This is a genomic window from Halorubrum distributum JCM 13561 (assembly GCF_000337395.1).
In the GTDB taxonomy this organism is placed as follows: Archaea; Halobacteriota; Halobacteria; order Halobacteriales; family Haloferacaceae; genus Halorubrum; species Halorubrum distributum.
On the sequence record NZ_AOJF01000030.1, the window covers coordinates 1 to 55,937 of the forward strand.

The following is a 55,937-nucleotide window of genomic DNA, read 5'->3' on the forward strand; positions in this document are numbered from 1 at the left end:
CCTCCCTCGCGCCATCAGAGATGTGTATAAGAGACAGCTTCGGCAACCTCCAGTACGTGTGGATCGGCGTGTTGACCCACTACCTCCTCGACGTGGTCGGGAGCCGGCGCGGTATCGCGCTGTTCCACCCGCTCTCGGACAAGGAGTACGGGCTGCCGAGCGGCGTGACGACGAGCAGCAAGTACGCCGACCTCGTCACCGTGATCACCACCGCGATCGAGCTGGCGGGCTTCTGGGCGATCCACACCTACGTCGTCACCCTCGATCTCGACCTCTCGGCTGCCTCGCAGGCCGCAGCGGGGTTGGGTTTATAAATAACTCGCAGGTGAGGCGGTCGTCCGGTGATCGGCGGCGTCGACGATAGCGTGGAAGGTTCGGTCGCTCGTTTATAAATGAGTAACCGCGTATCGCCGGAGAACAGCTTCTGATTTCCGGCCCTTTAGTTATAAATAATTGACCGCGGATCGGTAGGTAGAACCGCCAAAGCCCCAGCCGCTCGCATATGAATAGTTGATCGCGGAGCGGCGGGGAACACCGCCAAAGCCCCGGCCGCTTGTTTATAAATCGTCGCGGACGGATCGACCGTGACCACCGCCAAAGCCCCAGCCGCGAGCAGCCCGTAGGTGACGCAAGCACCGCAGCGAAGGAACGAAGTGACTGAGCGAGGAGCACAGCGAGCGTACGGGCTGCTCGCGGCTGCCCCTTTGCGTCCCGCCCCACCGGAAGACGTTCCTGCTCGCTCCCTTCGGTCGCTGTGCGGGCTGCGACTTCCGTGCTCCCGCTCGCTTCGCTCGCGNCCGGAAGACGTTCCTGCTCGCTCCCTTCGGTCGCTGTGCGGGCTGCGACTTCCGTGCTCCCGCTCGCTTCGCTCGCGGGAACGCACAGCAACCGCACCTCACACCTCCCCAACCTCGTCGGTGGTCCTCCGCTTCGCTCCGGACCACCGACTCCCTCGCGCGCGCTCCTCGCGCCCTGTCGGGCGCTCGGAGGCACGCGCCGCCGCAGTGTTGCCGTCGCCGTCCCGGTGGCTTTTCGTCGTCGCTCGCGTGTCTCGGGGCATGACCGAGGAAGACGAGTCAGCGCCGACGGTTGCGGTCGTCGGCGGCGGCGCGGTCGGCGTCACGGCGGCCGGCGACCTCGCGGCCCGGGGCGCCGACGTAACGCTCTACGAACGCGGGGAGCTGGCCGCCGAGAGCTCCGGGCGCGCGGCGGGCGTCCTCTACGACGCCTACGCCGAGGACGTCGACGCCGCGGTCGGCGCCCGCGCGCTGGAGCGGTTCCGCGCGTTCGACCGGACGCTGCCCGGCTTCTCCTTTACGTCCTGTCCGTACGTGATCGCGGTCCGCGAGGGCGACCCCGACGCCGACGCCGTTCCGGCGATGGTCGAGCGCATGCGGGACCACGGCCGGGAGGTATCGCTCGTCGACCCCGACGCGCTCGGCGAGCGCTTCCCCGCCCTCCACGCCGACGACCTCGCCGTCGCCGCGGTCGCGGAGGGCGCGGGGTGGACCGACCCGCCGAGCTACGTCCGCGCGCTCGGCGAGCGGGCTGCTCGGGCGGGCGTCGCGATGGAGACGGACACCGCGGTCGCGCTCGGCCCGCGGAGGGGCTCGGAACGCGAGGTCCGGATCCGCGACGCCGGAGCGAACGGGGATCCGGCGACCGAAACGCGCGCGTTCGACGCGGTCGTCGTCGCGGCCGGGGCGCACACGCGGTCGCTGCTCGCGGACGCCGGCGTCGCGGTCCCGGTCGTCCCCTACCGCGTCCAAGCGCTCGTCGCCCGAGCGGCCTACGACGGCCCGATGGTCTACGACGCCACCGCGGACGCGTACCTCCGCCCGCATCCGGACGGCCTGCTCGCGGGCGACGGCACGGAGCCGGTCCCCGCCGACCCCGAGGGCTACCGGCGCGGGGCGGACGACTGGTTCCGCGAGGACGTCGCCGCGGTCCTCGACGAGCGCCTTGTCCGCCGCGACTCCGCGGCGCGAGTCGATCCCGACTCCGACGTCTCGCGGGCGTGGGCCGGGCTCTGTACCGCGACGCCAGACGGTGACCCGCTCGTCGGGCCGGCGGACGCGAGCGGGGAGGCCGACCCGACGCTCTTCGTCGCCGCCGGCTGGCAGGGACACGGCTTCATGCGCGCGCCGGCGATCGGCGAGGCGGTCGCCGAGGGCGTGCTCGCATCGCGCTCTGGGATCCCGTTCGACGACCCCGAGTCGCCGTGGATCGGCGCGTTCGACCCGGAGCGGTTCGACGGCGACGAGGAGTTCGAGATCGCGGAGGGGATGTCGCTGTCGACCCGAACGGATGAGGTTTAAAAGGTAGCCGCCGCGTCAGTCGCTTTCTTCGACGACGTCGACGTCGCTCGACCCGCCGCGCTTGGGGATCTCGACGTGGAGCGTGCCGTTGCGCGTGAGCGTCGCGTTCGCGCCCTCGGGGGTCACGTCGGCGTCGTTCGGGAGGTCGACGCTCCCGGACAGCGAGACGCCGCGGCCCGGGAACACGAGGTCGTAGCCGTCGTAGAAGTCGCGGAAGCGTTCGAGGTTCACCTCGACGGTGCGGTCGAGGAAGGTGACGTCGACGTCCTCGCCGCGGACGCCGGGGGCGTCGAAGACGACGAGGTAGGCGTCGTCGCTCTCGAGGAGGTCGTGCGAGAGCGGGCGGCGCTCCTGGACGCGGCCCCAGCCGCGGCCGACGCGTTCGAGGGCGCTTCGGAGCGCGGACCGACCGGTCTCGACGAGTCGGCTCACGGGCTCACACCTCGATTTCGACGAGATCGCTCCCCCCACAGTACGGACACGAGAGGTCCTCGACCGCGTGGTCGTCGGGCACGTCGTACGTGTAGTGGTTCTCGAACATGTCGAGCTCGCAGTCGTCGCTGGCGCACTTGACCTCCATCGTCGATGGCATATATCGACGTATTGTGTCGGCGAGGGCTTAAACGGCGTGGCGGCGGTGACCCGCGGACGCGAAACGGGCCGCGCGGCGATCGGAACGCCGCGCGGCAGCCCGGTCAGAGCCCCGCGTCGCGCATGCGCTCCGGAACGACGGTTCGCTCCGCGAGCAGCACGAGGAGCGTCCCGGACGCCACGCCGGCGGCGAACCCCGGGCCGTACGGGAACAGGCGCGGCGCGAACGCGAGCGAGACGCCGAGCCAGACGATCGCGGCGAGCATCGCGGCCCCCGCGGCGACGTAGGCGAGCGTCTCGTACCGGTCCGGCGGGAGCCGGTCCCGCGCCAGCCACGCGAGCGGGCCGACGAGTAAAGCGGTGACGACCGTCCACCCGGTCGCGGCCCCCCACGGGCGCGGGTCGGCGCCGTAGAACTGCGCCGCGCCGAAGGCGCAGACGAGGGCGACAGCGAGGTACTGTCCGAGCCGCTGCCGGCGAGCGGGCGTATTGGAGGACACGAGTCGCGGTTTCGAGCGCTCCGGGATAAGCGATTGGGCCGGGGGGTTCGGTCGGTCCGCTCCGCCCCCGGCGGACCTTCCGCACGCTTTTCCCCTCTCGGCCGACTACGGACGGTAACATGACCGATTCGCCCGCGTCGGCCCGGGGGTCGCTCCCGGCCGACCCGAACGACCTCGCCGTCACCATCGTCGACGGGTACGTCGACGAGCCGGCACACTTCGGCGTCCCGCCGTACCTCTCGACGTACCCCCGGTACACGGCCGGCGCGCTCGTCGACGCGGGCGTCCCGGAGTCACAGATCACGTATCACACCATCGACGAGCTCCGCGACGACCGCTCGAAGCACGCCGACGTGGCGGACGCGGACCTCATGGTGTACGTCGGCGGGATGACGGTGCCCGGGAAGTACGTCGGCGGTACCCCCGCCGAGCCGGACGAGGTGCGCGAGCTCGGCTGGACCGCGGACGGCGTGACGCTGCTCGGCGGGCCCGTGCGCTTCGGGGTCGGCGAGGAGAACGCGGGCGCGCAGGAGACGCAGCGCGACGACCTCGACTACGACTTCGTCGCGATGGGCGACGTCGAGGCCGCGGCCCACGACCTCGTCCGCGAGGGGCTCGAGGGGTACGGCAACCGGATGCGGACGAACGAGGAGGTCGACCGCTGGGCCCGGCGGGGGGCGTTCGTCGTCGAGCAGCACCCGAACCACCCCGACTACCTCATCTGCGAGATGGAGACCTCCCGCGGGTGCGCGTACCGCTGTTCGTTCTGTACGGAGCCGCTGTACGGCGACCCGGCGTTCCGGACTCCCGGCTCCGTCGTCAGCGAGGTCGACGCGCTCTCGAACCGGGGAGTCAGACACTTCCGGCTCGGGCGGCAGGCCGACATCCTCGCGTTCGGCGGCGACGGCGAGGCGCCGAACCCCGACGCCCTGCGGGAGCTGTACGGCGGGATCCGCGAGGTCGCGCCCGACCTCCGGACGCTCCACCTCGACAACATGAACCCCGTGACGATCACGGACTACCCCGAGGCCTCCCGCGAGGCGATCCGCGTCATCGCCGAGCACAACACGCCCGGCGACACGGCCGCCTTCGGCCTCGAATCGGCCGACCCCGTGGTTCAAGAGCAGAACAACCTGCTCGTCACCGCCGAGGAGTGCCTGGAGGCCGTCCGCGTCGTCAACGAGGAGGGCGGCTGGCGCCCGGGCGATACTCCGGAGACGACGCCCGGCGACGCGACGCGCGTCACCGGCCCCTCGACCGGGCCGGACGCCTCGCCGCGGCTGCCGAAGCTGCTCCCCGGGATCAACCTCGTCCACGGGCTCGCGGGCGAGCGCCCGGAGACGTACGAGCACAACAAGGAGTTCCTCCGGACGGTGTACGACGAGGGGCTGATGCTCCGCCGGATCAACATCCGGCAGGTGATGGCGTTCGCGGGCACGGAGATGGCGGAGACGGGCGCGGACGTCGCACAGGAGCACAAAGACCAGTTCCAGGCGTACAAGCGCGAGGTGCGCGAGACCGTCGACAACCCGATGCTCGACCGGGTCGTCCCGCCGGGGACCGTCCTGCCCGACCTCCACCTCGAGTACCACCAGGACGGCAAGACGTTCGGGCGCCAGCTGGGCACCTACGCGCTCCTCGTGGCGGTCCCGGGCGAGCGCGAACTCGGTACGACCATCGACGTGGCGATCACCGACCACGGGTACCGCTCCGTGACGGGCGTCCCGTACCCGCTCGACGTCAACGCGGCCTCGATGGACGAGCTGACCGCGATCCCGGGGATCAACCGGAGCCGAGCCGGCGACATCGTGGTCGGGCGGCCCTACGAGTCGGTCGAGGCGGTCGACGACGGCGTGGCCGACCTCGCGGCGTACGCGGTCGCCGGCGACACCGACGTGCCGATCCCCGGCCGCGAGCGCCCCGGCTCCGGCCCGGGCCCGGCCGCGCGTTCGTCGCTCGGGCGCGGAGACTGAGCGATGTCGGGCGGCGGTCCGAAGTCGGGCGACGGTCCGAAGTCAGGCGACGACCCCGCGGTCACCCGCGTCGAGGTCCCCGTCGACACGCGCGCCCCCGGCGAGACCACGAACGCGTACCTGCTCGACGGGCTCCTCGTCGACCCGGCGGCGCGGACCGACGCGCTCGACGCCGCGTTCGCGGAGCGGGGGTCGGCCGACGCGGCCGCCCCGTCGGTCGAGGCGATCGCGGTCACCCACGCCCACCCGGACCACGTGGGCGCGGTCGGGGAGTACGCCGCCCTGACCGACGCGACCGTCGTCGCCCGCGAGGGGCACGCCGACCGGTTCGCCGCGGCGGCCGGCGTCGACCCCGACGAGACGGTCGCGCCGGGCGAGACGGTGGCCGACACCGGAGTCCGCGTCGTCGACGCGCCGGGGCACGCGCCCGACCACGTCGCGTTCGCGGCCGGAGACCAGAGTGAAGCCCGCTCCGTGCTGTGCTGCGGCGACCTCGCCGTCGCCGAGGGGAGCGTCGCGGTCGCCGCGCCCGAGGGGGACCTGTCCGCGTACCTCGAAAGCCTCGAACGGGTGCGCGACGCCGGCTACGACCGACTCCTCCCGGGCCACGGACCGGCGATCGACGATCCCGAGGCGACGTGCGACCGACTGATCGACCACAGACTGGCCCGGGAACGCGACGTGATCGCCGCGATCGATGGCGGCGCCGCGGACCTCGACGCGGTCGTCGACGGCGCCTACGAGAAGGACCTCTCCGGCGTGCGGGACCTCGCGCTGGCGACGGTCGCGGCGCACGTCGAGAAGCTGGTCTCGGAGGGTCGGGTGGGCGAGGCGTGGCGGGCACGGCTGGCGGACCGCGAGTTCGAGTAGCTCGCCCGCAGCCGCCCTGCCTCCGTCGAACCGCCTACGGCTCCGCTTCGAGTTCGCCGACGACCCCGGACAGCGGCGTCTCCGTCACGTCGACGAAGCGGCCGCCGGCGGCGACGATCCCCCCGTCGGTCTCCGCGTCGTCGCCGACGTGGACGAGCGCGGTCGTCGATGTGTCCAGCGCCTCCGCCGCGGCCTCGAACGCGGAGGGGTGGGGTTTGCGCCAGCCGCAACCGACGCTCGTCGTGACCGCGTCGAACTCGCCGCGGAGCCCGGCGCGGATCAGCGTCCGCGGGACGAGTTCCGGGACGGCGCAGTTCGAGAGCAGCCCGACCGGCCCGCGCTCACCGGCGCCCCGGACCGCGTCGATCGCGCCGTCGCGCCGGGTCACGTCCGGGTCGAACGCCGCGATCACGGCGTGTCTGGCGACGTTCTGCTCCGCGTCGACGCCGCGGGAGTCGAGCGCGCGGGCGACGTGCGCGGGGAGGGGGACCTCCGCGCCGGCCGGCGCCTCGACGTGCTGCTCCCCGTACGCGACGTGCCAGTCGTCGGGGACCGTCACGCCGCGGGACTCCAGTTCGCGCGCGACCGCTTCCGCCGGGTCGGACGGGTACTCGACGTCGACGAGGGTCCCGAAGAGGTCGAAGGTGACTGCCACGATACCCCTGTTACGAGCAAACCAAGATTGAACCTGTCGGTCGGGGAGACGGGTTTCGACGCGGGGCAAACGGACCGTTCGCCGGGGCGCCGCGGTCAGATCATCGACGCGAAGTGGAGCGTGTACAGCCGGTAGAGCCCGGTCACCCACGCGCACAGCCACAGGAGCATGAAGCCGGCGACGCCGGCGCGGAGCCGCTTCCGCCAGTGCCCCATGTCCTCGTGGATCTCGTCGATGTCGACGTCGCGGTCCTCGTAGGCGTCCGCGTTCCGCTTCGCCTGGAAGATCCGCACGATCCCGGTGAGCGCGAACGCCAGGAGGGCGTACGCCTGGACGCCGAAGAAGGCGTGGACGATGGCCATCCCGGTCAGCTGATCGAGGACGCGCGGGATCATCCACCCGACGATGGGGACGGTCGTGAGCACCAGTCCCGCGACGATGTACCGCAGGTGCCGCATCAGCACGTTCCACGACACCGTCTCCGCGTCGATCATGATCCAGGCGCCGTACAGGAGGAAGGGGAGGCTCGTCGTCACGGACACCCCGGCGAGCGCCGCGATGACCGACTCGTCGACCATGCGAGCGGCTACGTGCTCCGGCGCGTAAAGCCCCGCGATCCGCGTCCGGCGACGCCGTCTCCGGACGTGCGGTCCCGGGCCCCCGGCGGCCGGGCGCGGACGAAAACAGTTAGCGTCAGGAGCACGTAGCGCCGAGGTGATGGAGGACACCTCGACGCGGTCGGAGTCGGAGTCGCCGCCGGAGGAGTCGCCCGATCCGGCGGCCGACGGTTCGGACGACCGCACGTCACCCGACGACGGCGAGCCCGGGGCGCCCGACGCCGACGGGACGCGAGCGGACGAGACCGACATCGAGGCCCTCCGCGAGCGCGTCGAGTCGGAGTACGACTTCGACGACTTCGGGCCCTCCGACATGGCGCAGATGAGCGCAGAGGAGTGGGACGCCGCGTTCGACCCGGACACGTGGATCACCGGCGACCGGCTCCTCGACCGCGTCGACGCCGAGCTGAAGTCCCGGATCGCGACCCGCGACGTGTTCGGCGTCTTGGAGCGCGTCCGCGAGGACGGCGAGGAGCGCATCCTCGTCTACTCCGACGAGGGATACGCGATCATCCGTCCCACGGGCGAGGTACGCGGCGAGGGGACGGTGCTTCGGGACATCGAGCCGGTCGTCGCGCTCGCGGCGATGGAGTCGTACGAGGTGCCCGAACCGCCCGAGGACTGGTCGCTCCCGCACCCGGACAGCGTCCCGGAGGGCTCCGGCGAGTTCGGCAACCTCGTGGTGCAGGCCGTCGCCGCGGTCCAGGTGCTCGCCGGCGCGGCGCTCCTCGTCGCGAGCGCCGTGGCCGACCTCGGGACGATCGTCGCGCCGGCGATGGGCGCCGTCTTCCTCTTGATCGGTCTCTTCCTCTTCGCGATGGTGGCGAACGCGCGGCTCTCGGACCGGTTCCGCTCGGAGGAGTACCGGGACCGACTGCGCGCGCTCCGCGAGGCGAAGGAGCGGCCCGGGTTCGTCCCCGTCGAAGACGGCGTCGTGACCGACGAGGACGCCGACGCAACGGAGCGCGACCGAGAGAATTAATCCGACGATTTCGACGGTTTCAGCCCCCGAGACCTCCTCCACGTCCGCGGTTTCAGTCGGTGGGTTTAAGCGAACCCCGTCCCGAGTGAGAGTGTATGAAAAGGCGGGACTTCGTGCGGACGGCCGGCGGCGCGACCGCCGCCGTCGCGGCCTCCGCCGGGGCAACCGGAACGGTGGCTGCACAGGAGGTACAGCCCGACTGGCCGAGCGGGGCGGCCGACGGCAACGTCGGGTCGTACACCGACGCCCGCGGCCAAGACGAGGTAACCATCTCGGTCGGCGCCGGCAGCGACGGCCTCGCGTTCGATCCGACCCTCGTGTGGGTCGACGAGGGGACGACCATCGTCTGGGAGTGGACCGGGAACGGCGGCGACCACAACGTCCAGACGGTCGACGACGGCGGCCCGGCCAGCCTCGACAGCGGGAACCCCGTCGGTGAGGAGGGGTACACCTACGAGTACGAGACGTCGAGCGAGGACGCCGGCATCACCCACTACCACTGCGTCCCCCACACCGCGGTCGGCATGCACGGCGGCATCGCCGTCGGCGAGGACGTCGCCACCGTCGAGGTCGGCGGCGCGAGCACCGGGTGGCCGGAGGACATCGCCAAGGTCGGCGTCCCCCTCCACGCTCACTGGGTCGGGATCTCCGCGATGCTCGGCATCGGGATGACGTTCGTGTTCACGTTCTACATGCTCAAATACGGCGAGTCGGCCCACACGGGCCACGGAGGTGCCAGATGAGCTCCGGCGGCTCCTCGTACGGTGACATCCACCGGTACGAGCCGGCCCGCGAGAGCACCGCCGCCGCGATCGCGATCGTCCTCCTCACCGTCATCGAGGTCGTGTTCGTCGCCCTGTTCACCTACGGACTGATGTCCGCGTGGGCGTCGACGGAGGCGGGGAACATGTACGTCGGCGCGCTGTTGGCCTTCATCTTTATTGATCTCGCGTTCATCCTGCTCCTGTACCGGAAAGAGTTCCTTCCGGACGTGATGATCGTGAAAAAGCGCCGCCGCAAGTGGGAGGATCTGTACGTCCGCGAAGAGGACAAAGACGGCAAGGGCATCGACACCGGCAACCTCGCGGACACGCTGAAGCGCGCGGTGTACCCGTACTACAAGAAGTGATTCGACAATGAGCCTGAAAAAACAAGACGACATGGACCACAACGCGTGGCTCAAGAGTCAGGACCTCACGGCCATCGAGACGGCGTTCCTGACCACGCTCATCTGGCTGGACAAGCGGCTCCGCATCGTCGACTACCTCGAGCTGCTGGAGACGATGTACTACCGCGCGAACCTCCAGATGCCGAAGAGCCACACCGAGCAGTACGACCTCGACAACAAGTTCTGGTACTGGTACCCGTTATACTCGCTCGGGTCCCTCTCCATCATCGCGTACCTGCTCGCGGCGGTCTCGGGCGCGCTGCTCGGGTTCTACTACGCGCCGTCGACCGCTGGCGCGGCGGCGCAGGGCGACCCCACCGCCGCGTACGACTCGATGGTGATGATCATGCAGGACGTCCAGTTCGGCTTCATGCTCCGGTCGATCCACCGCTGGGCGGCGCAGTTCATGGTGGCTGCGGTGTTCCTCCACATGCTGCGGGTCTACTTCACCGGCGCGTACAAGGAGCCGCGCGAGGTCAACTGGATCCTCGGCGTCGTGCTCATCGCCCTGACGCTTCTGTTCGGCTTCTCCGGGTACGTCCTGCCGTGGAAGCAGCTGTCCTTCTGGGCGGCGCAGATCGGCGTCGAGCTGGCCCTCGCGACCCCCATCGTGGGCGAGTGGGCGGCCCAGCTGCTGTTCGGCGGCTTCACCCTCGGACAGGCGACGCTCGTGAGAATGTACATCCTGCACGTGTTCGTGTTGCCGTTCGTGGTCACCGCGCTCATCGCGATCCACGTCGGCATCGTCTGGGTGCAGGGCATCGCGGAGCCGCACTAATCCAATGACCGACGACACCACAGCCATGACGGACGGAGGCACCGACGACGAGGCGCGGACCGACGGCGGCCCGCCGGCGACGGTCCCGCCGGACGACGAGACGCCGACCTGGTCCGAGCGGAAGGAGCGCAGCCAGGGGCTCGCGCAGCTCACCTACCAGTACTTCGAGCGCTCCCGCCGCGAGGACGAGGACCTGCGGACGGAGTCGACGTACGTCGAGCGCGACGTGCTCGGCTTCCCGACGTGGCCCCACGAGACGATCCGCAACCTCGCGATCACCTCGTTCTTCCTCGGGGTCATCCTGCTCGTGGCCTCGATCCTGCCGTCCCACTTCGGCGACCCGGCGAACCCCGGCTCCACGCCGGCGATCATCCTGCCCGACTGGTACCTCTACTGGTCGTTCGGCCTGCTGAAGCTCAGCCCGATCAACCCCGAACTCGCGGTGTTGGGCGGTAACATCGTCGTGTCCAACGAGCTGTACGGGCTCATCGCCCACGGCGCCATCTTCGGCGTCATCACGCTCGTCCCCTTCCTCAACAAGGGCAACGCACGGCGCCCCGTCGAGGAGCCGGGGTGGGCCGCGCTCGGCGTGACCGGCGTCATCCTGGCGATCACGCTGGCGGTGCTGGCGATCCAGAACTTCTTCCCGGTTCCGCTCGAGCTGCTGTTCTCGCTCGTGTTCATGCTCCCCGTCGCGGGCGGCGTCATCACCTACGCGGTGTTGAAGACGATGCGCGAGGGGTACATGTACGACCTCAACCGGCGGTACTACATGCTGCGGCCGCCGAAGTAACGGCGAACCTCCGTTGCGACCGCGACCGGAGCGCGGTCACGGTCCACATCCACTCCGTTCCGACGCCCCGTATCACCCATGTCATCCTCAACAGACGGCGACGCCTCGCAGTCGTTCGATGAGACCGGCGACCCGATCGCGGCCGACGACGACGAGGACCCGCGCAACGAGCCGACGGGCCCGCGGGAGGGGCCGAGCGGCCGAGAGGTCGTCGTCCCATTCCGGCTGTACAAGGCCGTCACCGTCTTCTCGACGCTCGCCGCGGTCGTCACCTACCTCGTCGGGTTCACGCTCATCGACGCCGCGACGCTTCAGATAAGCTTCGTCCGGACGACCATCGTCTACCTGCTCGACAGCGCCGGAATCCTGCCGCCGGAGGACGTGCTCGTGGCGATAATGGCAATCACCGGCGTCGGCTTCATCGTCCTCGGGACCGCCGTGTACGTGCTCGGGACCCGGTTCCGCGGACAAGGGATGGGAAAGTCTCAAGACGACTCCAGCGAAACGTGAGGTAATGGCAGACGAGTTCATGAAGGGCTTCGCCCTGTTCACGATCGGCGGTCTCGGGTGGATCACCTTCGGCGGCTGGTACCGGACGCCGTCGTACTACCAGGTGTCACAGCTCGTGAACCCAGCGGAGGGCGTGAACACGGCGTACGGCGAGGTCGGCCTGCTCGCGGGCGACGTGTTGTTCTGGCTGATGGTCCTCGGCGCGCTGACGTTCTGGGTGCTCATCCCCGCCAGCCGGCAGCTCCGCGACGCCCTGGACGGCGGCGACGACGACGCGGCCGCGAACTGAACCGAACTCTCTCGTCTCGCTTTCTCCGTCAGTTCGGTCCCCTGAGAGCGACGCCGACGCCTCTCGCCGACGAACCGAGAGCTTTTCACCGCCGCTCGCCCCAGCCTCGCGCATGAGTGAGCCGACGCGCCGCCTCGCGGTTCTCGGCGACGGCTGTCTCTTATACACATCTCTGAGCGGGCTGGNGGGGGGGATCCGATCGGCGGTCGACGGCGCGGGCGCCCGTCTCGTCGACCGCACCGAGGCGGACGCGGTCGTCGCCGTCGGGGACGCCGCGCTCCGGGAGGCGATGCGCGCGGCCGCGACCGGAGACGCGCGGTCGGCTCCGATCCTCCCGGTCGGGGACGGTCGTCACGCGGTCGACCCGGACCGCGGGACCGAGCGCGTCGCGGGGGTCGTCGACGGACTCGGCGGGTCGGCGAGCGCGGTCGACGGATTCTCTCGTGTCGCGCACCCGGTCTTGGCGGTCGACGGCGCCGGCGACGCCCCGCGCCGGTTCGCGGCCGCGGACGTCGCCTTCGTGACGGCGGAGCCGGCCCGGATCTCCGAGTACGGGATCGCCTTTTCCGACGGGGAGTCGGTCTCGGTGCGCGCGGACGGCGCCGTGATCGCGACGCCGCTCGGCAGCGACGGCTACGCGGCGGCGGCCGGGGGGCCCGTGGTGTCGCCCGGCGGCGGCCTCTCGGTCGTCCCCGTCTCGCCGTTCACGACTCGCCCCGACACGTGGGTCGCGAGCGGGGGTGTCCGCGTCACGGTCGAGCGCGAGGAGGAACCGGTCGCGCTGGTCGTTGACGGCGATCGCCGCGGGACCGTCGAGCCGCACCGCGCGGTCGGCGTCGAGGTCGCGACGACGGTCGACCTCCTCTCGGCGACGGCGGAGTGAGGGGCCACTCCCCCGCGCCCCGCGGCGTCCGCGACCCCGTCGCGGGAGCGCCGATCGGAAACACTCTAATACGTCGTGAACGGAAATGGTGGATATGGACCCACTGCAGTTCCTCGTTCCCCTCGGCTGGCTGGCGGCCGCCGGGCCGGCGCTGCCGTACGCGATCTTCGTGATGACCGTCGCGAACCTCGCGACCCGGCACCTCGCGCACAGGCGACACGTCGATCAGGGACAGGAGGCCGACAGCGTGGAGGCGTACACGCCGCACGTGTTCACCAACGTCGGGCTCGTCCTCCTCTCGTTCCTCTTCATCCTCGACTCGCCCGTGAGAGGGACGATCCTTGCGGTGCTCGTGCTGGCGATGTTCATCGCCGACTTCTTCGAGCTGGAGGCGCGCAACGTCGAGGCCCGCAACGACATGGAGATCGAGGCGCCGAAGAGCTCGATCGCCGCCTCGCTCGTCGTGCTGGTGTGGTCGTCGTACTTCGCGCTGTTCTTCGTCGTCGAAGGGATCTGGAACCAGTTCGTCGTCGCCTGACGGGCGCGCTCCGAATTGAGCGAATTAGCGCTCGGCGCGTGACGTTCCCGTTCCCCTTCTCCACCGCTCCGACGCTTCCTCTATTTCCCCCTCACCCGATCCTTTCGTCACGCTCCACCTACCCCTCTCCATTCTACCTCCTCCCCACAGTGATTTATATGCGTTCGTCCAGATATTTGGGGTGGTGGAAGAAAACACCAGTACGCGTCGCGGCGCGCTGAGATCAACCGCCACGCTGGTAACCAGCGGAACGACCCTCGCGACCGCCGGGTGTCTTGACGGCGGGTTCGGTCCCAGTCTTGACGGTGAGATGGTTGTCGAGGGGCCGATGGTGAGCGTTTCCGCGTCAACCGATCTTTCTGCCACTGATACTGGATACGAACTGGCGATCACCGTCAGCAACAACTCAGAGAGAACTGCTGACACGGATGCCGAGGTCATCGGGGAGGTCACCAATGACGAGAACGCGGTCGTGACACAAACCGAAACAAAAACCGTTGATCCTGGCGGTGAGACCACGCTTGTCGTAACTGCTGAAGACCCGAACGATTCGGTCACCGCCTATTCGGCGACTGTTCTTGCTGTACCGGCCTAACGGCCGCATAGTCTCTCTCGGTAGTTGTTCCCGGTGTCCGAGCGCATCGTCTACATTTCCGTCAGTTCGTAATTAACACTTCTAGACAAACCAAGTTGCTGTTAGTTAGGGCCGAGAAGACGGCTGGTTTCCGGCGTCCTGCTCGATCGCCCTGTCCCGACGCTTCCTTCGTCAAAACGTCCAGTCGCCGGTGAGCTTCATCCCCGTCGCCTTCCCCTCTGCTTCGAGCGCCGCGGCGATCTCGTCGGTGTCCCGGCGCGGGATCGACGCGTCCGCCTCGGCGAGGTCGACGACGAGTTCGGTGAGGAGGATCGCCTGCTCCCGGAGGTTCCGCGACTCCAGCTTGTCGAGCGTGTCCGCGTGGGTGTGGCCCCAGCCGCGCCCGCGCCCCTCGGTCTCGCCGGAGACCATGTACCCGGGGATCCCCCGCTTCACGAACGGCCAGTGGTCGCTGTGGGGCACCAGCTCCTCGCCGGTCGAGACCGGGTGATCGAAGCGGTCGCTCACGCGCTCGGCGGCCGCCGCCAGCGCGTCGAAGTCGTGGTGGTCGAGCCGGAGCGTCCGGCCGAACACGTTGCTGTCGACGTTGACCACGGCGCGGACCGCCTCTCTGTCGGCGGCCTCGGCCGCCACCGACGAGCCGACGAGGCCGACCTCCTCGGCGCCGAAGGCGGCGAACCGCACCCGCACGTCGAGCTCCTCTTCGCGCGCCGCGAGGGCCCGCGCGACCTCGACGATCGTCGCCGTGCCGGCGCCGTTGTCCATCGCGCCCTCCGCGAGGTCGTGGGCGTCGACGTGCGAGGAGACGATCAGGTGCTCGTCGGTGTCGGGCCCCAGCTCGGCGACGGCGTTCCCGCTCGTCGCGGTCGGCGTCTCGCAGTCGACCGCGACGGTCAGGTCGTCCCCCTCATTCCGTCGCGAGAGGCGGGCGCCGGTCTCCTTCGAGACGCCGACCGCCGGGATCGCTCCGATCGGGTCGTCGGCGGTCCCGACGCTCCCGGTCGGCGGGAGCGTCCCCTCGACGTGGTTGGCGAAGACGAAGGCGGCCGCGCCGGCGTCGACCGCGCGGTAGTACTTCTCGCGGCGGTGGATGAACCGGTCGACCGAGTCAGGTGTGTCCGACAAGGCCATCACGACTTTCCCCTCCAAGTCGGCCTCGAAGTCCCCGGGGACCCCGTAGCCGAGGTCGACGAACTCGCCGGTCGCCTCGCCGCTGGGACTGCGCGGCAGCGCGATACACTCGTTCGGGCCGACCGCGACCGGCTCGTCGGTCGTCGGGTCCCGGACCGCGCTGTCGCCGCGCTCCCAGCCCTGGATCTCGAACTCCTCTATCGCCGCGTTTCGCGCGCCCGCGTCGGCGAACGCGTCGCGGGTCAGCTCCAAGGCCTCGCGCTCGCCCGCCGAGCCGGCCATCCGGTCGCCGACGTCGACGAGGTCGAGGAGGTGGTTCCAGCCCGCGTCGCTCGTGAACGTCTCACCGATCCACTCTGTCATGGGTGTGGGTGTCGCGGCCGCCGCTCAAGCGTTTCGGTGGCGGCGGGGGCGGCCGGAAACGGGGAACGAGGCGACGGGCGACCGAGGGCGGTGGCGGTCAGACCGGCACGGCCGGGAGGAGGACCGTCGCGGCCTCGGCGGCGGCGAACGTCGAGTCGTACAGGTGGTTCAAGAGGAGGTAGGTGGCGACCCCGAGGGCGAGCGAGAGGATCCACGCGCTCGCGGCGATCCGGCCGACGCGCCGGTGGGGCGTCTCGGTCCGGAGCTCCCGCTCGCTGTGCGTGAGCCCGAGGACGATCGCGTAGAGGACGACGGGGACGGAGACGACGGAGAGGATGATGTGGATCGCGAGCATGATCAGGTACGCGGGGTACACCCAGTCCCACAGCGGGACCCAGGCGTACGCCGAGTCCAGCACGAACTCCTTGGTGCCGCCGCCGGCGACCTTCGGGAGGTACATCCCGAGGAACAGGAGGATGAGGCCGAACGAGGTCGTCATCGCGGCCGCGTGTTTCTTCACCTCGTCGTTGCGGATCCAGTACCACCCGAGCGAGAGGGTGATCACGGTGACCGTGTTGACGACGGCGATGGCGTGCGCGAGGAGGTTCACGGTCTCCTGGGTGAGCGTCGGGAACAGCGCCTGAAACTCGGGCACCAAGAACACGCCGCCGACGGCGCCGTAGCCGACGACGGTGAGGAGGACGGTTATCGCGGTGGCCCGCTCCTTGGCCCGCTCGCGAACGCTGGCGGTGGACATATCAGTTGTACTCCCGGGAGCGTTATTGACCTTTCGAGGGCGGACGCCGTCGCCGGAAGCGTGCGCCGACCGAGGCCGACTCGTCGGGGCCGATCGTGGTGCGGTTCGCGTCGGGGGCGCTCGCCGCGGCGCGCGCCGAGCGCGGGGTCACTCGTCGATGACGCCCGTCGCGGTCGCGACCTCTATCGCGGCCTCCTCGTTGATCCCGCCCTGGAGGATGGTGTAGCGGTCGCGGATCTCGTGGGCGCTCGTCAGGGCGGCGAGCAGCTCCGCGTCGTCGATCCCAAGCTCGCTCGCCGTCGTCGGGGCGTCGAGCTCGTCGAGGGCGTCGCGGATGGCGCTCCACCGCCCGTTCTCGCCGCTGTGGAGGTACTCGGTCATGATCGAGGCGACGCCGACCTGGTGGCCGTGGAGCGCCTTGCCGGGCGCGATCCGGTCGAGCTGGTGGGAGATGAGGTGTTCCGCGCCGGAGGCGGGCCGGGAGGAGCCGGCGATCGACATCGCGACGCCGGAGGAGACGAGCGCCTTCACGACCACCCACGCGGACTCCTCGAGGCCCGGGCGGATCATGTCGGCGTTCTCGACGAGCAGCTCCGCGGTCATCTCCGAGAGCGCGCCCGCGTACTCGCTGTACTCGACGTTGCGGAGGCGGCGGGCGAGCCGCCAGTCCTTCACCGCGGTGTAGTTGGAGATGATGTCCGCACAGCCCGCGGTGGTGAGCCGCCACGGCGCCTCCGCGAGCAGCGTCGTGTCCGCGACGACGGCGAGCGGCGGGTCGGCCGCGACCGAGTGACGGGTGTCGCCCTCGGGGATCGAGGAGCGCCCGGAGACGATGCCGTCGTGGGAGGCGACCGTCGGGACGGAGACGAAGCCGACGTCGAGGTGGTCGGCGGCCATCTTCGCGATGTCGATCGGCTTCCCGCCGCCGAGGGCGATCAGGTAGCCGGGGTCGACGGCCTCTGCCGTCGCCTTCAGCTCCTCGACGGCGTCGAAGGACGCCTCCTCGACCACCGCGGTCGCGGGGTCGTCGAACTGCGCCCGGACGCGGTCGCCGGCGATCTCGTTGGGCGTCGGGCTCGTCACGATCAGCGGCCGCCCCGTCAGGTAGAGCTCGCCGACCGCCTCGCCGAGGTCGTCGATGACGTCGTGTCCCACGAGGACGTTCCGCGGGAGCTTGATCCACGTCGTCTTCTCGAACATACGGGTCGGTCGCGCCGACGGGTCAAAGCCGTTGTCCATGCCGGTCGCGGCACGCTCGCGCGCGTCGTGCCGACGGCGCAGGCGGTAAATCGGTCGCGCCAGCGGGCGCGGCGATCGACGTCGGTCGCGCCCGCTACGCGCCGAGCGCCGCCAGCGTCGTCGCGGCGTCGTAGAGGAAGTAGACGCCGAAGCCGGCGAGCACGACGGCGGAGCCGACGGCGACGAGCGGCGCGAACGTCTCGATCCGGCGCTCGGCGGCGACGAGCCCGGTCGGGAAGCTCACGATCCACGTCAGCACGCCGAGGAAGAACCCGCCGATGAGCGCCGGCGAGCCGGTGGCGACCACGAGCGTCCCGGCGAGGTCCGCGCCGACGACGGGGAGCCGGGCGAGCACGTCGAGTTCGCCCGGCTGGAGGAGGCCGACGCCGATCGTCAGCCAGAACAGCACCTGGTAGGGGTTCGTCAAGGCGAGCACCAGCGCCTTGCGGAACCCCTTCCCCTCCGCGGCGATCGGCTCCTCGCCCGAGGTCGGGCGGAACGACGCGCGCGCGCCCCGCGCCGCGCCGACGGCGAAGTACAGCATCAAGACGCCGCCGACCGCGACCATCGCGCCCTGTAACAGCGGGAACGACTCGACGACCGCGACGACGCCGACGTACGCGAGGACGAAGAAGATCGCGTCGGCGGTCGCCGCGCCGAGCCCCGCCCGGAAGCCGGCGAGGCGCCCGCGGAGGACGGACTCCTCGGCGATCACCGCGTTCATCGGGCCGGGCGGCGCCGCGAGCGCCAGGCCGAAGACGACGCCCGCACCGAGCGTAGCGAGGGTACTCACACCGCTCGCAACGCCCGGTTTCGTGAAAAACCTCGCGACAGAGAGGCGGTCGGTAGCGGTCGATTCCGGGCCGCACGCCCGAGATCGACGCATCGAGGGACAGATCCGAACACTGGGGCCGAGACCCGACCGGGACCGTGGCTCGCGGCTACGCGTCCTGAAGTTCGGCGTCGCGGAGCGCCTCGTTGAGGTCCTCGCGGACGCGCTCGCCGGTCTCGCGGTCCATCGCCGTGGTGACGATCCGGTTCTCCTGAACGCTGGAGCCGTCGCGCAAGAGGAGCCGAACGTTGCCGTTCGCGCCCGCGCGCGTCGCCTTCGCCCGGAGGCCCGTCCGCGAGCCCGTCCCGCCGGCGTCGATGGGTCCGGGGACGATCTTCTTGACGTGCGGGTGTTCCGCGACGGTCTGGACGGCCTTCCGCCCCTTGCGGTCGCCGATGAGCGTCGAGTGCGACCCGCCGATCTTCTCGCGCGCCGGGGTCTCGACGACCGCTAGCGACCGGTCGCCGCGCCGGTCGAGCACCCACGCGACGACCGGGGTCACGTCCGCCTCGCGGTCGGCGTCCGCGGGGCCGCCCCCGGTCGCCGCGCCGCGCTCGCCGGCCCCACCGCTCCCGCTCGCGCCGCCGTCGGGGACGCGGTAGAACTCGTGGTGGAGCTGCGCGCGCGTCTCGCGGAGCGGCTCGCGCTCGCCGGCGGCGTAGACGGTATCGGGACGCTTCCGTCGGATCTCGTCGGCGACCCGGCCCGCGAAGTTCCGCAGCTGGACCTCGCTCAGTCGCTCGCCCTCCTCCGGGCGCGTGGTGACCGTCGTCTCGCCGACGACGTCGTCCTCGTCGAGCAGCGTCAGGTGCGCGCGGTCGGTCTCGAACTCCGCGACGACGGCGTCGGCGTTGGCGGTGTTGCAGGTCAGACAGTAGTCCCCCGGCTTCTCCAGCGGGGTCCCACACCGCCGACAGTTCATACGAACCGAACGGTCGTGGAAGATAAAAGGGCGTCCGTTCGAAGCCGGGTTCGGAGCCGTCCGTCGGGTCCGGCGCGCGGGCCGGCCGCGTCCGGGATCGGCCGGGAGCGACAGCTTATAACCCTCCCCGGCCTCCGTACCGGACATGGACGGAGACCGACGCCGCGACGCCGACGCCGGCTCCGAGGCGGACGTCGGTGACGCGGAACACGACGAGGACCTGGCCGACAGGTTGGAGGCGGTCGAGGACCGGCTGACGGAGCTGGTCCGCGACGGCCGGCTCAACGCCGTCGCCGCGTGGGCGATGATCGCGGTCCTGGCGGGGGTGCTGGTCGAGAGCGCGCTCGACTACGACCTGCTCTCGGCGGTCATCGTCGTCGGCCTCGGCGCGGTCGTGCTCGCGCCGACCGTCGCGGCGCGGGACTGGCGGGCGATGCTGCCGGCGGAGCTGGTCGGACTGGCGCTGTTACCGGTCCTCGTGCGGGCGGTGTTCGGCGGCGAGCTGGGCACGTTCGCGACGTACATCGCCATCGCCGCACTGGCGCTCGTGATCGCCGTCGACCTCCAGATGTTCACCGCCCTGCGGTTCACCCACTGGTTCGCGGTCGCCTTCGTCGTCATGGCGACGCTGGCGACGGCGGCGGTGTGGACGGTGTTGCGCTGGAACCTCGACCAGCGCGTCGGCACCGAGTTCCTGACGACGAACGACGCGCTGATGATCGAGTGGATCTACGTCACGCTGGCGGGGATCGCTGCGGGGCTCCTCTTCGACGGGTACTTCCGGCGGCGCGGGCGCCGCCTCCGCCGCGTCATCCGGCGGGTGGTGCGCCGATGACGCTGCTCCCACGTCCCTCGCTCGCGTCGCAGCGGCGGCTCACGGGCGCGATGCAGGTCCTGCTCGTCGCCATCGTCGCGTACGGCTTCCTCGCGGGCGAACAGAAGGCGATAAGCAACGGGATCATCGCCTTCCTCGTCACGCTGGTCCCGGCGACGCTGGAGCGCCGGTACGACCTCCCCTTGGACCCGTGGCTCGCCCTGTGGATCACGATGGCGGTGTTCCTCCACACGGTCGGGTCCGCCGGGTTCTACGCCCGCGTCGAGTGGTGGGACCACATGACGCACGCGCTGTCGGCCTCGCTCGTCGCCGCGGTCGGGTACACGACGCTGCGCGCGGTCGACCTCCACAGCGACGGCATCCGCATCCCGCCGCGGTTCGCGTTCGTCTTCATCGTCGTCGTCGTGCTCGCCTTCGGCGTGCTCTGGGAGCTGTTCGAGTTCGGGCTCGACATCGTCGCGACGGAGACGGGCATCGACATGCCGCTCGCGCAGCACGGGCTCGAAGACACCGTCTCCGATCTCACCTACAACACCATCGGCGCGGTTCTCGTCGGTCTCTTCGGACAGGCGCATCTCACGGGCGTGGCGGAGCTGGTCCGTGACCGGCTGCTCGGGAGCGCGCCCGAGTAGCGGGGACAGGAGTGGAGGGGAGTCAAGCCCCCGGGCCGCTCAGTTCAGACAGGCCGCCACGACCCGCAGCGCGGCCTCGCCGCGCACCTCGTTCGCGAGCAGCGGGACCCGCTTCACCTCGCGGCCGCGGAACAGGTCGGTCGCCTCCCGGAGCGCGTTCTGTTGGACCTCCCAGCGTCGCGCGCAGAACTCGCAGGTGTCGGGATTCGGTTCGACCACCCAGTCGGGGTCGATCCCGGCCGCTCCGTCGCCGGTCACGTCGCCGACGCCCTCCATCACGCGGTTGACGACGAGCGTGTCCACCGGAATGCCGAACTCGTCGAGGCGCGCGACGAGCCGCTCGGACTCGACGACGCTCATCTCCTCGGGGATCATCACGACCCGGAAGTCGGTCTTGTCGGGGTCCCGGAGCACGGCCCGCAGGCGCTCGATGCGCTCGCGGAGCTCCTCGAGGTCGGCCGAGGGGTCGGGCTCGTCGTCGCCGCCGCCGAACATGCCCTTGATCCCGTCCATCATCCCGGAGAAGCGCTGGCGGAGCTTCATCACGCGGCCGAGCATCGAGTCCATGATCTCCGGCAGCTGGAGCAGCCGGAGGGTGTGGCCGGTCGGGGCGGTGTCGACGACGACGCGGTCGAACCGCGGGTCGTCGAGGTACTCCAGCAGCTGGCGCATCGCCGCCGCCTCGTCGGCGCCGGGCATCGTGCCGCCGAGGAGGCCGCCGAGCCCCTCTCCGTCCTCGCCCGCCATCCCGTCGCCGGCGCCGCCCGGGCCGCCGCCCATCCCGCCCATCGCGTCGCCCATCTCGCCGAGCCCGCCGAGCGGGTCGCCGTCCGCCCCGAACATCCCCTCGTCGACCGCGGCGTCGGGGTCGATCTCGGCGGCGTACAGGGGCACGTCCTCGCGGATGCGCGCCGGCTCGGCGGGGATCTCCGCCTCGTAGGTGTCCGACAGCGAGTGCGCGGGGTCGGTGGAGACGACGAGCGTGCGGACGCCGCCCGCGGCCGAGGCGAGCCCCGTCGCGGCCGCCATCGTCGTCTTCCCGACGCCGCCCTTCCCGCCGTACAGCACGTAGTCGGGCGCGTCGACGCCCGCCGGGAGATCGGCGAGGTCGTCGTCGACAGTGAGGGATTCGTCGCCGTCGGCCGGCTCAACGGAACCTTCGTCCTCGGGCTCGTCGACCCGGTCGACGGGTTCGACGTCGATGTCGTCCATATCGACCCCTCGTTCCGGCGGGCTTGTGTACCCGTCGGTCCGGATAAGGTGTCGGCTTTGTACCCCCTGCGAGGACGTTCGAACTCTCCGCCACCCGTTTATAAATCGCTGATTGCGGAGTGGCGGTGACTGCCGCCAGAGCCCAGCCGATCAGTCATAAAAAGGAGCTGGCAGATCGACGGAGAACACCACCAAATCCCCAGCCGCTCACTTATAAAAAGAAACCGGCAGATCGACGGTGAATGCCTCCAAAGCCCCAGTCGGGAGGGCGGCGCAGACGACGCAAGCACCGCAGGGAGCGAACGAAGTGAGCGACCGAGGAGCGCAGCGAGTGTGCGCCGCCCTCCCGACTGCCCCTTTGAATCCCGCCCCGCACAGCGACCGCACCACCTCACGCCTCCCCAGCCTCGTCGCCGGCGGCGGAGCCACCGGCTGCCAGAGGCGCGTCGCGCCTCGCTGCCGCTCACGCCCTTCGGGCGTTCGCGGCGTCCCTCGCGCGTGCTCCTCGCGGCCGCCGGAGGCGGCCACTCGTAGGCACGCGCCACCGCACAGCCGGTTATTTATAAATGGTTATCCGGTCGCGCCGTCGCGCTCGACGGCCATCCCGAGGTCGGTCATCGCGTCGAAGGAGTGGGGGACGGAGACGTCGACGTGTCCGGTGCCGCCATCGGCGTCAGCTCAGCCGCTTCATCGAGATCAGCGCCGTCGGGATCATGATCGGGATCGTGAGGATGGCGCCGGTGATCACGACGAACGGTGCGACCCCGGCGATCGGATACGCGAGCAGGTCGACGGTCAACAGGTTGACCGCGCTCACCGTTACCGTGTACGCGATCACGGTGAGCGCCACGATCGTCGAGAACACGATACCGACGACGAGCGCCGCGTTCGGTCCCCCTTTCTCCCCGTTCGGCGACGGCTCGTCGCTCATCTGCTATCTGCCACCATGTAGTCTTGTGTAAATTGCGAACTTCTATAACTATTGCCTTCCGGGCCCGTCAGTCGCGCTCGACGTCCATCCCGAGGTCGGCCATCGCGTCGAAGAAGCCGGGGAACGAGACGTCGACGTGTTCGGCGCCGCGGACGGTGGTCGTCCCTTCGGCGGCGAGCGCGGCGACGGACAGCGCCATCACGATCCGGTGGTCGTGACGGCCGTCGACGGTCGCGCCCGCGAGGTCGCTCTCCGAGCCGTGGACCGTGAGGACGTCGGGTTCCTCCGTGGTCTCCGCGCCGAGCTCCCCCAGCTCCTCCGCCATCGCGGAGACGCGGTCGGTCTCCTTGTAGCGGACGTGCTCGCAGTTCTCGATCCGGGTGTCCCCGTCCGCGACCGCGCCGAGCGCGGCGATCGTGGGGAGCAGGTCGGGCGTGTCGCCCACGTCGACGGTCACGCCGGAGAGGGCGGCACGCTCGACCGCGATCTCGCCGGCCTCTCGGTCCCAGTCGACGGCCGCACCCATCTCCTCGACGACCTCGACGATGGCGGCGTCGCCCTGCGCGCTCGGCCGCGCGCCCTCGATCCGGACCGTCTCACCGGGCGCGGCCGCGACCGCCCCCGCGCCGAGCAGGTACGAGATGGAGGAGAAGTCCCCCGGCACGGCGTAGCTGCCGCCCGCGGGCTCGTACGACTGTCCGCCCGGCACCGAGAACCCCGCGGCGCCGGTGGCGCCGTCGAGCGGCTCGCCAGCCGCGTCGACCGGGGTCGCCTCGACGCCGAAGTCGGCGAGCAGTTCGAGCGTGATGTCGACGTACGGCGCCGACTTGAGCTCGGTGGTGAGATCGACTTCGATCCCCTCGTCGGTGACCGCGCCCGCCATCAGCAGCGCGGTGACGTACTGCGAGGAGACGTCGCCGGGGATCGCGACCTCGCCGCCTTCGAGCGGGCCGGTGACGACGAGCGGCGCCTGCCCGTTCGCCCGGGTCGACTCCGCGCGGACGCCGAGGTCGCCGAGCGCGTCGAGGAGCGGCCCCTGCGGCCGCGATCGGAGGGAGCCGTCCCCGGTGAGGACGGTCGTGCCGTCGGCGAGCGCGGCCGCAGCGGTGACGAGCCGCATCGTCGTCCCCGAGTTCGCGCAGTCGATCACGTCGTCCGGAACGGCGGGGCGGCCGCCGAACCCCTCGACAGCGAGCGCGTCGGCGCCGGCGAGGTGGGATTCGGTCTCGGCTGCGCCGCCGGTCGACGCGTCGTCGCCCGCGGGCGCGACCGACCCGCCGAACGCGGTCACGGCGCGGGCGGTCGCCCGCGTGTCGGCGGAGATCAGCGGCGACTCGACGGTCGCGCCGTCGCTGTAGCCGGCCGCGAGCAGCGCGCGGTGGGTGTAGCTCTTCGACGGCGGCGCGCGGGCGGTCCCCCGGAGCTCTGAGCGCGTGACGTGGACGTCCATACCCTACCCTGCCGGCCGCGGCGACAAGTCGGTACCGACCGCGGCACGATTGCGGTCGGAGTGTGACCACCGCGCGTCGGCTCGCGCCGCGGGGCCGGAACCCGACCGCTTCGTCGCGGCGCCGCGGCACACCCTTTATACCACCGGGAGCGTTAGCGTCGCGTATGCCCCAGTGTGAGATGTGCGGCGCCGAGGAGGCCTCGCTGACGACGACGAAGGTCGAAGGCGCCGAGCTGGAGCTCTGTAGCTCGTGTACGGACTTCGGCACCGAGGTCCGCGACGAGTCGACGAGCTCCGGCGGCGGCAAGTACTCCACCAGCTCCAGCACCGGGAAGTCGTCCTCGTCGTCCGGCTCGTCCGGCTCGTCGAGCGGGTCCGGGAGCGCCGGCGGTTCGACCCGCCCCCGCGACATGTTCGACGACATGGACGAGATCGCCACCGACTACGACGAGCGGATCCGCGAGGCGCGGGAGTCGCGCGGGCTGAGCCAGGAGGAGCTGGCCGACCAGCTCAACGAGAAGGCGAGCCTCATCCGCAAGCTGGAGCGCGGCGACACGCTCCCGACCGACGAGGTCCAGCGCAAGCTCGAGCGCGAGCTCGACATCTCGCTGGTCGAGGGCCAGTCGTCCGACGACGCCGACTGGGAGACCAACGACGCGGGCACGATGACGCTCGGCGACGTCGTCAAGCGGAAGGACTAACCGGTCCGCTCGCCGCGACCGACCCCGCCTCGTTTCTGTCGCTCACCGCTCTCTCAGACGCGTCGCCGGTCGCCCCTCGACGGTCGTGACGAGCGTGGCGGCCGACAGCCGCGCGGTCGGCTCCGAGAGCCACGGCTAAACCCCGGTGGTCGGGCCATCACACCGTCTCCCCGCCCTCGTCCGTCTGCTGCGACCCGCCGTACCGCTCGGTGAGGTAGTCGATGATGTAGTCGACCGTCTCCGGGTCGTAGCTCCAGAAGCCGTAGAACTCGCCGGGCGAGCGCTCCTCGGCGAGCAGCGCGCACTTCGCGTCCTCGTAGCCGCCTCCGTCGTACGCGACGAACCACGTCTCGCGGATCTCGGCGGTCTCGCCGACGTGAACGGTGTAGTGTTCGACGTCGGGCGCCTCGCCCTCGTCGGCCGCGTACGCGTGGACGTCGAGCCGCTCCTTCTCGCCGAGCAGGTCGTAGGTGTCCGCCTCCCCGGTGAGCACGTCGAGCGTCTGGAACCCCGCGTGGAGCGCCCCGTCGCCGACCCGCCAGGCGCGGTCTTCGATCTCCCGCGACGCGGCGACCATGTCCTCGCGGGAGTAGGAGGTGAACATCGTCTCGTCGAGGTGGTCCAACACCGGCCGGCCGACGCGCTCCTCGGATGCGCCCGCGCCTTCCGGAGCGTCGCCCCCGTCGCCCGTGCCAGTCGTCCCGTCGCCTCCGGAGCCCGACAGCAGGTCGTCGACGGTCACGGCCGTGACGAACTCGCCGTCTCGCGCCAGCACGGCGAACCCCTCCGGCCCGGAGGCGGTCTGGTCGTCGACGATCCGGACGTTGCGGTCGGCGAAGTGTTCCCGGAGCTCGTCGGTCACCGCCGGGTCGGCGTTGAACACGGTCAGCGTGGCCTCGTGCGCCTCCACGCCCGCGATGAGCTCGATGAGGGACATCCCTTGCCCGGACCCACAGCATCGGGGTATAAGGTCGTTTCTGCTCTCGGGGGCGCGTCCCTCGGCGCCGAGGGTGCGTCCGGGGAACCGAGGCGCGCGCCGCGAAGCACGAACCTATTTGCGCCGCGCCCCCCGAGTGGGCGTATGTTCATCCTGGTGAACCTCAAGGCGTACCCGTGCGACCCGATCGAGGTAGCGACCGCGGCCCGCGACGTCGCCGAGGCGTCCGGCGCGCGGATCGCCGTCTCGCCGCAGGCGGCCGACGTCGCCCGCGTCGCGGACACCGGCGTCGAGACGTGGGGCCAGCACGTCTCGCCGAACGCACACGGCTCGCACACGGGGTCGACGCTCGCCGAGGCCGTCGCCGACAACGGCGCGGAAGGCACGCTGATAAACCACTCGGAGAACCGGCTGAAGCTCGCCGACGTCGACGGCTCGGTCCGCGCCGCCGAGCGCGCCGACCTGGAGACGATCGTCTGCGCGAACAACCCCGCGCAGGTCGGCGCCGCCGCCGCGCTCGGGCCGGACGCGGTCGCCGTCGAGCCGCCGGAGCTCATCGGCGGCGACGTCTCCGTCGCCACCGCTGATCCGGGGATCGTCGAGGACGCGGTCGCGGCCGCCGAGGCCGTCGACCCCGCGGTCGACGTGTTCTGCGGCGCCGGCGTCTCGACCGGCGAGGACGTGTCGACCGCCGGCGAACTCGGCGCCGCCGGCGTCCTGCTGGCCTCCGGCGTCGCGAAGGCCGACGACCCCGAGGCCGTGCTCGAAGACCTCGTGAGCGGGATCTGAACCGGCGGACCGGGGCATCTGCGCCACGACTTCGACGTACGTTCCGCGTCCCCGCTGGCGAACTCTCTCGCGAGCGAACCCAGACGGCCGCTGCGTTTGCGGATCTGTATAAAGACACCGATGTGAGCGACTCACACGATCGAGAAATCGCACGACGACAGCGGCTTCGTTTGTTCCGCGGCAGGGCGGCATCTAGTAACCTTTAACCGAAACAAGCCGCTACATATGAGCAAGATGGCGAGCAACAAGATTCTCGGTATCGACCTCGGTACCACCAACTCCGCGTTCGCGGTGATGGAGGGCGACGAGCCCGAGATCATCGCCAACGCGGAGGGCGACCGAACGACCCCCTCGGTCGTCGCGTTCGCCGACGACGGCGAGCGCCTCGTCGGGAAGCCGGCGAAGAACCAGGCCGTCCAGAACCCCGACCGCACGATCCAGTCGATCAAGCGGCACATGGGCGAGGACGGCTACACCGTCGAGATCGGCGACGAGGAGTACACGCCCGAGCAGGTCTCGGCGATGATCCTCCAGAAGATCAAGCGCGACGCCGAGGAGTACCTCGGCGACGACGTCGAGAAGGCGGTCATCACCGTCCCCGCCTACTTCAACGACAAGCAGCGGCAGGCGACCAAAGACGCCGGCGAGATCGCCGGCTTCGAGGTCGAGCGCATCGTCAACGAGCCGACCGCGGCCTCCATGGCGTACGGCCTCGACGACGAGTCCGACCAGACCGTCCTCGTGTACGACCTCGGGGGCGGCACGTTCGACGTGAGCGTCCTCGACCTGGGCGGCGGCGTCTACGAAGTCGTCGCCACGAACGGGGACAACGACCTCGGCGGCGACGACTGGGACGAGGCGCTCATCGACCACCTCGCAGACGAGTTCCAGAACGACCACGGGATCGACCTCCGCGACGACCGGCAGGCGCTCCAGCGGCTGAAGGACGCCGCCGAGGAGGCGAAGATCGAGCTGTCGAACAAGAAGGAGACCACGGTCAACCTCCCCTTCATCACCGCGACCGACAGCGGTCCGGTCCACCTCGAACAGTCCGTCACCCGCGCGACGTTCGAGAACCTCACGTCCGACCTCATCGACCGCACCGTCGAGCCGACCGAGCAGGCGCTCTCGGACGCCGACTACTCGAAGTCGGACATCGACGAGGTCATCCTCGTCGGCGGCTCTACCCGGATGCCGCAGGTCCAAGAGCAGGTCGAGGAGCTCGTCGGCCAGGAGCCGAAGAAGAACGTCAACCCGGACGAGGCGGTCGCGCTCGGCGCGGCGGTCCAGGGCGGCGTGCTCTCCGGCGACGTCGACGACATCGTCCTCCTCGACGTCACTCCCCTCTCGCTCGGGATCGAGGTGAAGGGCGGCCTCTTCGAGCGGCTCATCGAGAAGAACACCACCATTCCGACCGAGGAGTCGAAGGTGTTCACCACGGCCGCGGACAACCAGACCTCCGTCAACGTCCGCGTCTTCCAGGGCGAACGCGAGATCGCCGAGGAGAACGAGCTGCTCGGCGCGTTCCAGCTCTCCGGCATCCCGCCGGCGCCCGCCGGAACCCCCCAGATCGAGGTCTCGTTCAACATCGACGAGAACGGCATCGTCAACGTCGAGGCCGAGGACCAGGGCTCCGGTAACGCCGAGTCGATCACCATCGAGGGGGGCGTCGGCCTCTCCGACGACGAGATCGAGGAGATGCAAGAGGAGGCCGAGAAGCACAAGGAAGAGGACGAGGCCCGCCGCGAGCGGATCGAAGCCCGCAACGAGGCCGAGACGACGATCCAGCGCGCCGAGACCCTCCTCGAGGAGAACGAGGAGGAGCTCGACGACGACGAGCTCGTCGCCGACATCGAGGCGGCCATCGAGGACGTCGAGGAAGTCCTCGAGGACGAGGACGCCGACACCGACGAGATCGAGTCCGCCACCGAGGCGCTCACCANGGCGCTCACCGAGGAGCTCCAGGAGATCGGCAAGCAGATGTACGAGGGCCAGGCCGCGCAGGCCGGGCCGGGCGGCGCGGGCGGCGCCGGTCCCGGCGGCATGGGCGGCATGGGCGGCGCCGGCGGTCCGGGCGGCGCGGCGGGCCCCGGCGCCGGTCCCGGCGCCGACGCGGACGACGAGGAGTACGTCGACGCCGACTTCGAGGACGTGGACGACGACGAGGAGTAATCCCCGCCGAGCCGACTTTCAACGCCTGGACCCCGCCGCTTAAATCGACCCGTCGATCAACACCACTCAACGAACGCAACGCATGAGCGAAGATTTCTACGACGTCCTCGGCGTGTCGCGGGACGCCAGCGAGGAGGAGATAAAGAAGGCGTACCGCAAGCAGGCCGCAGAACACCACCCCGACGTCAGCGACGACGAGAACGCCGAGGAGCGGTTCAAGAAGATCCAGAAGGCCAAGGAGGTGCTCACCGACGAGCAGAAGCGCCAGCAGTACGACCAGATGGGCCACGACCGCTTCACCGAGGCCGACAAGCGCGGCGCGACGGGTGGCGGCGGCGGCCCCGGCGGCGCCGGCGGTCCCTTCGGGGGCGCGGGCGGTGCTGGGGGCGCCGGCGGGTTCGAGGACATCTTCAACCAGTTCTTCGGCGGTGGCGGCGGTCGCGGCCGCGGCGGTGGCGGCGGCGGCAACCGACCGCGACAGGGCCGCGACCTCAAGACGGGGCTGACGATCGACCTCGAGGAGGCGTTCGAGGGCGCGACCAAGGAGGTCACGCTCACGCGACCGACGACCTGCGCCACCTGCGACGGGGCGGGCCACCCCCCGGACGCGGACGTGGAGACGTGCCCGCAGTGTAACGGCCGCGGACAGGTCCAGCAGGTCCAGCAGACGCCGCTTGGGCGGGTCCAGCAGACGTCGACGTGTCCGCGCTGCGAGGGCGAGGGCGAACTGTACAGCGAGGACTGCGCCGACTGCGGCGGCGACGGCGTCGTCCGCGAGGAGGCGACGCTCTCCGTCGAGATCCCGGCCGGGATCCGCTCCGGACAGAGCCTCCGGATGGAGCGCGAGGGCGCGCCCGGCGAGAACGGCGGGCCGAAGGGCGACCTGCTGATCGAGGTCGACGTCGACATCGGCGACCGGTTCGAGCGCGACGGCGACGACCTCCGCGTCAACGAGGCCGTCTCCTTCCCGCAGGCCGTCTTCGGCGACACGATCGAGGTCGAAACGGTCGACGGCAGCGTCGAGATGGACGTTCCCGCCGGCACCCAGAGCGGCGAGACGTTCCGTCTTCAGGGGAAGGGGATGCCCCGGCTCCGTCGCCGCGGCCGCGGCGACCTCTACGTCCAGGTCGCCGTCGTCGTCCCCGAGTCGCTCAACGACGAACAGCGCGAGGCGCTGGAGGCGTTCGCCGAGGCGGGCGGCGAGGACATCGACGTCGGCGGCGGGTTCTTCGAGAAGCTGAAGAGCTCGTTCTGAGCTTCCGCTGCCCGTAGCTTTTCCGCCCTCCGGCACCATCACCGACGCATGGGCTACGACACGACGGCCTACGACGACGTCGAACCGCGCGCGCCCGGGATGTACTTCCTCCGTGACGCGCTCGACTGCGAGCACCTCGGCGTGACCGTCGTCGAGGCCGACGACGGCTGGGAGGGGATGGAACACGACCACGCCGACGGCGACCACGAGGAGGTGTACGTCCTCCTCCACGGCGAGGCGACGCTCACCGTCGACGGGGACGCCGTCGACCTGGACCCCGGCGACGCGGTCCGCGTCGACCCCGGGTCCACCCGCGACCTCGCCTTCTCCGCGGACGGCTCGAAGATGGTCATCGCCGGCGCGCCCTGACGCCGGCTCGATGACCGTCATCGCCGGCGCGCCCTGACGCCGGCCGCGACTCGGATTGGTTCGGCCGGAGACGCTTCTCGCCGACGCCGCAGCGTTAAGGCTCGCCCGCCCCCAGGACCGGATATGGAACTCGTCGGGGACCTGCTCGCGCGCGACCGCCGCACCCGCGACACGGCGCTCGTCACGGCGGACGGCCGGGAGCGGAGCCACCACGACCTGATCACGAACGGCTACAAGGCGGCGAACGTGCTCCGGTACCTCGGCGTCCGCGCGGGCGCGACCGTCGCCGTCGACCCGACGCCGGGCTTTCACACGACGCTCGCGTTCCTCGGCGCCGCCGCCGTCGGCGCGCCGGTCCGCTTCGACCCGGCCGCGGGGATCGAGGCCGGCGACCGCGTCGTGCTCGCGCCGGTCGCGACCGCTGCCGACCTCGATCCGGCGCCCGGCACGAACCTCGCCGCGTTCGGCGGATCGCCCGAGCGTCCCGAGACCACGCACTGGGAGCAGGAACTGTGGAGCGAGAATCCGGGGACGCCGCCGAGCGACGTCGAACCGGATGACGCCGCTATCGTCGGGCCAGAGCGCGAGTTCAGCCACCGCGAACTGTGTTCGCTCGCCGCGGCCGCGGTCGAGGCGAGCGGGATAGACGCGGAGACGCGCGTCGTCCTCCGTCGCCCGTTCTCCGATTCGCCGGCGGTCGCGGCCGGGCTCGTCGCTCCGCTCTCCGTCGGCGGAACCGCGGTGCTCGCGGCGCCGACCGGAGACGGTGAGGAGTCGGACGGCGAGCCGCGCGGCGACGTGGCGGTGGCTCCGGCGGACGCAGACGTTCCGGAGCCGCGACGGATCGATCCGGCGTCGATCGCGTCGACGGCCGAGTGACCCGTTCCGGCCCGGGTCGCCGCAGGATCAGTCGTCCGCGGGGTTCGGCTCCGCGGCGGCCCGCCCCTCGTGCCGGAGACAGGCGGACTCGTGATCGGCCGCGTGGACCGTCGTCTCGGGCTCGGTCTGGGCGCACGGCGTCGTGATCTCGTCCGAGAGGAACTCTCCCGCCATTTCGGCGTTGTCATCCAGTAGAAGGTTCATCGCCTCCGAGAGCGTCTCCTCGAGATCGGGGTCGCCGACCGTCTCGCTGATGTCGAACTCCCGGCGGATCTCCGCTCGGACCTCCGAGTCGGTCGGGTCGCTTCCGCCGGCAGCGACGTTCTCACGGACCTGATCGATGTCGATCTCGCCGGTGATGACCTTCTCACGGAAGTTCAACAGCCCCCGCCAGTCGTCCTGATCGATGTCGACGCCGTCGGGTTGAATCACCTTGTGACACCGCGTGTGGAACCGGCAGCCGCTCGGCGGGTTCGTCGGGCTCGGGACGGTCCCCTTCAGCTCGATGCCCCCGATGTCCGCGCGCGGGTCCGGCGTCGGGATCGAGGACAGCAGCGCCTCGGTGTAGGGGTGTTGCGGGTTGGTGAAGATCTCCTCGACCGGCCCGATCTCGACGATCTCGCCGAGGTACATCACGGCCACGCGGTCACAGATCTGGCGGATGACGGACATGTCGTGGCTGATGAACAGCAGCGACAGCCCGAACTCCTCCTGAAGGTCGTCGATCAGCGAGAGGATCTCCGCCTGGATGGAGACGTCGAGCGCGCTCACCGGCTCGTCGGCGATGATGAGGTCCGGGTTCAACACGAGCGCTCGGGCGAGCGCGATCCGCTGTTTCTGCCCGCCGGAGAACTCGTGCGGGTAGCGGTCGAAGTCGCTCGCCGAGAGCCCGACGCGTTCGAGCAGGTCCTCGACGATCGCGCGGCGCCGGTGGCGGTCGCTCATCCCGTGAACCTTGAGGAGTTCGCCGACCGCGCTCCCGACCGACATCCGCGGATCGAAGCTCGAGGACGGGTCTTGGAAGATCATCTGGGCGCCACGCCGGAACTGCATCAGCTCGTCGTCGTCGAACTCCGTCACGTCGTTGGGGTGAGTTCCGTCTGGGTTCCGGCTCGCGCTTCCGCGTCCGTTCCCGTTGAAGACGACCTCTCCGGACGTCGGCTCCTCTAAGCGGATGACCGAACTCGCCGCGGTCGACTTCCCGCACCCCGACTCGCCGACGAGTCCCAGCGTCTCGCCCTCCTCGATGTCGAAGCTGATCCCGTCGACGGCGCGCGCGGCGCCGACCTGTCGGTTGAACAGCCCCTTTCGGATCGGGTAGTGTTTCTTCAGATCGCGGACCGACAGCAGCGGCTCAGTCATCGGCCGGACCCACCTCGCTGTCGCCGTCCGTCGCACCGGTGTCTCCGGCGATTCCGAACTCCTCTCCGCCGATCACCGAGGGATCGCCGCCCGGGCCGTAGTGGACGCAGGAGACCCACTGCCCGGGTTCGATCTCGACTTCCTCCGGCTGCTCGCCGGTCCGGCACGCCTCCTCGGCGTACTCGCAGCGCGGCGCGAACCGACAGCCGTCCGGGGGGTCGTGCGGGTCCGGAAGCGTCCCCGGGATCCCGCCGCCCGTGCCGCCGAACTCCGGCAGGCACTCCAGCAGCTGCTGGGTGTACGGGTGCGTCGGATTGTCGAAGATATCGAGCACGTTGCCGCGTTCCATGACCTTCCCGGCGTACATCACCACGATCCGGTCGGCGATCTGTGCGACGACGCCGAGGTCGTGCGTGACGAACAGGATCCCCATTCCGAACTCGTCCTGTAAGTCGTCGAGCAGTTCCAGGATCTGCGCCTGGACCGTGACGTCGAGCGCGGTCGTCGGCTCGTCGGCGATGAGCAGGTCGGGGTCGCCGACGAGCGCCATCGCGATCATGATGCGCTGCTTCTGTCCGCCGGAGAACTCGTGCGGATAGTCGTCGAACCGCGAGCTCGCGTTCGCGATCCCGACGCGGTCCATAAGGTCGACCGCCTTCGTGCGCGCCTCCTCGTCGGAGACGTCCTGATGGATCTGAAGCGCCTCGGTGATCTGCCACCCGACGGTGTAGCAGTGGTTCATCGCCTCCTGCGGGTTCTGGAAGATGTGTGCGATCCCGTTACCCCGGATCTCCCGGAGCTCCGAGCCGGGAATCGACAGCAGGTCGCGTCCCTTGTACCGGACGGTTCCCTCGATCTTTCCCGGCGGCGTGTTGATGATCTTGGTGATCGACTCCGTCGCGACCGTCTTCCCGGAGCCGGACTCCCCGACGATACAGACGGTCTCGCCGGTGTCGACGCTGAAGTCGACCCCGTCGACCGCGGTGAGCGTTCCGTCTTCGGTGCTGAACGTCGTCGTGAGGTTTTCGACCTCGAGTAGTGGCTGACCGTCGGACATTATTCGCTCTCCGCCTCCGCTTCGGGGTTCAGCGCGTCCAACAGCGCGTCACCGAGGAAGTTGAACGCGAGGATGGTCAAGAACAGCACGATACCGGGCGCCAACACGATCCACGGGGCGTACGAGAGGTCACTCCGGCCGGCGGAGATGAGCTGGCCCCACGAGGGGACCGTGGAGTCACCGACGCCGAGGAACGCGAGCTGCGCTTCGAACAGCAGGAAGCCGGGGATAAGCAGCGTGAGTTGGGTGATGATGCTGCTCGCCACGTTCGGAACCACGTGGCCGCGGATCACCTGATACGTGCTCGCGCCGCTGATGCGGCTCGCCTTGATGAACTCCTCTTCGGAGATCGACAGCGACTTGCTGCGAACGTATCTGGCGGTTCCGCCCCACGCGAACAGCGAGAACACGACGATGAACATCCCCAAGCCCCCGCCGTAGATGTACAGGATGAGCAGGAACATCAGGAACGTCGGGAACGAGAGGATGATGTCGACGAACCGCATCATGATCTCGTCGACCCAGCCCCCGGAGTACGCGCTCAGGGTGCCGAACGTGATACCGATCGTCGCGACGATGGTCGTCGTGATGAAGGCGATCTGCATGCTGATCGTCATCCCGTAGACGATCATCGTGAACACGTCCCTACCGGCGTTCGTCGTCCCGAGCGGATACTCCCAGGTGCCGTGGCAGCGACCGTTCATCACTTCTCCGACGCAGGTCGCGGGCGTCGACTCGACGACGGAGGTGAACACCGGCGGCTGGTAGGCGACGAGCAGCTCCTGTTGCGGTGCGCTCATCACGAGCGGCCCGATGATCCCTCCCACGAACACGATCCCGAGCCAGACCATGCTCACGACCGCCGGCCGGTTGCGCTTGAACTCCTTCCAGTAATATCGCGTCATCCGCGGGTTCTGGTACAGCGGCAAGACGAGGTACCAGAACGCCAAAAACAGCGTGAAGATGAAGAAGAAGTCGACTGCCTCGAACGTCCGGTCGAGCCCGATGAACTCGAAGGTCGGCGTTCGGTCGCCGATGAACTGCGTGTCGTACACGGCGAGCAGCGCGAGCGGGAGCGTCGTCAGCAGCATCCCGATAGAGTTGATCGACAGATCGAACCGTCCCGACCGCGAGAGGTCACTCCAGTCGACTTGATCGAATCGTTCCGAGCCTTCAGTTGCCATTGTTTTCTGTTGAGTTACCTGTCATCGTAGCTGATACGCGGGTCGAGCACGGTGAACACGAGGTCCTCGATGAGATTCCCCACGACGGCGACGAACGTGAAGAACAGCGTCGTGCCCAACACGAGGTTCGTGTCCTGTGAGAGCAGCGCCTCGAACGTGAGCCGGCCGAGTCCGGGTATCCCGAACACGACCTCGACGAGCAGCGACGACCCGAGGAACAGCGCGAGGAGCTGTCCGACGAGCGTCGCTGTCTCTTATACACATCTCTGATGGCNNNTCAGAGATGTGTATAAGAGACAGTGACTGCGCCGATCGATCCGGTCACCAGCACGAACACCGGAATCGCCAGCTGGATCGCGTTCTCGACGCTGAATACCGCGACGTCCGTGTTGTACACGATCGGGATAACCTCCAGCCACACCCCGAAGATCAAAAGCAGGATGATCCCGAAGAAGAAGTTCGGGATGGCGTAACCGAAGAAGGCGAACCCGGTCGCCGCGTGGTCCCGCCAGCTGTACATGTTCGCTGCCGAGTACACGCCGACGAGCGGGCCGAGGATGACCGTGAGGATCGTCCACGGAATCGAGTACTGCGCGGTGTAGTACAGCGCGTTCCCGACCGCCTCGATGACCGGCTGGCTCCGGCTGCTCGACCAGCCCCAGTCGAGGGTGTACACGCCTCGGACGAAGTCGAAGTATCTGACGTAGAGCGGTTCGTCGAGCCCGCGGAGCTCTCTCGCTCGCTCTACGGCCTCCGCCGGGTCGCCCCCTTGGAGAGCCGCCTGCGTGGCGGCCCGCTGTACGTCCGGGTTCGGCGCGGCCGACAGCAGGAGAAACGTGATCGTAGTGATGATGAGCGATACAACTCCTGCCCAGAGAACGCGAGCGGTAACGTACCTTCCAAATCCCATGTTGATATCGTGGAGAACGTGTGGTGAGGGCGGGTCGGCCTATTCCCCGTATCTCCACGCCGGGAGGTTCCAGCCGTTGGAGAAGTTCTCGATGGGACCTTCGAGCCCCTCACGGTACCCGACCGTGCTGTCGGGGAACGTGAGCATGATGTACGGCTGCTCCTCTGCGAGGTTGGCGAACAGTTCGATGAGCGCGTCCGCCAGCTCCTCCTGGGAAGTCGCCTGCCGCGCGTTCTGGAACAGCTGTTCCGCGTCGAAGCCCGGGTAGTAACCGACCGGGTTGTACAGCGGGTTCGCGCCCTCGAAGAAGACGCTGTTGGCGAGCGGATTCCGCGGATACGTGTTCAGGCCGAACACGACCTCCATGTCCCACGACTCGTTGGACGTAACGTTGCGCGGGCCGGGGTTGGTCGCGGCGGGCTGGGTCCACTCCACCTCCTCGCCGTTCACCGTGTCGACGAGCTCCTCCGGCACGTTGGTGACCTCTCCCTCCTCGTTCGTCTCCGGAGTGGGGAAGTCGGTCTGGGTCCAGTACTCGTTGTTGAACCGGGTACCGTCGATCGCCTCGACGGACACGTCGATACCGAGGTTCTCACCGAGCTCCTGTGCGATGAAGTCGGCCATCAGCTGCTCGGTGTTCTGCCCGGCGCTGTGGTAGAGACTGAGCTGGACCTGGTTCCCGTCGGGACCGACCATCGTCTCCCCGTCGAACCGGTAGTCGTACTCGGACATCTCGAACGCGTCCTCGGCCAAGCCGCGAGCGACCTCGCTGCCGTAACTGTCTCCGACGCCGAACTGCGGGATGTCCTCCTCCGGCGGGTAGAAGTTGCTGAACCGCGGCTGCCACGTGAAGTGCGTCTCGGCGAAGTCGCGGAACACGCCCTGGATCAGCCCCTCCTTGTCGATTGCGGAGGCCATCGCCTGCCGGAACGGCACGTGCCGGAACATGTTCCCCGGCCCGGTCGTCCACCCGTTGTCCCGCATGTTGACCGAGATCTTCTCGTTGTACGGCTGCGGGATCTGGTTGACGTATATCTCGTCGTTGTTCTGATACGCTTCGACCTGGTTCGGCGGGATCGCCGCCGTGTCGACCTCTCCGGTTTCCAGCGCACCGAGCCGCGAGGCCTGCTCGCCGATCACGCGGATTTCGGCCTCCTCGAAGTACGGCGCCTCGTCGAACACGTCCGGAAGATCGTCCGCGTCCTGGAGGTAGTAGTCGTCGTTCCGGCTGTACCGAGTCCCGCCGTCCCGCTGCCACTCGTCGAGGACGTACGGACCGAGGTTCCCCGAGAACTGGAGCTCGAGCAGCTCCTCGTCCTGTCGGAGCCCCTCTGTGTCCTCCTCTTCGACGTACGGTTCGAGGAGGCCCTGGGGGATCGGGTACAGCTGCGGGTCGTAGCTCTCGGGCCAGAGGAGCTGCGGCGTGTTCAGCGTGGCCTGGAACTCGTACTCACCGGTCTCTTCGACCGTGACACCGTCCCAACTCGCCGACGCGACCGAACTCGCCCAGCTGCTCTGGTGGACCTCTTGGATGAGGTAGACGAAGTCGCTCGCGGTCACCTCGCCGTACGGGTCGCTGAACTCGAGCCCCTCGCGCACCTCGAACGTCCACACCTCGCCGTCCTCGGTGGACATGTCGTAGAGGAGCGGAACGTACTCGTTCTCCTCGTCGAACGTGTAACCCAGGTCGAGGGCGCGGGCGATCGCGTTCCCGGCGCCGTTCTCGTCGTTGTATATCGGGTTGAGCGTCGAAAAGGAGGACGCTGCGGCCGTCGCGTATATCTCCTCTTGACTGAGTTCGTCCGAGCCGGACCCGCCGTCCGAGCTGTTTCCGTCGGAGCCGTCCGACCCGTCGCCGCCGTCGCCGCCGTTTCCGGAACAGCCGGCGAGCGTTACTGCGCCGGCGAGGCCGAGCGCGGAGAGCCATTGTCGCCGGTCGAGGTGCCGGGGATCATCACGATCTTCAATGTTTCGCCGTGGCATACCATGTAGTACGAGTGGATGTATAAAAAACTTCAGACTTCGGAACAGTTGTCGGGGACGATCATCTCACATCCGTTTTGATAATCGGCTGATTCGAAGGGAAAACCGGACCACCACCGCATATTTCATCGTGTATCGGAGAGTTTGACGCGAGCGGAGGAGCGAGATTTAACTCGATTGATTGCTCTCGCCTCGCGCACGGGTAGCCGACGCTTACCGGATGGTTTCCGGAGACAACGGTGCGGTGCCGGCCGTTCCCGACCCGTCGCGGGAGCGTTCCTCAGTCGCCGCGACCGTCCCGGCCGGCGGCGTCGTCGGTGAGTTCGGAGCCGGAAGCCGACCGCGGACGGTTCGCCTCGGTGCTCCCGTCGGCCTCGACCGCCGGACCGTCGCCGTCGGCGACCGACGGCCCCTCGGCTGCTTCACCGCCGATCGCCCGCTCGTACCGCGCGATCTGTTCGCGATGGAGGGAGTGTATCATGTCCGCGAGGACCCCGAACACGAGCAGCTGGATCCCGAGGATCGTCGCGCCGACCGCGCCGACGGCGACGACCTCGTGGCTGATGCCGAACGCGAGGTACCGGTACAGCACGAACGCTCCCATCGCGAGCCCCGCGACGGTCGACGCCACGCCGACGCTCCCGAAGTAGAACAGCGGGTTGTTCGTCTTCGCCTTGCGGTACAGCTCTAGGAAGATCACGCCGCCGTCCCGGATCGGATGGAGGTTCGTCGCGGAGCCGCCGGGACGTTCCCGATACGTGATCGGGACCACGGCGACCGAGACGCGGTTCTTCACGCACTCGACGGCCATCTCCGTCTCGATCCCGAACCCGTCCGCGGTGAGGTGGAGCCGCAGGAACGACTCGCGGGAGAACGCGCGGTACCCCGAGAGGATGTCGCGGTAGCCCTCGCGGTGGATCGCCCGGAACGCGAGGTTGATCAGCCGGTTACCGATCCGGTTGAGCCGGGTCATCGCGCCCGGGCGCATGTCCGCGAACCGGTTCCCGATGACGTGGTCGGCCTCGCCGTCGAAGAGGGGATCGAGCATCGCCGCGGCGTCGTCGGCGTCGTAGGTGGCGTCGGCGTCCGCCATCAGCACGTACGGAGCCTCGACGTGGTCCCGGACGGCTTCCCTGACCGCCTGTCCCTTGCCGCGGCCCGACTGCTCGACGACGCGCGCGCCGGCCTCGCGAGCGATCGACCGCGTCTCGTCGGTCGAGCCGCCGTCGATCACCAGGACCTCCTCGAAGCCGGCGTCGCGGAAGTCCGTGACGACGCGTGCGACCGTCTCGGCCTCGTTCATCGTCGGCAACAGGACGCAGACGTCGTCGTGCTCGCTCATCAGGCGAGCGATCACGGGGGAGTCGGTAAACTCTGTCCCTCCCGGTCGCCGGCCGACGCTGCGGCCACCCACACGCTCATGTATGTGAGCATTGATCGTGGTCGTATGTCCCACCCACCGGACGAACACGCCGACGAACTACTGAGCGCGGCCCGCACGGCGACGGGCGACGAGCTGCGGAGCCTCACGTACTTCACGAAGGAGGACGTCGAGCAGCTGTACCTCCGCAGCGACCTGAGCCGGACCGCCGACCTGGTCGGGTTCGCCGAGAACGAGCGGCAGGGATTCCACGCGCAGTCGATGTACGCGGACACCCAGCTCGGCGACTACCGGTTCACGGTCCGCGTGTTCGAGAACGGGTACCTCACGCGGGTGATCGCTAACAACCACGGCGTCTGGGTGACTACCGACTCGATGGAGATGGACCGCTTCGAGGAGCTGGCGAGCGCGCTCGCGTCGATCCTGCGGTCGTTCGACCCAACCTGAATCCGTGCCGGCCTCGCGACGCCGCTACCCGAGGTGGCTCTCGAACTCGCCGACCAGCTCGTCGGCGTCCACGGGCTTGGTCACGTAGCCGTCGGCGCCCGCCTTCACCGCCTCCATCATCTTCTCCTGCTGGTCGACGCTCGTACACATCACGATCACCGCGTCGGGCCAGCGGTCCTTGATCTCGGCGGTCGCCTCGATCCCGGTCATCTCCGGCATCACGACGTCCATCGACACCGCGTCCGGCTCGTACGCCTCGAAGAGTTCCACCGCCTCTGCGCCGTTTTCCGCCTCGTCGACGACCTCGAATCGGTCCGCCAGCGCGTCCCGGACGACCGTCCGCTGGAAGGAGGAGTCGTCGACGACGAGTACCCGCTCGGTCATACCCGTTCTCTCCGCCTGACCGACATAAGCGCGCGGATCGGTCGGCACGGACCGCCCGGCACGGACGGCACCGATCGCCCGGCACGGACGGCACCGATCGCCCGGCACGGACGGATACCTCGATACGCGGGTCGGCGTGGAGGACAACTCGGTGTCTGTGTGTGGCCCCCCTCCGACAGCTATCCCTTGTATATTCGATGAAGCATATAATGAACATGGGAATAACGTTAAGGTGTATCCCGCGATACGGTCGCGTATGGAAACGCGGAAGGTCCAGCGGTTGGGGCCGTCGACGCTGGCGATGACCCTCCCGGCCGAGTGGGCACAGGAACACGGCGTGAACAAAGGCGACGAGGTGTCACTGCGGATGGGCGGCAAGGGGACGCTCACGGTGCTCCCCGAGTCGGTGAGCACCGAGGAGTCGGAGGCGGTGATCAACGCCGACGGGCTCGACGCGCGCTCGCTCGAACGCGCTATCGTCGCGCAGTACGTGCTGGGGCGGCGCGTGATCCACGTCCGCAGCGAGGGGACGCTCGACAGCGAGCACATCAACGCGGTGTACAAGGCCGAGACCCAGCTGATGGGGCTCGGCGTCATCGAGGAGACCCCGGAGGACATCTCGATCCGCTGTTCGGTCGACCCCGAGGACTTCACCCTCGACAACCTGCTCGAACGGCTGGAGAACACGGGCTCGACGATGCGCGGCGAGGGCGTGAAGGCGCTCGCGCACGGCAACCCGGACCTCGCGCAGCGCGCGCTCAACCGCGAGCGGCAGGCGAACAAGATCTTCGTCCTCCTGCTCCGGCTCATCTTCACCGCCTACCAGAACCCGAACCTCGCGCGCGCCGTCGGCCTCGAAGAGGGGTTCCCCCTGATCGGCTACCGCTCCGTCGCGAAGAACCTCGAACTCACCGCCGACAACGCGGAGGACATCGCCGAGATCGTGATGGAGGCCGAGGGCCACACCCTCGACGTCGACAGCGCGACGATGCGGCAGATCCGCGAGTTCACCGACCAGGTGGACGAGCTGACCGCGCTCGCGGTACGCGCCGTCGTCGAGCGCGACTACGACCTCACCGTCGAGTGCCGCGACCTGTTCTCCCGCTTGGAGGACCGCGAACAGGAGATCCTCGCCGAGCTGCCGGACGACCTGGACAACGAGACACTGCTGATGACCCGCGAAGTGCTCGTCAGCCTCCAGCACACCGCGGAGTACGCCATGCGGAACGCGGAGATCGCGGCGAACCTCGCGCTCAACGAGGCGTCGGACCACGTCGAGATAATCTGACCGCGACGCGTCGCCCGCGCCCCGGTCGTCGCGGGCGTTCCTCCCCGGCCCGTGTCGCGCGGTTCGCATGAACTAAGTGGTCCCCCGCGAAGCGGTTCGTATGAGCGAGGGTTCCATCGAATCGGACAAGGAGGTCGGCGTCGCGCTCGCGCTCGGTGCCATCGCGGTCGTCGGCGCCGTGGTGATGCTAGCGTACCCGGGGCAGCTCGGGAAGGCGTGGGGATTCGCGGGCGCGTTCGTCTTCGCGACGCTCGCCGTCGGCGCGGTTCAGCTGTTCGACTGAGCGACCGATCCGCGGCGCGGACCGGGCGACCGGTCCGAACGACGAGAAACCGTTAAGAACGTCAGACGCGTACAGCTAATAATGAGCGAGTACACCGAGGAGGAACAGCGGATCCTCGCGTACCTCACGGACAGCGTCACCCGTGGCGAGCGGTACGTTCGCTCGAAGACGATCGCCGACGCGATCGGACTCACCGCGAAGCAGGTGGGCTCGCGGCTCCCCCGACTCGCCGAGAAGTCGGACGACGTCGACATCGAGAAGTGGGGCCGCGCCAAGTCGACCACCTGGCGCGTGACGCCGGACGGCTGAGACGGTAGGGTCGCGGGCGCGTCCCGACGCGCTCGCCGCGCTCCCCGACTCCGTCGACGCGTTCCCCGAACCCGACTCCGTCGACGCGCATTTTTAACCCCCGTCGCCCCAAACGGGATCGTATGACCGTTCGAGTCTCCCGGACGTTCGAGTTCGACGCGCCGCCGGCCGACGTGTGGGCGTTCATCTCGGACGCGGAGCAGCGCGCGGGCGCCATCAGCGTGGTCGACTCCTTCGAGGTTCACGACGACGGCAGCGCGACCTGGCACGTCGCGCTGCCGATACCGATGATCCGCTCTACCATCGACGTGGAGACGGAGGAGGTCGAGCGCGACCCCCCGAACCGAGTGAAGTTCGTCGGGAAGTCGCGGGCGTTCCGCGTCACCGGCGAACACGAGATCACGGAGACCGACGACGGCGGCTGCCGCCTCGCCAACGAGTTCGTCGTCGACGGGAGCCTCCCCGGCGTCGAGTCCTTCTTCAAGCGTAACTTCGACGCCGAGCTGGACAACCTCGAGGACGCGCTCCGCGACGCGCTGGCCTCGCCGGCATGAAGCTCGCGGGCGTCCAGCTGGCGGTCGAAGGCGGCGACGTCGAGGCCAACGTCGAGCGGGCGCTCGACCGAATTCGGGCGGCCGCCGCCGACGGCGCGGACCTGGTCGTCCTCCCCGAGCTGTTCGACGTCGGCTACTTCGCGTTCGACTCGTACGGCCGCGCCGCGGAGAGCCTCGCCGGCGACCGGCTGGCCCGGTTCGCGGTCGCGGCCGACGAGGAGGACGTGGCGGTACTCGCCGGGACGGTCGTCGAGGACCTGTCGGCGTCGGCGGCGGACGGGCTCGACGTGCCGGCCGAGTCCGGCCTCGCCAACGCCGCGGTGCTGTTCGACGCCGACGGCGAGCGCCGGCTCGTCTACCGGAAGCGGCACCTGTTCGGGTACGGCTCCGAGGAGACGGACCGGATGGTGCCCGGCGAGCGGACGCCGGTGGTCGAACTCGGCGGCGTCACGGTCGGCGTGACGACGTGCTACGACCTCCGGTTCCCGGAGCAGTTCCGCGCAATGGTCGACGCGGGCGTCGAGTGCGTGCTGGTGCCGAGCGCGTGGCCGTACCCGCGGATCGAACACTGGCGGACGCTCGGCCGCGCCCGGGCCATCGAGAACCTCGCGTACGTCGCCGCGATCAACGGGAGCGGCCGGTTCGGCGACGACGCGCTCTGCGGCCGGAGCGCGGTGTACGACCCCTGGGGCACCGCGCTCGCGTCGGTCGGCGACGAGCCGGGCGTCGTCACCGCGGCCGTCGATCCCGAGCGGGTCGCGGCGGTCCGGGAGGAGTTTCCGGCGCTCCGCGACCGTCGGTGAGCGCGTCGGCGAGCGCCGCCGAGCGACGCCGGGGTCTCGGGCGGCCGGGTCTCGGGCAGCCGTGTCAAACGCGGCCGGGTCGCACGACGTCCGGATCCCGCAGGTTCGGATCTCACACATTTATACGCGTGAGGAACGTACCGTCTCTTGCCGAAGACCGACGCTTTTCTCGTTGGGATTCGGCGTTAATCGATCCGCGCGCCCGTCCCGACCACTGGGCGGCGTCGCCGACGACAGCCCGGGGGTCCGCTGTCCGGCCGCCGCCCGTCCGCCTCCCGTCGCTTCGCCTTTCGCCCACCTCCCCTTCCCACTTCCACCCATTTCCCGCTTCCACCGACGCCGAGTCACAACCGCTTCCGACGCGCTCGGCCGTCGCTGTCCCCACGTCGCAGCGGCGAACCCGGGTACGATTCAGGGACTCCGCGGCGGGGCTCGCCTTGCCCGGATCTGAGTATCTGATCTGATAACTCGGCCGGTAAGTTCTTACGTCGCTCGGGGAAGGAAGCAAACGCCGCGGACGAATCCGACCGGCCCCATCCCGTTCCGGGCGGGCCGGTCGGCCACTCGCTTCCACCGTCCGTCGTCCGTCGGCTTGGGTTCGGGTCCACCCGCTCCCACACCGAGCCCGAACCCGTTTCTGTACGCGTTCCGCCTCACCGAACAGCGACGGCCGTCGGAGCGCGAGACCGAAGCGCAAGGACGAAACCCTCCGCCGACGAACCGCCGGTCGAATGTTCCCCCGCGAGTACCGCGGCGTCGCCTTCGTCGTCGGGCTGTTCCTCGTCGTCCAGGTGGGCGCGCTGGCGCTGGTCCCCGAGTTCGCCGAGAGCGGCTATCAGGCCGTCGAGAACCCCGAGAACCCCGCCAACAGCGTGCTGTACGTCGTCGCCATCGTCGCGATGACCGGGCTGATGCTGGCGGCGTTCCGGTACGACTTCGACGGGGCGATCCGGCTGCTAATCGTCGGCGTCTCGGCGTGGCTCTCGTGGTACGTGTTCTCCGCGCTCGTCTCGCCGCTCGCGGCCGCCGTCCCCGCGGTCGCGGTCGCGGTCGGCCTGCTCGTCCACCCCGAGTGGTACGTGATCGACACCGCCGGGGTGTTGATGGGCGCGGGGGCCGCCGGGCTGTTCGGCATCTCCTTCGGCCTCCTGCCCGCGCTGATCCTGCTCGCGGTCCTCGCCGTCTACGACGCCGTCTCAGTGTACGGCACCGAACACATGCTGTCGCTCGCGGAGGGCGTGATGGACCTGAACATCCCCGTCGTCCTGGTGATCCCGCTGTCGCTGTCGTACTCGCTGCTCGACGGCGAGTCGGCCAGCGAGGAGGCGTCAGGGGTGGGCGAGGAGACGGCGTCAGGGGTGGACGAGGAGGCGTCGGGGGTAGGCGAGGAGGCGGAGACCGACGAGGAGCCCGACAGCGGTCACGACTCCGACACCGGCGACGGAAGCGACGCTGCCGAAGCCGCCGAAGCCGGCGACCGCGACGCCTTCTTCATCGGCCTCGGCGACGCCGTCATCCCGACGGTGCTCATCGCGAGCGCGGCGACGTTCTCGCCGGCGGCGGATCTCGCGGTCCCGCTCCTCGGCGTCAACCTCCCCGCGCTGCTCGCGATGGTCGGCACCCTCGCGGGGCTGCTCGTCCTCATGCGGTGGGTGATACGGGGGCGAGCGCACGCGGGCCTTCCCCTCTTAAACGGCGGCGCTATCGGCGGCTACCTGATCGGCTCGGTCGTCGCCGGCGTCCCGCTGATCGAGGCGCTGGGGCTCGCAGGGATCTTATAAATCGGTCCGGACGTTCGACACCTTTCTTTATAAATGGCTGACTGTGGATCGCCGATGAACACCGCCGAAGCCCCAGCCGTGAGGCGGCCAGACGCTCGCTGCGCTCCTCGTCGCTCGCGTCGCTCGCTCCTGCGGTGCTTGGCCGTCACCTCTGGCCGCCTCACGGCTGCCCCTTCGAGTCCCGCCCCGCACAGCACCGCACCTCACACCTCCCCAGCCTCGCGGCTGCGCCGCTCGCGTTCGCCGCGTCCCTCGCGCGGTGCTGCTCGCGGCCTGTCGGCCGCTCGCAGGCACGCGCCACCGCAGGGAAATCACCGCAGAGAAAAGTTCGCTATTCGTCGTCCGCCGGGTTCCCGTCGCGCGTCTTCACGGCGACGCCGGAGCCGAGCGCCTCGGCCTCGACGCCGGAGAGTTCGGCCCGCCCGACCCCGAATATCGCGCCGCTCTCGTCGACGACGAGGACCTCGTCACCGGGGCGGATCCCGTCGTCGGCCGCGGTGACGAACTTCGCGAACGCGTTGCGCCCCTCCCGCACGAACGGCTCGCTCTCCTCGCCGACGACCATCCGGTGTCGCGGTTCGGGCAACGCCTCGGCGATCCGCTTCCCGCCCGCGAGCCCGAGCGTGAACCGGCCGTCGGTGCCGTACGAGACGAGGCGGTCCCCCTCGCTGCTGCCGGGCGTGTCGTCGACGTCGCCGTCGATCACCTGGCGCGGGCGGCCGCCGCTGGACCGGCGCACCGTGAGGGCGTCGTCCGGCGGGAACAGGGCCTCGCCCGCGCCGGCCCCGAACTGGTAGTCGGCGGCGGTCCGCAGGTCCGCGAGCGTGTCGGCGTCGGTCATGGCCGCGGTTCTCCGCGCGCCCCCAAAGCGATTGCGACACCGACCGGTCGCGGTGCGGCTCGCGCGCGGCTCGTTCGGCCTCGACGCGCTAACTCCTCGCGCCGCGGGCCGCGCCCCTCAGCCGAGGGCGGGATACGCCGCGGCGACCCCGTCGGCGTCGACGCGCCAGCGCTCGGCGATCTCGCGGTACGCCGCCGGATCCGCGACCGCATCCGCCGGAACGGCTTCCGGCGGCGCCTCCCGTAGCGCCTCGGTCAGCGCCTCGCAGTCGACCGGGTTCGACCCGGTGGCGGTCCCGGAGAGCAGGTCGGCGAGCCGGTCGGCCGCCGAAACGATCGCCCGCGCGCAGTCGATTCGGTGGCCCAGATCGAGGGCCGCGGTCAACCGCTCGGCCGCCGCGGGGGCGTCGCCGCGCTCGGCCGCAGCGGCGCCCAGCGACGCGAGCGCGTGCGCCTCGACCTGCGTGAACCCGCCCGCCCTCGCAGCGTCGACCGCGTCCGTCAGCGCCGCCGCCGCGGCCTCGGCGTCGCCGCGGGCGAGCGCCAACCGCCCCCGGATCCGGTCCAGCTCGGCGAGGCGCTTCCGCCCGGCGTGATCGTCGAGCAGCGACGCGGTCCGCTCGATCCGCCGCTCCGCCTCGGCCGGGTCGCCGCGGTCGACCGCCACCTCGCCGAGGATCGCGGTCACCATCGCGCACCGCGTGTCGGCGCCGAGGCGGTCGAGGCCGTCGAGCGCGGCCGTCAGGAACCGCTCCGCCCGGTCGAGGTCGCCGGCGAGGTGCGCCGCGCTGCCGAGGTGGCTCAGCGCGAACGCCTCGTACATGTCCGAGCCGATCCGCTCGGCGATGGCCCGCGCCTCGGACGCGTGGGCGACCGCCTCGCCGACGGCGCCGCGCTGCTCCGCGACCGCCGAGAGGTTCAGAAGCGAGATGGCCTCGCGGTGCTCGTCGCCGACCGTCCGGTAGCCGTCGAGCGCGCGCCGCGCCGTCCGCTCGGCCGCGTCGAGGTCGCCGCGCCGCCGCAGCGCGACCGCGAGGTTCGCCCGGACGTTCGCCTCGCCGTGAGTGTCGTCGTAGGCGCGGAACAGGTCACCGGCGACCCGGTAGTGCTCGAGGACGGCGTCCGTCCCGTCGAGCCCGTCGAGCGCGTTCCCGACGTCCATCAGCGCCTTCGCCCGCGCGATGGGGTCGCCGACCTCGGCGGCGATGGCGTACGCTCGCGAGCCCGCCTCGTAGGCCTGCTCGTAGTCGCCGTCGAAGTGCGCCGCCTGCGCCCGCCCCCGGATCGCCGCCGCGAGCCCGCCGCGGTCGCCCGCGGCCGCGAACAGCTCCTCGGCCCGCTCGTACCGATCGCGCGCCGCGTCGTACTCGCCGCGCCGCCGCGCCACGTCGCCGTAGCCGCGCTGCCGCTCGGCGGCGCCCGCCTCGTCGACCGGCCGCCACGCGTCCAGCGCCGCCGTCGCGCCGTCGAGGTCGCCGGCCTCGACGTACATCCGCGCCACCCACTCCGGCGGCCGGTCGCGCAGGTCGTCCGGGCACGCGTCCGGGAGGTCGATCCATGCGTAGCGCACGCGCCCGTACAGCGGCGCGAGGCGGGGGTAACGACGCCCGACGCCGTACACCGCACGGACCGTCTCGGCCGCCCACGCGCCCGGGTCGCGCTCGATCCGGTTCACCGTCGGCGCGTCCCCGCCGACCGCGCGGCGGATCCGCGAGCGGCGCGCGGGGTCGTCCGCGAGCGCGAGCACCCGCGAGACGGCCCGCCCCACGCGTCTGGCGACGACCGGCGCCGGCTCCCGCTCGACGAGCCGCTCCAAGAACAGCACCGACCACTCGTCGTGGACCGCGCGGTACTCCCCGTCGCGCGAGCGAACGAGCGCCGTCCCGACGAGGCGGTCGAGCGCGCGGCGAACGCCGTCGACGGTCGGCGACGGGTCGCGGTCCGCCCCCTCGCCGTCGGTGCCCCCTGTCCCGGTCCCCGATCCCGCGCTCCCCTCCGGGCCGTCGACGAGCGCGTACGCCAGCGTGCGGACGTCGCCCACGCCGGCGACGTTGAGGAGGTTCACCAGCACCGCGACGTCCGCGGTCGGCGGCGGGCGGTTCCGGACCTCCCGGACCGCCTCCGCGACCGCCGTCTCCAGTCCGGACTCGGGGCCCGCGTCGTCGCGGCCGGCCGACGCGTCGCTCGCGTCGGCCTCCGCCCCCGGCGCGCCGCCGGCGCGCTCGCCCGCCTCGCCGACGACGCTCGCGCCGTCGCCGGTCGCGCGGACGAGGCGGTGGACGAGCGCGAGCAGTTCGCCGACGCGCTCGTCGTCGGCGCGCCGCACGTCGTCGAGCAGCGCCGCCGGATCGGCCGCCGGCACGGACCCCGTACACTCGGCGACGTGGTCGACGAACCGCGCCACCTCGCGCGCGTCGAGCCGCGGCATCCGCGCGGTCGCCACCTCCCTGCGGTAACGGAGGTCGGCCGGCGACAGCGGGAGCCCGTCGGGGTCGTCGTACGGCTCCTCGCGGGCGTCGAACAGGAAAGACACGTCGTCGCGGTCGGCCAGTTCGCGGGCGACGCCGAACGCCTCCGCGGCCCCCGGATCGACGGCGTCCTCCACGACGACGAGGTGGTGACCGTCGCCCTCGGTGACGCGCTCGCGGAGCCGCTCCGTCGCAGAAAACGGGTCGCCGCCGTCGCCCGGTCGGTACGTCACCGGGCCGCGGCCGGACCGGTACCACTCGACCGCGACGCTCCGGCAGACGGTGCTCTTCCCGCTTCCCGGCGGGCCGACCAGCGCGTGGTCCGTCCCCTCGGCGAGCCCGTCGACGAGCAGCCCGGCGATCGAGCGTCGGTCGCCGTCGCGCACCGTCGTCCTTTCGAGGACGTACCCCGCGTCGACCTCCGGGAACGACGCCGTGGCGCGGAGCGGTCCGTACGGGTCCGGGTCGCCCGAGAGTCGCTCCTCGTCGACCGCGTGGAACCCCTGCGCCGAGAGCGCGCTCCGGCCGCCGCCGCCCGAACCGATCCGCCCGAAGAGCCCGCCCGCGGCGCTCGACCCCCTCCCGTCCGCCTCGCCGTCACGGCCCGCTCGGTCGGACGCGTCCGCGTCGCCGCTGCCGGCCGGGCCGCCGGAGCCTTCGGCCTCGGCTCGATCGCCCTCCGTGCGCTTCGCCTCGGAGCGATCCATCGCCGCGAGCGCCTCGTCCGCGTCACGGCCGCGCTCGACCAGGTCGCACACCTCCGTCTCCGCCCACGCGACCGCCTCCGGCTCGGTCGACGCCGCCGCGCCGCGGAGCGTCCCGTCGTCGTCGAAGGTGAGCAGCAGCGCGGTCCCGTCGGCCGCGACGACCCCCGCGTCGACGGCGTCGACCGCGGCGACTCGGCAGTCGTCCCGGCGCGCGACGGCGCCGAGGTCGTCCGCGAAGCGCTCGGTCGCGTGTCGGTACGCACGGTCCGCCAGCGCCAGGTCGACGGTCCCTCCACCGGCGGCCGCGCGCCGGAGCCGCTCGGCGACCCGGGGGTAGGGGAACCCGGGCAGCGCGGCGGCGACCGCGTCCGCGTCGGCGAGCGCCTCGTCGAGGACCTCCAGCGGTCGGTAGGGGTCGGGGGCCGCGGCCCGGTACGTCTCCGCCTCGCGGAGGATCGCCGGGTCGACGTCGACGTCCGCGCCGAGCGGGTCGAGCACGTCGCCGGCGGCCGCGAGGTCGTCGGCGACCGTCAGGAACTCGCGGTACTCGCCCGCGAGGAGCCGCCCCGAGAGCGTCGTCCGGTAGCCGTCGGTCTCGCCGGCGACGAGCCCCGCAGCCTCCAACTCGTCAATCGCGCGGTTCACCGTGGACCGGGAGTGACCGAGCGCGTCGACGAGCTCGTGTTTGCGAAGCGGTCCCGCGGTGAGCCGTTCGAGGAAGTCGAGGCGACGCTCGACGACGCCCACGAGTTCCGACGGCTCCGTCATACGTCCGCCCGCACCGCGCCGACCGACATAACTGTTTCCTCGGTGACGGCTTTCGCGCGCGGTGACACAGTGTTCCACGGAGTGAGAATAAGCCGGATGCCGCCGCAGTCGACTCCATGGACAGGGACCGCACGGGCGAGGGCGACGACACCGGCACGGCGGCCGGGCTCGACGAGACGAAACCGGACGGACGCAACGAGACGAAACCGGACGGGCGAAGCGGCCCGGCGGCGACCGACGACGACGGTCCGACGCCGGCGGCAGAGAGGGACGCGACCGCCGACAGCGAAGGTACCGACCCCGCGGCGGAGGGGGACTCCCGCGAACCGGCGGCCGGCCCGTCCGCGACGAGCGCCGCGGACCTGCCGGGCCGCGCGGCGCGGACCGTCACGGCGGCGCGGACGGCGGCGGACGAACTGGCTGCGTGGGACCCCGACGACGTCGACGCCCTCGTGCGGTCGGTCGGCGAGCGGCTGGCGGACAGGGAGACGGTCAGCCGCTTCGCGCGGTCGGCGGCCAACGAGACCGGGCGGGGCCACCCGGGAACGAAGGCCGAGAAGATCGCGACCATGCTCGACGCTGCCCGGCGGACGCTGCGGAACGCGCCGACCGCCGGCGTGGTCGACCGCGACGGCGCGGCGGGCACGGTGACCGTCGCCGGGCCGACGGGCGTCGTCGGCGCGGCGGTCCCCGCGACGCACCCGGTCGTGATCCCCGCGGTCCTCTCGCTGTACGGGCTCGCCGCTCGGAACGCGGTCGTGTTCGCGCCCTCTCCGTCGACCGTGGAGACGTGCGACGTGGTCGTCGAGACCGTCCGCCGCGCGCTCGCCGACGCGGGCGCACCGACCGGCGCGGTGTCGATGCTGCCCGCGCCGGCCGCGAAGCCCGAGACCGACGCGCTGTTCGAGCGGGCCGACTTCGCCGTGGCGGCCGGCTCCGAGGCGACGGTTACCGCTGGGCAGCGCTGCGGGACGCCGAACGTCGCCACCAGCGCGGACGGCGTGGTCGCCGTCGCCGACGGGTCGCTCCCGTCCGAGGCGGTGGCGACGCGGGTCGCGGTCGGGGCGACCTACGACTTCGGCGCCCACCCCGCGGGCGACGCCGCGGCCGTCACGGTGACGCCGGCGGTCGACCAACTGTGTTCCGCGCTCGAAGCCGAGGGCGGGTACGTCCTCGAGGACGCCGAGCGCGACCGACTCCGGACGCTCCTCGACGAAGCCGGAGCGGACGAAAGCGCCGAGGCGGACCCGCGCGGGAACTCGCCGCGGTGGCTGGCGGCCGCCCTCGACCTCCCGAGCGCGGCCCGAGAGGCGGCGTTCCTCGTCGCCGAGTCCGACGGCGCCGACGACCCGCTCGCGACGCTCCCGGGGATCCCCGCGGTCGCGGTCCACGGGCGGAGCGGGTTCGACGCCGCGACCGCGCTCGCCGCCGAGATCGGTTCCTCCCACGCCGCCGCGGTCCACACCACCCAACAGCGCCGCGCCCGCGAGGTGGCCGAGCGGCTGGCCCCCGGCCGCCTCGTCGTCAATCAGCCCGGGATCGCGGCGACGGGCACACGCTCGAACGGGTTCGAGGCGGCGCCCGTGCTGGGCGGCGGGACCGCGGAGGAGAGCCAGCTGTGCGGCGGACTCACGCCCGACCACCTCGCGCGGACGACGACCGTCGCCGCGACGACCGTCGCGGACGAGGCGGTCCACCGGAACGGGGCGGGCGACACGCTCCGGGGGCCCTGAGCCGGTCCGTTCGGGCCCGGGAGCGACCGCTCAGAGTTCGATCCGGTCGACGATCGAGCCGTTCCCGTCCTTCCCGTCGCTGTGGGTGTTGATCGCGACCGTTCGGATCCGATCTTCGAGCAGGGACCCGTCGATCTTCGCCTTCAGCAGCGAGTCGACCTGGTAGACGCCGGCGGCGTTGTTCATCCGTATCACGACCTGAACGGGCGTCTCGTCGCCCTCGCGGAGCGAGACGCGCTCTATCGCCTGCGAGGAGACGGTGTTTATCCCGCGGCCGCCCTCCTCGTAGGGGACCCGCGAGCGCCCGCGTTCCATGTCGAGGCCGTCGGCGATCCGGACGACGCCGGCCTCCAGCGTGAGCGGCTGTTCCTCGGTGTGGTGACAGAGGATCGCGTGGAGCACCTCGGCCTTCACGCGCACCTGATCGGCCACGTCGTAGAAGGAGGGAAGCAGGTCGTCCAGCAGGTCCGCGGCCAGCGGGATCGAGTAGTACGGGTGGTCGTGGCGGTGGACGACGTGGCCGATGTCGTGGAGCGTCGCCGCCAGCGCGACGATCACCGGTTCGTCGGCCTCGTCGAGTCCCTGCTGGCGGGCGCCGTTGAACTCGACGCCGCCGGACTTGAGCAGGTCGTACAGCCGGAGCGCGCGGTCGCGGACGATCTCGACGTGTTTGGACCCGTGGTCGTTGTACCCCTTCCGGGCGACCGGGTTGACGTTCTGCGCCTCCAGGTAGGTGACGACCTCCTCGTCCGATTCGAGCCGGGCGAGGACCTCGTTGAGCCGCTCGTCGGGGAACGCGTGGTCGGCGTCCGGATCGTACTCGTGGCGGCCGGCGTCGGTGTCGGCGTCGACCTCGTCGCGCGCGGCCGGCGCGTTCTCCGCGGTCGGATCCGGAGCGTCTTCCGTCGGGTCGGGGGCGTCGTCGGCAGGGTCGCTCATGCGTCTCCCAGAGTCGCCCGCCCCGGATAAATGTGCGAGCCGTGCGGCTCCGTTGTCCAGACTGCCACTATCTCGCCGGTCGGACCGTGGGGACCCTGCCGGCGCCCCGACCGCTTATCCGGCCGCCCGCTGTGGCCCCGCACATGGCGTTCGATCCCGACCGCGTCTCGACGGTGACGTTCGACTCGTACAGCACGCTCGTGGACGTCGAGGCCGCCGAGGCGGCGCTCGCGGACCGGGTTCCGGACCCCGAGCCGGTGTCGCGACTGTGGCGGTCGCGGTCGCTGGCGTACACGTTCGTCGCGAACGCGGTCGACGCCTACCAGCCGTTCTACGAGGTGAACCGCGACGCGCTGACGTACGCGCTGGCGGCGCACGGCGTCGACCTCCCCGACGCCGAGCGCGACGAGATCCTCGCGGTGTACCACGAGCTTGAGGTGTTCGGCGACGTGCGCGACGCGATCGGGCGGCTCCGCGACGCGGGGTACGACTGCTACGTCCTCTCGAACGGCGACCCCGAGATGCTCGCGTCGATGGTCGACCACGCCGACATCGGCGACCTGATCGAGGACGCGATCAGCGCCGACGAGGTGGAGACGTTCAAGCCGGCCGCCGAGCTCTACCGCCACGGCGCGGCCCGGACCGGGACGCCCATCGACGAGGTGGTCCACGCCACCGCCGGCTGGTTCGACGTGCTGGGCGCGAGCCACGCCGGGATGCAGGCCGCGTGGGTCGACCGGAAGGGGACGCCGTGGGAGCCGTTCGGCGGCGATCCGGACCTCACGGTCGAGACGCTCCACGAACTGGCGGACAGGCTCGGGGCGTGACCGCGAGCCGCCGCGAAACAGGCCCGTGACCGTCTCCGAGTGGGGCCGCGACCGACCACGCGGCAGTTTCCACCCGAGACACAACGCATAAGCGCGCGACCGATCCATATGTCGGTGTGACCCGACCCGCGTCCGCACGCGGTCCGCAGTCGACGGCAGCGACGCGGCTCTTCTCCAAAAAACGCGCGTGAGCCGTCCGCCGGCGGGAGTGACGACCCCGTCCCGGACGACCCCCGACCCGCGCGCATCGGCCCATTCACCGACCCGGACCCACCGCAGCACCCATGACAGACACGACCACCACGACACCCTACGCGACGCAGGACGAGACGGACAGCGAGACGACGGACGCGCCCTTCGAGGGCGTCTATCCGGCGATGACGACCCCCTTCACCGACGACGACGCGGTCGACCACGAGCAGCTCGCCGCGAACGCCCGCTACCTGGAGCGGGCCGGCGTCGACGGGGTCGTTCCCGTCGGCTCGACCGGCGAGTCGGCGACGATGAGTCACGACGAGCACGTCGCGGTGATCGAGACGGTCCGCGACGCGCTCGACGACATCCCCGTGATCGCCGGCACCGGATCGAACAACACCGCGGAGGCGCTCTCGCTGTCGCGGCGCGCGGCCGACGCCGGCGCCGACGGCCTGCTGCTCATCTCGCCGTACTACAACAAGCCCGAGCCGCAGGGGTTCCTCGACCACTACCGGACCATCGCCGACGAGGTCGACCTGCCGCAGATCGTCTACAACGTGCCGAGCCGCACGGGGCAGTCGATCCCGGTCGACGTGACCGTCGAGCTCGCCGAACACCCGAACATTCGAGGGTATAAGGCCGCCTCCGGCGACCTCAACCTCATCAGCGAGGTGATAGAGCGCACCCGCGACGAGGCGTTCGCCGTGCTGTCCGGCGACGACGGCCTCACGCTGCCGGTCCTCTCCGTCGGCGGGACGGGGACGATCAGCGTGGTCGCCAACGTCGAGCCGGAGCGGACCTGCGCGATGGTCGGCGCCGCGCTCTCGGGCGACTACGACCGCGCGCGGACGCTCCACCACGAGCTGTCGCCGCTCGTCCGCGAGCTGTTCGCCGAGACGAACCCCATTCCGGTGAAGGAGGCGATGCACCTCCGCGGGCGGGGCGGCCCCCGCGTCCGCTCGCCGCTCTCGCGGCTCTCCGAGGACCGCCGCGAGTCGCTCCGCGAGCTGCTGGCCGCGTACGACGAGCGGGCGGCCGGAACGCTCGATCCGACGGCCCTCGACCTCGCAGCGACGGAGGGCGCCGAATGAGCGACGCGGGCGGCTCGGCCGACACCGATCTCCGGATCGCCGTCACCGGCGCCGGCGGGCGGATGGGCCGCGAGATGATCGAGGCGGCCGCCGACCGCGAGGGCGTCGTCGTCGCGGTCGCGGTCAACCGCACCGCGACCGACCCCGTGGCGGGCGTCCCGGTCGCCGACGCCGGCGACCTCGGCGAACTCCTCGCGAGCGAGGACCCCGACGTCCTCGTCGACTTCACCGGCCCCGAGTCGGCGGTCGCGTACGCCGAGGCCTGCGCGGACGCCGGCGTCCCGCTCGTCACCGGAACGACCGGCTTCGCGGAGTCGCAGATCGACAGTGTTCGGGCCGCGAGCGAGGCGGTGCCCGTGCTCAAGGCGTCGAACTTCGCGCGCGGCGTGGCCGCGCTCCGCCGGGCGGTCCGGGAGGCCGCCGCCGCGCTCCCCGGCTACGACGTCGAGCTGACCGAGACGCACCACAACGCGAAGCGCGACGCCCCCTCCGGCACCGCGAAGTCGATCCTCGACGACGTGGAGGCCGTCCGCGAGGACCTCGACGAGCGCGTCCACGGCCGCGAGGGCGACGCCCCGCGGAGCCCGGGCGAGGTCGGCGTCCACGCCCGCCGCGCGGGCGACGTGACCGGCGAGCACGAGGTCCTCTTAGCGGGGAACCGCGAGACGCTGGAGCTCACGCACCGCGCCGGCGACCGCGGGGTGTTCGCCGAGGGCGCGCTCGACGCCGCCGCGTGGCTCGCCGGCCGCGACCCGGGCTGGTACGGGTTCGGCGACGTGCTGGACGCGGGCGGCACCGAATGACCGCGGGACATACGCACATCGACATATAAATACCGACACTCATCCATACACTACCCAATGAGCCTCGAAGCCGACGTAGCCGACCTCTGGAACCGCTATCAGGACGGACTGACCGCCGCGGACGCGACGGACGCGGACGCGGCCGTGATCGACGAGTTCCTCGCCGCCCTGGAGGCCGGCGAGGTCCGCGCCGCCGAGAAGACCGGCGACGACGTGACCTCGTGGGAGGCCAACGAGTGGGTCAAGCGGGGCATCCTGCTCAACTTCGGGCTGCGCGAGACCGAGGCGCGCGAGTACGGGGGCGTCACCTACTACGACGTGCTCCCGCTGCGCGACACGGAGGATCTCGGCGAGCGCGGCACCCGCAACACGCC

At 70.6% G+C, this 55,937-nt stretch carries 57 protein-coding genes and 1 pseudogene (1 of these 58 running past the window's edge); 34 read left to right on the plus strand and 24 right to left on the minus strand.

Annotation, left to right across the window (positions count from 1 at the left end; translation table 11 throughout):
• Positions 1-314: hypothetical protein (locus C470_RS04800; RefSeq protein WP_239638561.1), on the plus strand; the 314-nt coding region annotated here is incomplete at its 5' end.
• A 744-nt stretch (positions 315-1,058) separates the two neighbouring features.
• Positions 1,059-2,318, plus strand: a complete 1,260-nt coding sequence (locus tag C470_RS04805; protein WP_008365662.1) for an NAD(P)/FAD-dependent oxidoreductase — start codon at positions 1,059-1,061, stop codon at positions 2,316-2,318.
• Positions 2,319-2,333: 15 nt separating this feature from the next.
• Here the strand turns inward: C470_RS04805 and C470_RS04810 are convergent, their stop codons facing one another.
• From C470_RS04810 to C470_RS04815, 3 genes are all read right to left on the minus strand, one after another.
• Complete coding sequence (locus C470_RS04810) at positions 2,334-2,750, minus strand: Hsp20/alpha crystallin family protein (RefSeq protein ID WP_004598360.1); 417 nt, start codon at positions 2,748-2,750, stop codon at positions 2,334-2,336.
• A gap of 4 nt (positions 2,751-2,754) precedes the next feature.
• On the minus strand, positions 2,755-2,910 hold the full coding sequence (locus C470_RS16025; RefSeq protein ID WP_004598361.1) for a DUF7559 family protein: 156 nt from the start codon (positions 2,908-2,910) through the stop codon (positions 2,755-2,757).
• Positions 2,911-3,013: 103 nt separating this feature from the next.
• Positions 3,014-3,409 carry a hypothetical protein gene (locus tag C470_RS04815; RefSeq protein ID WP_004598362.1) on the minus strand — a complete coding sequence of 132 codons (396 nt, stop codon included), beginning with the start codon at positions 3,407-3,409 and terminating at the stop codon, positions 3,014-3,016.
• A 119-nt stretch (positions 3,410-3,528) separates the two neighbouring features.
• On the opposite strand from C470_RS04815, the gene C470_RS04820 reads away from it, so the two are divergent.
• Together C470_RS04820 and C470_RS04825 are read left to right on the plus strand one after the other, a co-directional pair.
• Positions 3,529-5,382 carry a radical SAM protein gene (locus C470_RS04820; protein ID WP_008365665.1) on the plus strand — a complete coding sequence of 618 codons (1,854 nt, stop codon included), beginning with the start codon at positions 3,529-3,531 and terminating at the stop codon, positions 5,380-5,382.
• Between the two features lie 3 nt (positions 5,383-5,385).
• Positions 5,386-6,252 carry an MBL fold metallo-hydrolase gene (locus tag C470_RS04825; RefSeq protein WP_008365666.1) on the plus strand — a complete coding sequence of 289 codons (867 nt, stop codon included), beginning with the start codon at positions 5,386-5,388 and terminating at the stop codon, positions 6,250-6,252.
• 34 nt (positions 6,253-6,286) lie between these two features.
• Here the strand turns inward: C470_RS04825 and C470_RS04830 are convergent, their stop codons facing one another.
• Together C470_RS04830 and C470_RS04835 are read right to left on the minus strand one after the other, a co-directional pair.
• Complete coding sequence (locus C470_RS04830) at positions 6,287-6,907, minus strand: HAD family hydrolase (RefSeq protein WP_007346163.1); 621 nt, start codon at positions 6,905-6,907, stop codon at positions 6,287-6,289.
• A gap of 95 nt (positions 6,908-7,002) precedes the next feature.
• Positions 7,003-7,485 carry a DUF7321 family protein gene (locus C470_RS04835; RefSeq protein WP_008365669.1) on the minus strand — a complete coding sequence of 161 codons (483 nt, stop codon included), beginning with the start codon at positions 7,483-7,485 and terminating at the stop codon, positions 7,003-7,005.
• Positions 7,486-7,624: 139 nt separating this feature from the next.
• Between C470_RS04835 and C470_RS04840 the strand changes: the two genes are divergently transcribed.
• The 10 genes from C470_RS04840 (at position 7,625) to C470_RS15630 (ending at position 14,060) form a co-directional block, all read left to right on the plus strand.
• A complete protein-coding gene (locus C470_RS04840; protein WP_007346161.1) occupies positions 7,625-8,506 on the plus strand; it encodes a DUF7319 domain-containing protein in 882 nt (293 codons plus the stop codon).
• Positions 8,507-8,601: 95 nt separating this feature from the next.
• Entirely contained in the window at positions 8,602-9,249 is a 648-nt protein-coding gene (locus tag C470_RS04845; protein ID WP_004598368.1) for a halocyanin domain-containing protein, read from the plus strand.
• Positions 9,246-9,635, plus strand: coding sequence for a DUF7318 family protein (locus C470_RS04850; RefSeq protein WP_007346159.1), 390 nt, complete (start codon positions 9,246-9,248; stop codon positions 9,633-9,635). Before C470_RS04845 ends, C470_RS04850 begins: the two co-directional genes overlap by 4 nt.
• Before the next feature lie 7 nt (positions 9,636-9,642).
• Positions 9,643-10,452 (plus strand): cytochrome b, encoded by an 810-nt coding sequence (locus C470_RS04855; RefSeq protein ID WP_007346158.1) that lies wholly within the window; start codon positions 9,643-9,645, stop codon positions 10,450-10,452.
• Between the two features lie 4 nt (positions 10,453-10,456).
• Positions 10,457-11,245, plus strand: a complete 789-nt coding sequence (locus tag C470_RS04860) for a menaquinol--cytochrome-c reductase (cytochrome bc complex) cytochrome b/c subunit (protein WP_004598371.1) — start codon at positions 10,457-10,459, stop codon at positions 11,243-11,245.
• A gap of 78 nt (positions 11,246-11,323) precedes the next feature.
• Positions 11,324-11,755, plus strand: a complete 432-nt coding sequence (locus tag C470_RS04865; protein WP_004598372.1) for a DUF7315 family membrane protein — start codon at positions 11,324-11,326, stop codon at positions 11,753-11,755.
• Positions 11,756-11,759: 4 nt separating this feature from the next.
• Positions 11,760-12,044, plus strand: a complete 285-nt coding sequence (locus C470_RS04870) for a DUF7314 family protein (protein WP_004598373.1) — start codon at positions 11,760-11,762, stop codon at positions 12,042-12,044.
• Between the two features lie 112 nt (positions 12,045-12,156).
• Entirely contained in the window at positions 12,157-12,927 is a 771-nt protein-coding gene (locus tag C470_RS04875; protein ID WP_008365674.1) for an NAD(+)/NADH kinase, read from the plus strand.
• A gap of 94 nt (positions 12,928-13,021) precedes the next feature.
• Complete coding sequence (locus tag C470_RS04880) at positions 13,022-13,465, plus strand: DUF7313 family protein (RefSeq protein WP_007346156.1); 444 nt, start codon at positions 13,022-13,024, stop codon at positions 13,463-13,465.
• A 184-nt stretch (positions 13,466-13,649) separates the two neighbouring features.
• Positions 13,650-14,060 carry a hypothetical protein gene (locus C470_RS15630; protein ID WP_152418643.1) on the plus strand — a complete coding sequence of 137 codons (411 nt, stop codon included), beginning with the start codon at positions 13,650-13,652 and terminating at the stop codon, positions 14,058-14,060.
• 171 nt (positions 14,061-14,231) lie between these two features.
• On the opposite strand, the gene C470_RS04885 is transcribed toward C470_RS15630, so the two are convergent.
• The 5 genes from C470_RS04885 to C470_RS04905 all read right to left on the minus strand — a co-directional run bounded on the left by C470_RS04885 (position 14,232) and on the right by C470_RS04905 (position 19,304).
• Positions 14,232-15,554 (minus strand): M28 family peptidase, encoded by a 1,323-nt coding sequence (locus tag C470_RS04885; RefSeq protein ID WP_008365676.1) that lies wholly within the window; start codon positions 15,552-15,554, stop codon positions 14,232-14,234.
• A gap of 97 nt (positions 15,555-15,651) precedes the next feature.
• Positions 15,652-16,311 carry a DUF420 domain-containing protein gene (locus tag C470_RS04890; protein WP_008365678.1) on the minus strand — a complete coding sequence of 220 codons (660 nt, stop codon included), beginning with the start codon at positions 16,309-16,311 and terminating at the stop codon, positions 15,652-15,654.
• Positions 16,312-16,458: 147 nt separating this feature from the next.
• A complete protein-coding gene (locus C470_RS04895; RefSeq protein WP_004598378.1) occupies positions 16,459-17,511 on the minus strand; it encodes an NAD(P)-dependent glycerol-1-phosphate dehydrogenase in 1,053 nt (350 codons plus the stop codon).
• 133 nt (positions 17,512-17,644) lie between these two features.
• Positions 17,645-18,343 (minus strand): LysE family translocator, encoded by a 699-nt coding sequence (locus C470_RS04900; RefSeq protein WP_007346154.1) that lies wholly within the window; start codon positions 18,341-18,343, stop codon positions 17,645-17,647.
• Positions 18,344-18,491: 148 nt separating this feature from the next.
• Positions 18,492-19,304, minus strand: coding sequence for a DUF2103 domain-containing protein (locus C470_RS04905; RefSeq protein ID WP_008365681.1), 813 nt, complete (start codon positions 19,302-19,304; stop codon positions 18,492-18,494).
• A 145-nt stretch (positions 19,305-19,449) separates the two neighbouring features.
• On the opposite strand from C470_RS04905, the gene C470_RS04910 reads away from it, so the two are divergent.
• Positions 19,450-20,139 (plus strand): hypothetical protein, encoded by a 690-nt coding sequence (locus C470_RS04910; RefSeq protein ID WP_004598381.1) that lies wholly within the window; start codon positions 19,450-19,452, stop codon positions 20,137-20,139.
• Positions 20,136-20,771, plus strand: a complete 636-nt coding sequence (locus C470_RS04915) for a hypothetical protein (RefSeq protein ID WP_008365683.1) — start codon at positions 20,136-20,138, stop codon at positions 20,769-20,771. Before C470_RS04910 ends, C470_RS04915 begins: the two co-directional genes overlap by 4 nt.
• Positions 20,772-20,810: 39 nt before the next feature.
• Here C470_RS04915 and C470_RS04920 read toward each other — a convergent pair whose 3' ends face one another.
• The 3 genes from C470_RS04920 to aroA all read right to left on the minus strand — a co-directional run bounded on the left by C470_RS04920 (position 20,811) and on the right by aroA (position 24,364).
• Positions 20,811-21,983 (minus strand): ArsA family ATPase, encoded by a 1,173-nt coding sequence (locus C470_RS04920; protein ID WP_008365685.1) that lies wholly within the window; start codon positions 21,981-21,983, stop codon positions 20,811-20,813.
• Positions 21,984-22,656: 673 nt separating this feature from the next.
• Positions 22,657-22,914 carry a hypothetical protein gene (locus C470_RS04925; RefSeq protein ID WP_004598384.1) on the minus strand — a complete coding sequence of 86 codons (258 nt, stop codon included), beginning with the start codon at positions 22,912-22,914 and terminating at the stop codon, positions 22,657-22,659.
• Positions 22,915-22,981: 67 nt separating this feature from the next.
• Entirely contained in the window at positions 22,982-24,364 is a 1,383-nt protein-coding gene (aroA, locus tag C470_RS04930) for a 3-phosphoshikimate 1-carboxyvinyltransferase (RefSeq protein ID WP_008365687.1), read from the minus strand.
• A gap of 164 nt (positions 24,365-24,528) precedes the next feature.
• Here aroA and C470_RS04935 point away from each other — a divergent pair, with 164 nt between their 5' ends.
• Positions 24,529-25,065, plus strand: a complete 537-nt coding sequence (locus C470_RS04935; RefSeq protein ID WP_008365690.1) for a multiprotein bridging factor aMBF1 — start codon at positions 24,529-24,531, stop codon at positions 25,063-25,065.
• Positions 25,066-25,222: 157 nt separating this feature from the next.
• On the opposite strand, the gene C470_RS04940 is transcribed toward C470_RS04935, so the two are convergent.
• The gene (locus C470_RS04940) at positions 25,223-26,002 is read right to left on the minus strand and encodes a DICT sensory domain-containing protein (protein ID WP_004598387.1); all 780 of its coding nucleotides are present in this window, start codon (positions 26,000-26,002) and stop codon (positions 25,223-25,225) included.
• 144 nt (positions 26,003-26,146) lie between these two features.
• Between C470_RS04940 and tpiA the strand changes: the two genes are divergently transcribed.
• From tpiA to C470_RS04965, 5 genes are all read left to right on the plus strand, one after another.
• On the plus strand, positions 26,147-26,791 hold the full coding sequence (tpiA, locus tag C470_RS04945) for a triose-phosphate isomerase (protein WP_004598388.1): 645 nt from the start codon (positions 26,147-26,149) through the stop codon (positions 26,789-26,791).
• 225 nt (positions 26,792-27,016) lie between these two features.
• Positions 27,017-28,963 carry a molecular chaperone DnaK gene (gene dnaK, locus C470_RS04950; protein WP_008365693.1) on the plus strand — a complete coding sequence of 649 codons (1,947 nt, stop codon included), beginning with the start codon at positions 27,017-27,019 and terminating at the stop codon, positions 28,961-28,963.
• Positions 28,964-29,045: 82 nt separating this feature from the next.
• On the plus strand, positions 29,046-30,218 hold the full coding sequence (gene dnaJ / locus C470_RS04955) for a molecular chaperone DnaJ (protein WP_008365696.1): 1,173 nt from the start codon (positions 29,046-29,048) through the stop codon (positions 30,216-30,218).
• Between the two features lie 48 nt (positions 30,219-30,266).
• The gene (locus tag C470_RS04960; protein WP_007346146.1) at positions 30,267-30,587 is read left to right on the plus strand and encodes a cupin domain-containing protein; all 321 of its coding nucleotides are present in this window, start codon (positions 30,267-30,269) and stop codon (positions 30,585-30,587) included.
• 123 nt (positions 30,588-30,710) lie between these two features.
• Positions 30,711-31,466 carry a hypothetical protein gene (locus C470_RS04965; RefSeq protein WP_007346145.1) on the plus strand — a complete coding sequence of 252 codons (756 nt, stop codon included), beginning with the start codon at positions 30,711-30,713 and terminating at the stop codon, positions 31,464-31,466.
• A gap of 27 nt (positions 31,467-31,493) precedes the next feature.
• On the opposite strand, the gene C470_RS04970 is transcribed toward C470_RS04965, so the two are convergent.
• From C470_RS04970 to aglJ, 6 genes and pseudogenes are all read right to left on the minus strand, one after another.
• A complete protein-coding gene (locus tag C470_RS04970; RefSeq protein ID WP_008365698.1) occupies positions 31,494-32,828 on the minus strand; it encodes an ABC transporter ATP-binding protein in 1,335 nt (444 codons plus the stop codon).
• Entirely contained in the window at positions 32,821-33,885 is a 1,065-nt protein-coding gene (locus tag C470_RS04975; protein WP_004598394.1) for an ABC transporter ATP-binding protein, read from the minus strand. Before C470_RS04975 ends, C470_RS04970 begins: the two co-directional genes overlap by 8 nt.
• The gene (locus C470_RS04980; RefSeq protein WP_004598395.1) at positions 33,885-35,069 is read right to left on the minus strand and encodes an ABC transporter permease; all 1,185 of its coding nucleotides are present in this window, start codon (positions 35,067-35,069) and stop codon (positions 33,885-33,887) included. The genes C470_RS04975 and C470_RS04980 overlap by 1 nt, the downstream gene beginning before the upstream one ends.
• A gap of 14 nt (positions 35,070-35,083) precedes the next feature.
• Positions 35,084-35,979, minus strand: a pseudogene (locus C470_RS16290) (ABC transporter permease).
• A gap of 39 nt (positions 35,980-36,018) precedes the next feature.
• Complete coding sequence (locus C470_RS04990; protein WP_004598396.1) at positions 36,019-37,962, minus strand: ABC transporter substrate-binding protein; 1,944 nt, start codon at positions 37,960-37,962, stop codon at positions 36,019-36,021.
• 280 nt (positions 37,963-38,242) lie between these two features.
• Positions 38,243-39,304, minus strand: coding sequence for an S-layer glycoprotein N-glycosyltransferase AglJ (aglJ, locus tag C470_RS04995; RefSeq protein ID WP_008365701.1), 1,062 nt, complete (start codon positions 39,302-39,304; stop codon positions 38,243-38,245).
• 105 nt (positions 39,305-39,409) lie between these two features.
• Between aglJ and C470_RS05000 the strand changes: the two genes are divergently transcribed.
• Positions 39,410-39,790 carry a DUF7522 family protein gene (locus C470_RS05000; protein WP_004598398.1) on the plus strand — a complete coding sequence of 127 codons (381 nt, stop codon included), beginning with the start codon at positions 39,410-39,412 and terminating at the stop codon, positions 39,788-39,790.
• A gap of 24 nt (positions 39,791-39,814) precedes the next feature.
• Here the strand turns inward: C470_RS05000 and C470_RS05005 are convergent, their stop codons facing one another.
• Positions 39,815-40,174 (minus strand): response regulator, encoded by a 360-nt coding sequence (locus C470_RS05005; RefSeq protein ID WP_004598399.1) that lies wholly within the window; start codon positions 40,172-40,174, stop codon positions 39,815-39,817.
• Positions 40,175-40,430: 256 nt separating this feature from the next.
• Between C470_RS05005 and C470_RS05010 the strand changes: the two genes are divergently transcribed.
• The 6 genes from C470_RS05010 (at position 40,431) to C470_RS05035 (ending at position 45,192) form a co-directional block, all read left to right on the plus strand.
• Positions 40,431-41,462, plus strand: coding sequence for a phosphate signaling complex PhoU family protein (locus C470_RS05010; protein WP_004598400.1), 1,032 nt, complete (start codon positions 40,431-40,433; stop codon positions 41,460-41,462).
• 100 nt (positions 41,463-41,562) lie between these two features.
• Entirely contained in the window at positions 41,563-41,745 is a 183-nt protein-coding gene (locus C470_RS05015) for a DUF7525 family protein (RefSeq protein WP_004598401.1), read from the plus strand.
• An 81-nt stretch (positions 41,746-41,826) separates the two neighbouring features.
• On the plus strand, positions 41,827-42,054 hold the full coding sequence (locus C470_RS05020; protein ID WP_004598402.1) for a DUF7123 family protein: 228 nt from the start codon (positions 41,827-41,829) through the stop codon (positions 42,052-42,054).
• A gap of 122 nt (positions 42,055-42,176) precedes the next feature.
• Positions 42,177-42,608, plus strand: a complete 432-nt coding sequence (locus C470_RS05025; RefSeq protein ID WP_004598403.1) for a CoxG family protein — start codon at positions 42,177-42,179, stop codon at positions 42,606-42,608.
• Positions 42,605-43,411, plus strand: a complete 807-nt coding sequence (locus C470_RS05030; protein WP_008365706.1) for a carbon-nitrogen family hydrolase — start codon at positions 42,605-42,607, stop codon at positions 43,409-43,411. The genes C470_RS05025 and C470_RS05030 overlap by 4 nt, the downstream gene beginning before the upstream one ends.
• A gap of 731 nt (positions 43,412-44,142) precedes the next feature.
• Complete coding sequence (locus C470_RS05035; protein WP_008365708.1) at positions 44,143-45,192, plus strand: presenilin family intramembrane aspartyl protease PSH; 1,050 nt, start codon at positions 44,143-44,145, stop codon at positions 45,190-45,192.
• Between the two features lie 331 nt (positions 45,193-45,523).
• On the opposite strand, the gene C470_RS05040 is transcribed toward C470_RS05035, so the two are convergent.
• Together C470_RS05040 and C470_RS05045 are read right to left on the minus strand one after the other, a co-directional pair.
• Positions 45,524-46,033 (minus strand): PUA domain-containing protein, encoded by a 510-nt coding sequence (locus tag C470_RS05040; RefSeq protein WP_004598406.1) that lies wholly within the window; start codon positions 46,031-46,033, stop codon positions 45,524-45,526.
• 117 nt (positions 46,034-46,150) lie between these two features.
• On the minus strand, positions 46,151-49,975 hold the full coding sequence (locus tag C470_RS05045; protein ID WP_008365709.1) for a tetratricopeptide repeat protein: 3,825 nt from the start codon (positions 49,973-49,975) through the stop codon (positions 46,151-46,153).
• 116 nt (positions 49,976-50,091) lie between these two features.
• Here C470_RS05045 and C470_RS05050 point away from each other — a divergent pair, with 116 nt between their 5' ends.
• Positions 50,092-51,708, plus strand: coding sequence for an aldehyde dehydrogenase family protein (locus tag C470_RS05050; protein ID WP_008365711.1), 1,617 nt, complete (start codon positions 50,092-50,094; stop codon positions 51,706-51,708).
• Positions 51,709-51,738: 30 nt separating this feature from the next.
• On the opposite strand, the gene C470_RS05055 is transcribed toward C470_RS05050, so the two are convergent.
• Positions 51,739-52,647, minus strand: coding sequence for an HD domain-containing protein (locus C470_RS05055; RefSeq protein WP_004598409.1), 909 nt, complete (start codon positions 52,645-52,647; stop codon positions 51,739-51,741).
• Between the two features lie 143 nt (positions 52,648-52,790).
• On the opposite strand from C470_RS05055, the gene C470_RS05060 reads away from it, so the two are divergent.
• The 4 genes from C470_RS05060 to C470_RS05075 all read left to right on the plus strand — a co-directional run.
• The gene (locus C470_RS05060) at positions 52,791-53,474 is read left to right on the plus strand and encodes a haloacid dehalogenase type II (RefSeq protein ID WP_008365714.1); all 684 of its coding nucleotides are present in this window, start codon (positions 52,791-52,793) and stop codon (positions 53,472-53,474) included.
• A gap of 284 nt (positions 53,475-53,758) precedes the next feature.
• Positions 53,759-54,760 (plus strand): 4-hydroxy-tetrahydrodipicolinate synthase, encoded by a 1,002-nt coding sequence (gene dapA, locus C470_RS05065; protein WP_004598411.1) that lies wholly within the window; start codon positions 53,759-53,761, stop codon positions 54,758-54,760.
• Entirely contained in the window at positions 54,757-55,563 is an 807-nt protein-coding gene (gene dapB / locus C470_RS05070) for a 4-hydroxy-tetrahydrodipicolinate reductase (protein WP_008365717.1), read from the plus strand. Before dapA ends, dapB begins: the two co-directional genes overlap by 4 nt.
• 57 nt (positions 55,564-55,620) lie before the next feature.
• Positions 55,621-55,937: the start of a 2,3,4,5-tetrahydropyridine-2,6-dicarboxylate N-succinyltransferase gene (locus C470_RS05075; protein WP_008365719.1), read on the plus strand. It continues 523 nt past the right edge of the window; 317 of the gene's 840 nt are visible here — the first part of the coding sequence; the start codon lies at positions 55,621-55,623; the stop codon falls past the right edge of the window.

Coding starts and splice junctions, on each gene's coding strand:
- C470_RS04805 (WP_008365662.1), top strand. CDS start 1,059: ATGACCGAGGAAGACGAGTCAGCGCCGACGGTTGCGGTCGTCGGCGGC.
- C470_RS16025 (WP_004598361.1), bottom strand. CDS start 2,910: ATGCCATCGACGATGGAGGTCAAGTGCGCCAGCGACGACTGCGAGCTC.
- C470_RS04820 (WP_008365665.1), top strand. CDS start 3,529: ATGACCGATTCGCCCGCGTCGGCCCGGGGGTCGCTCCCGGCCGACCCG.
- C470_RS04825 (WP_008365666.1), top strand. CDS start 5,386: ATGTCGGGCGGCGGTCCGAAGTCGGGCGACGGTCCGAAGTCAGGCGAC.
- C470_RS04835 (WP_008365669.1), bottom strand. CDS start 7,485: ATGGTCGACGAGTCGGTCATCGCGGCGCTCGCCGGGGTGTCCGTGACG.
- C470_RS04840 (WP_007346161.1), top strand. CDS start 7,625: ATGGAGGACACCTCGACGCGGTCGGAGTCGGAGTCGCCGCCGGAGGAG.
- C470_RS04845 (WP_004598368.1), top strand. CDS start 8,602: ATGAAAAGGCGGGACTTCGTGCGGACGGCCGGCGGCGCGACCGCCGCC.
- C470_RS04850 (WP_007346159.1), top strand. CDS start 9,246: ATGAGCTCCGGCGGCTCCTCGTACGGTGACATCCACCGGTACGAGCCG.
- C470_RS04855 (WP_007346158.1), top strand. CDS start 9,643: ATGAGCCTGAAAAAACAAGACGACATGGACCACAACGCGTGGCTCAAG.
- C470_RS04860 (WP_004598371.1), top strand. CDS start 10,457: ATGACCGACGACACCACAGCCATGACGGACGGAGGCACCGACGACGAG.
- C470_RS04865 (WP_004598372.1), top strand. CDS start 11,324: ATGTCATCCTCAACAGACGGCGACGCCTCGCAGTCGTTCGATGAGACC.
- C470_RS04870 (WP_004598373.1), top strand. CDS start 11,760: ATGGCAGACGAGTTCATGAAGGGCTTCGCCCTGTTCACGATCGGCGGT.
- C470_RS04880 (WP_007346156.1), top strand. CDS start 13,022: ATGGACCCACTGCAGTTCCTCGTTCCCCTCGGCTGGCTGGCGGCCGCC.
- C470_RS04885 (WP_008365676.1), bottom strand. CDS start 15,554: ATGACAGAGTGGATCGGTGAGACGTTCACGAGCGACGCGGGCTGGAAC.
- C470_RS04890 (WP_008365678.1), bottom strand. CDS start 16,311: ATGTCCACCGCCAGCGTTCGCGAGCGGGCCAAGGAGCGGGCCACCGCG.
- C470_RS04895 (WP_004598378.1), bottom strand. CDS start 17,511: ATGTTCGAGAAGACGACGTGGATCAAGCTCCCGCGGAACGTCCTCGTG.
- C470_RS04905 (WP_008365681.1), bottom strand. CDS start 19,304: ATGAACTGTCGGCGGTGTGGGACCCCGCTGGAGAAGCCGGGGGACTAC.
- C470_RS04910 (WP_004598381.1), top strand. CDS start 19,450: ATGGACGGAGACCGACGCCGCGACGCCGACGCCGGCTCCGAGGCGGAC.
- C470_RS04915 (WP_008365683.1), top strand. CDS start 20,136: ATGACGCTGCTCCCACGTCCCTCGCTCGCGTCGCAGCGGCGGCTCACG.
- C470_RS04920 (WP_008365685.1), bottom strand. CDS start 21,983: ATGGACGACATCGACGTCGAACCCGTCGACCGGGTCGACGAGCCCGAG.
- C470_RS04925 (WP_004598384.1), bottom strand. CDS start 22,914: ATGAGCGACGAGCCGTCGCCGAACGGGGAGAAAGGGGGACCGAACGCG.
- aroA (WP_008365687.1), bottom strand. CDS start 24,364: ATGGACGTCCACGTCACGCGCTCAGAGCTCCGGGGGACCGCCCGCGCG.
- C470_RS04935 (WP_008365690.1), top strand. CDS start 24,529: ATGCCCCAGTGTGAGATGTGCGGCGCCGAGGAGGCCTCGCTGACGACG.
- C470_RS04940 (WP_004598387.1), bottom strand. CDS start 26,002: ATGTCCCTCATCGAGCTCATCGCGGGCGTGGAGGCGCACGAGGCCACG.
- tpiA (WP_004598388.1), top strand. CDS start 26,147: ATGTTCATCCTGGTGAACCTCAAGGCGTACCCGTGCGACCCGATCGAG.
- dnaJ (WP_008365696.1), top strand. CDS start 29,046: ATGAGCGAAGATTTCTACGACGTCCTCGGCGTGTCGCGGGACGCCAGC.
- C470_RS04960 (WP_007346146.1), top strand. CDS start 30,267: ATGGGCTACGACACGACGGCCTACGACGACGTCGAACCGCGCGCGCCC.
- C470_RS04965 (WP_007346145.1), top strand. CDS start 30,711: ATGGAACTCGTCGGGGACCTGCTCGCGCGCGACCGCCGCACCCGCGAC.
- C470_RS04970 (WP_008365698.1), bottom strand. CDS start 32,828: ATGACTGAGCCGCTGCTGTCGGTCCGCGATCTGAAGAAACACTACCCG.
- C470_RS04975 (WP_004598394.1), bottom strand. CDS start 33,885: ATGTCCGACGGTCAGCCACTACTCGAGGTCGAAAACCTCACGACGACG.
- C470_RS04980 (WP_004598395.1), bottom strand. CDS start 35,069: ATGGCAACTGAAGGCTCGGAACGATTCGATCAAGTCGACTGGAGTGAC.
- C470_RS04990 (WP_004598396.1), bottom strand. CDS start 37,962: ATGCCACGGCGAAACATTGAAGATCGTGATGATCCCCGGCACCTCGAC.
- aglJ (WP_008365701.1), bottom strand. CDS start 39,304: ATGAGCGAGCACGACGACGTCTGCGTCCTGTTGCCGACGATGAACGAG.
- C470_RS05000 (WP_004598398.1), top strand. CDS start 39,410: ATGTCCCACCCACCGGACGAACACGCCGACGAACTACTGAGCGCGGCC.
- C470_RS05005 (WP_004598399.1), bottom strand. CDS start 40,174: ATGACCGAGCGGGTACTCGTCGTCGACGACTCCTCCTTCCAGCGGACG.
- C470_RS05010 (WP_004598400.1), top strand. CDS start 40,431: ATGGAAACGCGGAAGGTCCAGCGGTTGGGGCCGTCGACGCTGGCGATG.
- C470_RS05015 (WP_004598401.1), top strand. CDS start 41,563: ATGAGCGAGGGTTCCATCGAATCGGACAAGGAGGTCGGCGTCGCGCTC.
- C470_RS05020 (WP_004598402.1), top strand. CDS start 41,827: ATGAGCGAGTACACCGAGGAGGAACAGCGGATCCTCGCGTACCTCACG.
- C470_RS05025 (WP_004598403.1), top strand. CDS start 42,177: ATGACCGTTCGAGTCTCCCGGACGTTCGAGTTCGACGCGCCGCCGGCC.
- C470_RS05030 (WP_008365706.1), top strand. CDS start 42,605: ATGAAGCTCGCGGGCGTCCAGCTGGCGGTCGAAGGCGGCGACGTCGAG.
- C470_RS05035 (WP_008365708.1), top strand. CDS start 44,143: ATGTTCCCCCGCGAGTACCGCGGCGTCGCCTTCGTCGTCGGGCTGTTC.
- C470_RS05040 (WP_004598406.1), bottom strand. CDS start 46,033: ATGACCGACGCCGACACGCTCGCGGACCTGCGGACCGCCGCCGACTAC.
- C470_RS05045 (WP_008365709.1), bottom strand. CDS start 49,975: ATGACGGAGCCGTCGGAACTCGTGGGCGTCGTCGAGCGTCGCCTCGAC.
- C470_RS05050 (WP_008365711.1), top strand. CDS start 50,092: ATGGACAGGGACCGCACGGGCGAGGGCGACGACACCGGCACGGCGGCC.
- C470_RS05055 (WP_004598409.1), bottom strand. CDS start 52,647: ATGAGCGACCCTGCCGACGACGCCCCCGACCCGACGGAAGACGCTCCG.
- C470_RS05060 (WP_008365714.1), top strand. CDS start 52,791: ATGGCGTTCGATCCCGACCGCGTCTCGACGGTGACGTTCGACTCGTAC.
- dapA (WP_004598411.1), top strand. CDS start 53,759: ATGACAGACACGACCACCACGACACCCTACGCGACGCAGGACGAGACG.
- dapB (WP_008365717.1), top strand. CDS start 54,757: ATGAGCGACGCGGGCGGCTCGGCCGACACCGATCTCCGGATCGCCGTC.